Source organism: Pseudoflavonifractor hominis, from assembly GCF_014288125.1.
Classification (GTDB): Bacteria; Bacillota; Clostridia; order Oscillospirales; family Oscillospiraceae; genus Pseudoflavonifractor_A; species Pseudoflavonifractor_A gallinarum.
The window spans coordinates 57,672-113,115 of the sequence record NZ_JACOPR010000005.1 but is presented as its reverse complement, the minus strand read 5'-3'; the positions used below and the strand labels follow the sequence as shown (position 1 = coordinate 113,115).

61 protein-coding genes and 1 tRNA gene (1 of these 62 running past the window's edge) are annotated in these 55,444 nt (G+C 61.7%); 4 read left to right on the top strand and 58 right to left on the bottom strand.

The annotated features are described in order from the left end of the window. Positions 1–38 precede the first annotated feature (38 nt). The 55 genes from H8S34_RS09525 to H8S34_RS09255 all read right to left on the bottom strand — a co-directional run bounded on the left by H8S34_RS09525 (position 39) and on the right by H8S34_RS09255 (position 50,788). Positions 39–1,571, bottom strand: coding sequence for a DUF3794 and LysM peptidoglycan-binding domain-containing protein (locus tag H8S34_RS09525; RefSeq protein ID WP_186963824.1), 1,533 nt, complete (start codon positions 1,569–1,571; stop codon positions 39–41). A gap of 431 nt (positions 1,572–2,002) precedes the next feature. Then, the gene (locus H8S34_RS09520) at positions 2,003–2,170 is read right to left on the bottom strand and encodes a hypothetical protein (protein WP_180956850.1); all 168 of its coding nucleotides are present in this window, start codon (positions 2,168–2,170) and stop codon (positions 2,003–2,005) included. A 97-nt stretch (positions 2,171–2,267) separates the two neighbouring features. Next, the gene (locus tag H8S34_RS09515) at positions 2,268–2,921 is read right to left on the bottom strand and encodes a thiamine diphosphokinase (RefSeq protein WP_101693110.1); all 654 of its coding nucleotides are present in this window, start codon (positions 2,919–2,921) and stop codon (positions 2,268–2,270) included. Further along, complete coding sequence (gene rsgA, locus H8S34_RS09510) at positions 2,906–3,787, bottom strand: ribosome small subunit-dependent GTPase A (protein ID WP_186963823.1); 882 nt, start codon at positions 3,785–3,787, stop codon at positions 2,906–2,908. The genes H8S34_RS09515 and rsgA overlap by 16 nt, the downstream gene beginning before the upstream one ends. A gap of 2 nt (positions 3,788–3,789) precedes the next feature. Further along, positions 3,790–5,913 (bottom strand): Stk1 family PASTA domain-containing Ser/Thr kinase, encoded by a 2,124-nt coding sequence (gene pknB / locus H8S34_RS09505; protein WP_101693112.1) that lies wholly within the window; start codon positions 5,911–5,913, stop codon positions 3,790–3,792. Between the two features lie 15 nt (positions 5,914–5,928). Further along, the gene (locus tag H8S34_RS09500) at positions 5,929–6,660 is read right to left on the bottom strand and encodes a Stp1/IreP family PP2C-type Ser/Thr phosphatase (RefSeq protein WP_101693113.1); all 732 of its coding nucleotides are present in this window, start codon (positions 6,658–6,660) and stop codon (positions 5,929–5,931) included. An 82-nt stretch (positions 6,661–6,742) separates the two neighbouring features. After that, positions 6,743–7,771 carry a dual-specificity RNA methyltransferase RlmN gene (gene rlmN, locus H8S34_RS09495; protein ID WP_186963822.1) on the bottom strand — a complete coding sequence of 343 codons (1,029 nt, stop codon included), beginning with the start codon at positions 7,769–7,771 and terminating at the stop codon, positions 6,743–6,745. Further along, positions 7,768–9,099, bottom strand: a complete 1,332-nt coding sequence (rsmB, locus tag H8S34_RS09490; protein ID WP_186963821.1) for a 16S rRNA (cytosine(967)-C(5))-methyltransferase RsmB — start codon at positions 9,097–9,099, stop codon at positions 7,768–7,770. The genes rlmN and rsmB overlap by 4 nt, the downstream gene beginning before the upstream one ends. Before the next feature lie 3 nt (positions 9,100–9,102). Next, positions 9,103–9,792 carry a zinc metallopeptidase gene (locus H8S34_RS09485; protein WP_101693116.1) on the bottom strand — a complete coding sequence of 230 codons (690 nt, stop codon included), beginning with the start codon at positions 9,790–9,792 and terminating at the stop codon, positions 9,103–9,105. A gap of 40 nt (positions 9,793–9,832) precedes the next feature. After that, positions 9,833–10,756 (bottom strand): methionyl-tRNA formyltransferase, encoded by a 924-nt coding sequence (gene fmt / locus H8S34_RS09480; protein ID WP_186963820.1) that lies wholly within the window; start codon positions 10,754–10,756, stop codon positions 9,833–9,835. Positions 10,757–10,760: 4 nt separating this feature from the next. After that, a complete protein-coding gene (gene def / locus H8S34_RS09475) occupies positions 10,761–11,246 on the bottom strand; it encodes a peptide deformylase (RefSeq protein WP_101693118.1) in 486 nt (161 codons plus the stop codon). Between the two features lie 13 nt (positions 11,247–11,259). Next, complete coding sequence (gene priA / locus H8S34_RS09470; RefSeq protein ID WP_186963819.1) at positions 11,260–13,734, bottom strand: primosomal protein N'; 2,475 nt, start codon at positions 13,732–13,734, stop codon at positions 11,260–11,262. An 84-nt stretch (positions 13,735–13,818) separates the two neighbouring features. Further along, positions 13,819–14,016, bottom strand: a complete 198-nt coding sequence (gene rpoZ, locus H8S34_RS09465; RefSeq protein WP_101693120.1) for a DNA-directed RNA polymerase subunit omega — start codon at positions 14,014–14,016, stop codon at positions 13,819–13,821. Positions 14,017–14,055: 39 nt separating this feature from the next. Next, positions 14,056–14,679, bottom strand: coding sequence for a guanylate kinase (gene gmk / locus H8S34_RS09460; RefSeq protein ID WP_186963818.1), 624 nt, complete (start codon positions 14,677–14,679; stop codon positions 14,056–14,058). After that, positions 14,676–14,945, bottom strand: coding sequence for an extracellular matrix/biofilm regulator RemA (gene remA / locus H8S34_RS09455; protein ID WP_101693122.1), 270 nt, complete (start codon positions 14,943–14,945; stop codon positions 14,676–14,678). The genes gmk and remA overlap by 4 nt, the downstream gene beginning before the upstream one ends. Before the next feature lie 15 nt (positions 14,946–14,960). Beyond that, the gene (locus H8S34_RS09450; protein ID WP_180956851.1) at positions 14,961–15,827 is read right to left on the bottom strand and encodes a YicC/YloC family endoribonuclease; all 867 of its coding nucleotides are present in this window, start codon (positions 15,825–15,827) and stop codon (positions 14,961–14,963) included. Between the two features lie 103 nt (positions 15,828–15,930). Then, positions 15,931–16,458 carry a hypothetical protein gene (locus H8S34_RS09445; protein WP_186963817.1) on the bottom strand — a complete coding sequence of 176 codons (528 nt, stop codon included), beginning with the start codon at positions 16,456–16,458 and terminating at the stop codon, positions 15,931–15,933. Between the two features lies 1 nt (position 16,459). After that, positions 16,460–17,065: a J domain-containing protein gene (locus tag H8S34_RS09440; RefSeq protein ID WP_186963816.1), complete on the bottom strand. Its 606-nt coding sequence runs from the start codon at positions 17,063–17,065 to the stop codon at positions 16,460–16,462. Next, positions 17,062–17,949: a DUF5685 family protein gene (locus tag H8S34_RS09435; protein ID WP_186963815.1), complete on the bottom strand. Its 888-nt coding sequence runs from the start codon at positions 17,947–17,949 to the stop codon at positions 17,062–17,064. Before H8S34_RS09435 ends, H8S34_RS09440 begins: the two co-directional genes overlap by 4 nt. Positions 17,950–17,959: 10 nt before the next feature. Continuing rightward, positions 17,960–18,382, bottom strand: coding sequence for a SoxR reducing system RseC family protein (locus tag H8S34_RS09430; RefSeq protein ID WP_101693127.1), 423 nt, complete (start codon positions 18,380–18,382; stop codon positions 17,960–17,962). Between the two features lie 77 nt (positions 18,383–18,459). Then, entirely contained in the window at positions 18,460–19,701 is a 1,242-nt protein-coding gene (locus H8S34_RS09425) for a CdaR family protein (protein WP_101693128.1), read from the bottom strand. Next, the gene (cdaA, locus tag H8S34_RS09420; protein ID WP_101693129.1) at positions 19,679–20,566 is read right to left on the bottom strand and encodes a diadenylate cyclase CdaA; all 888 of its coding nucleotides are present in this window, start codon (positions 20,564–20,566) and stop codon (positions 19,679–19,681) included. The genes H8S34_RS09425 and cdaA overlap by 23 nt, the downstream gene beginning before the upstream one ends. 316 nt (positions 20,567–20,882) lie before the next feature. Next, positions 20,883–22,025: an aminotransferase class V-fold PLP-dependent enzyme gene (locus H8S34_RS09415; RefSeq protein WP_101693130.1), complete on the bottom strand. Its 1,143-nt coding sequence runs from the start codon at positions 22,023–22,025 to the stop codon at positions 20,883–20,885. Continuing rightward, positions 22,022–22,276, bottom strand: coding sequence for a putative Se/S carrier protein (locus H8S34_RS09410; protein ID WP_101693131.1), 255 nt, complete (start codon positions 22,274–22,276; stop codon positions 22,022–22,024). The genes H8S34_RS09415 and H8S34_RS09410 overlap by 4 nt, the downstream gene beginning before the upstream one ends. 57 nt (positions 22,277–22,333) lie before the next feature. Then, a complete protein-coding gene (gene ispF / locus H8S34_RS09405; protein WP_186963814.1) occupies positions 22,334–22,804 on the bottom strand; it encodes a 2-C-methyl-D-erythritol 2,4-cyclodiphosphate synthase in 471 nt (156 codons plus the stop codon). Beyond that, positions 22,801–23,535: a 2-C-methyl-D-erythritol 4-phosphate cytidylyltransferase gene (gene ispD / locus H8S34_RS09400; protein ID WP_186963813.1), complete on the bottom strand. Its 735-nt coding sequence runs from the start codon at positions 23,533–23,535 to the stop codon at positions 22,801–22,803. Before ispD ends, ispF begins: the two co-directional genes overlap by 4 nt. Positions 23,536–23,633: 98 nt before the next feature. Further along, complete coding sequence (locus tag H8S34_RS09395; protein WP_101693134.1) at positions 23,634–24,110, bottom strand: CarD family transcriptional regulator; 477 nt, start codon at positions 24,108–24,110, stop codon at positions 23,634–23,636. A gap of 209 nt (positions 24,111–24,319) precedes the next feature. Next, on the bottom strand, positions 24,320–26,275 hold the full coding sequence (locus tag H8S34_RS09390; RefSeq protein ID WP_186963812.1) for a bifunctional 4-hydroxy-3-methylbut-2-enyl diphosphate reductase/30S ribosomal protein S1: 1,956 nt from the start codon (positions 26,273–26,275) through the stop codon (positions 24,320–24,322). Beyond that, positions 26,272–26,871: a lysophospholipid acyltransferase family protein gene (locus H8S34_RS09385; protein ID WP_101693136.1), complete on the bottom strand. Its 600-nt coding sequence runs from the start codon at positions 26,869–26,871 to the stop codon at positions 26,272–26,274. The genes H8S34_RS09390 and H8S34_RS09385 overlap by 4 nt, the downstream gene beginning before the upstream one ends. Beyond that, on the bottom strand, positions 26,868–27,545 hold the full coding sequence (gene cmk, locus H8S34_RS09380) for a (d)CMP kinase (RefSeq protein ID WP_101693137.1): 678 nt from the start codon (positions 27,543–27,545) through the stop codon (positions 26,868–26,870). The genes H8S34_RS09385 and cmk overlap by 4 nt, the downstream gene beginning before the upstream one ends. Positions 27,546–27,547: 2 nt before the next feature. Next, positions 27,548–28,789: a BaiN/RdsA family NAD(P)/FAD-dependent oxidoreductase gene (locus tag H8S34_RS09375; RefSeq protein WP_186963906.1), complete on the bottom strand. Its 1,242-nt coding sequence runs from the start codon at positions 28,787–28,789 to the stop codon at positions 27,548–27,550. An 8-nt stretch (positions 28,790–28,797) separates the two neighbouring features. Then, positions 28,798–29,667: a MurR/RpiR family transcriptional regulator gene (locus H8S34_RS09370; RefSeq protein WP_101693138.1), complete on the bottom strand. Its 870-nt coding sequence runs from the start codon at positions 29,665–29,667 to the stop codon at positions 28,798–28,800. 111 nt (positions 29,668–29,778) lie between these two features. Next, positions 29,779–30,504, bottom strand: a complete 726-nt coding sequence (locus H8S34_RS09365) for a pseudouridine synthase (protein WP_186963905.1) — start codon at positions 30,502–30,504, stop codon at positions 29,779–29,781. Positions 30,505–30,591: 87 nt separating this feature from the next. Beyond that, complete coding sequence (locus tag H8S34_RS09360; RefSeq protein ID WP_186963811.1) at positions 30,592–31,749, bottom strand: D-alanyl-D-alanine carboxypeptidase family protein; 1,158 nt, start codon at positions 31,747–31,749, stop codon at positions 30,592–30,594. A gap of 79 nt (positions 31,750–31,828) precedes the next feature. Next, positions 31,829–32,236 carry a GerW family sporulation protein gene (gene ytfJ, locus H8S34_RS09355; protein WP_101693141.1) on the bottom strand — a complete coding sequence of 136 codons (408 nt, stop codon included), beginning with the start codon at positions 32,234–32,236 and terminating at the stop codon, positions 31,829–31,831. Then, positions 32,226–32,885: a DUF2953 domain-containing protein gene (locus H8S34_RS09350; protein WP_186963810.1), complete on the bottom strand. Its 660-nt coding sequence runs from the start codon at positions 32,883–32,885 to the stop codon at positions 32,226–32,228. The genes ytfJ and H8S34_RS09350 overlap by 11 nt, the downstream gene beginning before the upstream one ends. Continuing rightward, positions 32,882–33,481: an SMC-Scp complex subunit ScpB gene (gene scpB, locus H8S34_RS09345; RefSeq protein ID WP_101693143.1), complete on the bottom strand. Its 600-nt coding sequence runs from the start codon at positions 33,479–33,481 to the stop codon at positions 32,882–32,884. Before scpB ends, H8S34_RS09350 begins: the two co-directional genes overlap by 4 nt. A 15-nt stretch (positions 33,482–33,496) precedes the next feature. After that, positions 33,497–34,297: a segregation and condensation protein A gene (locus tag H8S34_RS09340; protein ID WP_328821030.1), complete on the bottom strand. Its 801-nt coding sequence runs from the start codon at positions 34,295–34,297 to the stop codon at positions 33,497–33,499. A 12-nt stretch (positions 34,298–34,309) separates the two neighbouring features. Continuing rightward, a complete protein-coding gene (locus H8S34_RS09335; RefSeq protein WP_328821031.1) occupies positions 34,310–34,999 on the bottom strand; it encodes a site-2 protease family protein in 690 nt (229 codons plus the stop codon). Positions 35,000–35,194: 195 nt separating this feature from the next. Next, positions 35,195–35,947, bottom strand: coding sequence for a fumarylacetoacetate hydrolase family protein (locus tag H8S34_RS09330; RefSeq protein ID WP_101693144.1), 753 nt, complete (start codon positions 35,945–35,947; stop codon positions 35,195–35,197). Next, complete coding sequence (gene yihA / locus H8S34_RS09325) at positions 35,948–36,544, bottom strand: ribosome biogenesis GTP-binding protein YihA/YsxC (RefSeq protein WP_101693145.1); 597 nt, start codon at positions 36,542–36,544, stop codon at positions 35,948–35,950. A gap of 57 nt (positions 36,545–36,601) precedes the next feature. Continuing rightward, positions 36,602–39,019, bottom strand: coding sequence for an endopeptidase La (gene lon, locus H8S34_RS09320; RefSeq protein WP_101693146.1), 2,418 nt, complete (start codon positions 39,017–39,019; stop codon positions 36,602–36,604). Positions 39,020–39,098: 79 nt separating this feature from the next. After that, positions 39,099–40,421, bottom strand: coding sequence for an ATP-dependent Clp protease ATP-binding subunit ClpX (gene clpX, locus H8S34_RS09315; RefSeq protein WP_186963809.1), 1,323 nt, complete (start codon positions 40,419–40,421; stop codon positions 39,099–39,101). Positions 40,422–40,505: 84 nt separating this feature from the next. Then, positions 40,506–41,093 carry an ATP-dependent Clp endopeptidase proteolytic subunit ClpP gene (clpP, locus tag H8S34_RS09310; protein WP_186963808.1) on the bottom strand — a complete coding sequence of 196 codons (588 nt, stop codon included), beginning with the start codon at positions 41,091–41,093 and terminating at the stop codon, positions 40,506–40,508. 165 nt (positions 41,094–41,258) lie between these two features. Beyond that, complete coding sequence (gene tig / locus H8S34_RS09305; protein ID WP_101693149.1) at positions 41,259–42,662, bottom strand: trigger factor; 1,404 nt, start codon at positions 42,660–42,662, stop codon at positions 41,259–41,261. A gap of 147 nt (positions 42,663–42,809) precedes the next feature. Next, a complete protein-coding gene (locus H8S34_RS09300; RefSeq protein WP_101693986.1) occupies positions 42,810–43,496 on the bottom strand; it encodes a metallophosphoesterase in 687 nt (228 codons plus the stop codon). A gap of 33 nt (positions 43,497–43,529) precedes the next feature. Continuing rightward, positions 43,530–45,017: a threonine synthase gene (gene thrC / locus H8S34_RS09295; RefSeq protein ID WP_101693150.1), complete on the bottom strand. Its 1,488-nt coding sequence runs from the start codon at positions 45,015–45,017 to the stop codon at positions 43,530–43,532. Beyond that, a complete protein-coding gene (locus tag H8S34_RS09290; protein WP_186963807.1) occupies positions 45,005–45,943 on the bottom strand; it encodes a dipeptidase in 939 nt (312 codons plus the stop codon). The genes thrC and H8S34_RS09290 overlap by 13 nt, the downstream gene beginning before the upstream one ends. A gap of 34 nt (positions 45,944–45,977) precedes the next feature. After that, positions 45,978–46,340 carry a YraN family protein gene (locus H8S34_RS09285; protein ID WP_186963806.1) on the bottom strand — a complete coding sequence of 121 codons (363 nt, stop codon included), beginning with the start codon at positions 46,338–46,340 and terminating at the stop codon, positions 45,978–45,980. Further along, positions 46,337–46,951, bottom strand: coding sequence for a ribonuclease HII (gene rnhB, locus H8S34_RS09280; protein WP_101693153.1), 615 nt, complete (start codon positions 46,949–46,951; stop codon positions 46,337–46,339). The genes H8S34_RS09285 and rnhB overlap by 4 nt, the downstream gene beginning before the upstream one ends. Continuing rightward, positions 46,938–47,831: a ribosome biogenesis GTPase YlqF gene (ylqF, locus tag H8S34_RS09275; protein ID WP_186963805.1), complete on the bottom strand. Its 894-nt coding sequence runs from the start codon at positions 47,829–47,831 to the stop codon at positions 46,938–46,940. Before ylqF ends, rnhB begins: the two co-directional genes overlap by 14 nt. Before the next feature lie 206 nt (positions 47,832–48,037). After that, positions 48,038–48,379, bottom strand: coding sequence for a 50S ribosomal protein L19 (gene rplS, locus H8S34_RS09270; RefSeq protein WP_101693155.1), 342 nt, complete (start codon positions 48,377–48,379; stop codon positions 48,038–48,040). A gap of 86 nt (positions 48,380–48,465) precedes the next feature. Then, entirely contained in the window at positions 48,466–49,056 is a 591-nt protein-coding gene (locus H8S34_RS09265) for a site-2 protease family protein (protein ID WP_243207974.1), read from the bottom strand. Positions 49,057–49,122: 66 nt separating this feature from the next. Further along, a complete protein-coding gene (locus H8S34_RS09260) occupies positions 49,123–50,061 on the bottom strand; it encodes a M23 family metallopeptidase (RefSeq protein ID WP_366485829.1) in 939 nt (312 codons plus the stop codon). 202 nt (positions 50,062–50,263) lie between these two features. Continuing rightward, complete coding sequence (locus tag H8S34_RS09255; protein WP_101693158.1) at positions 50,264–50,788, bottom strand: TIGR04002 family protein; 525 nt, start codon at positions 50,786–50,788, stop codon at positions 50,264–50,266. Positions 50,789–50,978: 190 nt separating this feature from the next. On the opposite strand from H8S34_RS09255, the gene H8S34_RS09250 reads away from it, so the two are divergent. Continuing rightward, positions 50,979–51,055: transfer RNA gene (locus H8S34_RS09250), tRNA-Pro, on the top strand. An 80-nt stretch (positions 51,056–51,135) separates the two neighbouring features. Here H8S34_RS09250 and H8S34_RS09245 read toward each other — a convergent pair. Together H8S34_RS09245 and H8S34_RS09240 are read right to left on the bottom strand one after the other, a co-directional pair. Then, a complete protein-coding gene (locus H8S34_RS09245) occupies positions 51,136–51,537 on the bottom strand; it encodes a nuclear transport factor 2 family protein (protein ID WP_186963804.1) in 402 nt (133 codons plus the stop codon). A gap of 53 nt (positions 51,538–51,590) precedes the next feature. After that, complete coding sequence (locus tag H8S34_RS09240) at positions 51,591–51,950, bottom strand: winged helix-turn-helix transcriptional regulator (protein WP_101693191.1); 360 nt, start codon at positions 51,948–51,950, stop codon at positions 51,591–51,593. Positions 51,951–52,092: 142 nt separating this feature from the next. Between H8S34_RS09240 and H8S34_RS09235 the strand changes: the two genes are divergently transcribed. Next, positions 52,093–53,250, top strand: a complete 1,158-nt coding sequence (locus tag H8S34_RS09235; protein WP_101693192.1) for an aldo/keto reductase — start codon at positions 52,093–52,095, stop codon at positions 53,248–53,250. A 125-nt stretch (positions 53,251–53,375) separates the two neighbouring features. On the opposite strand, the gene H8S34_RS09230 is transcribed toward H8S34_RS09235, so the two are convergent. Beyond that, positions 53,376–54,263, bottom strand: coding sequence for a DegV family protein (locus H8S34_RS09230; RefSeq protein WP_186963803.1), 888 nt, complete (start codon positions 54,261–54,263; stop codon positions 53,376–53,378). A 140-nt stretch (positions 54,264–54,403) separates the two neighbouring features. On the opposite strand from H8S34_RS09230, the gene H8S34_RS09225 reads away from it, so the two are divergent. Then, positions 54,404–54,949 carry a TetR/AcrR family transcriptional regulator gene (locus tag H8S34_RS09225; RefSeq protein ID WP_180956857.1) on the top strand — a complete coding sequence of 182 codons (546 nt, stop codon included), beginning with the start codon at positions 54,404–54,406 and terminating at the stop codon, positions 54,947–54,949. A 77-nt stretch (positions 54,950–55,026) separates the two neighbouring features. Then, on the top strand, positions 55,027–55,444 hold the 5' portion of the coding sequence (locus H8S34_RS09220) for an ABC-ATPase domain-containing protein (RefSeq protein WP_366485827.1). 1,271 nt of this gene lie beyond the right edge of the window; 418 of the gene's 1,689 nt are visible here — the first part of the coding sequence; it begins with the start codon at positions 55,027–55,029; its stop codon lies off the right edge, out of view.

Sequence of the window (55,444 nt, the reverse complement as noted above, 5' to 3'; positions counted from 1 at the left end):
GCAGCCCACAGCCTGTGCCGCTGCGGCGGTGGTATCCATCAGGCACGTTTCCGGGGAATCAGAAGAAGCTGCCCGCCGGGGGCCTGCTCTTCCTCCAATGCATTGGCCCGGCAGATCTCGGCCATGGTGGTCCCATAGCACTTTGCAATGTCCCACAGCCGCTCTCCCCGTCCGACCATCCGCAGCACGATGGAGGGCTGGTGGTCCCGGTCTCTGGGCGAGTCCGGATCCAGCCGGGCCGCGGAGATCCCGGTGATGGGCTCGCTGCGCAGGGCCATATAGCGGAATTCCACGGCAAAGCGCACCTCGATCCCTCCTGCGGTGGGCGTGGCAAAGACGGGCTCGGGACAGCGGCACACGCAGGTACAGCTGCACCCCTCCGGCAGTTCCAGGCTGCACGGCACCGAGAAGACGCGGGATACGCTGCCCGACTCTCCGCCCTCGGTGCGGTAAAGGATGGTCGCGCGCACCTCTGCCTCCAGAACCAGCCGCTCTCCCTCCCGGTTCTGTGCCATCCGCCCCACCGAGAGATAGGCGTCCAGAATGTTGTCGATGGACTCTCCGCACTCCACCACCTCCCGCAGAGCGGGCGTTTTGACGCTGCGGTCGATGAGATGCTCCATGGAATGGGTGCAGCGATCCGCCTCCAGCAGATAAGAGGTGCTGTACAGATCGCACAGGACCGCCACGCTGCGCTCGGCACGCAGGACGGCCTGGGCCAGCAATTCCAGCGCAACATGGATGATTCTTCCATCTTCCCCCGACTCCAGACTGCACTGGACCTCGGTGGCCATAATCTCCAGGGTACAGTCGGCCTCTTCCCCGCCGCCCGAGACCTCCATGATCTGCGAGAACGGAAGCTCAAAGAGACTGTCGCAGATCTGATGGTCCACACTGCGATAGAGGATCTGAAGATTCACATTTCCCTTAAAGATCAGTTTATTCCCAATCACCTTGGACTCGGTGCATACCACCGTCACACGCTGCTTGAGCAGCTCTGCGGCCTGGGGCTTACTACCCGGCAGGGTCACCTCATCGGAAAATTGGAAGGGCTTTTCCTGTACGCACACCACGCCGTAGGTATGGCAGGTCTCACAGAGCTGCTCCACCCCGGTCTTGCTCTCGGCGTGTACGCTGGAGCACACCGCCTCTTCCAGCGGAGCGTACCCCTGCAGCTCCACGGCGATCCCCACCCGGACCAGTACCTTGCGCGGATTGAGCGCACGGGTCTCCGCCCCCTCAATCCGGCCCAGAGAGACGAGACTGCACCGGTGGTTCAGCCTGGCCCCGTCCACGCCGCCGCTGAACGGGATGGAGACGTCCAGCTGGCGGATCCCCTCTTCTCCGTCCGGCAGGTACAGCACACATGCCCGGATGGTACCGGAGACGGCCGCATGCCCCTCCGATGCCTCCCGGCTTTTCAGTTCCACCCAGCCCTCGGTATCCAGGATACGCAGAATATCCGGGCAGGCATCCGGTACGATCATCTCCATGGTCTCTTCCTGAAACAGCGTGGTGTTCAAAACTGTCTCATAGCCGCTCAGCTCAGTCCGCTCTAATTCCAGTTCCATAGTGTTCCACTCCCTTTGGCAAAGGCACGTTCGCCTTCGTGTTTGAAACACTATATGAAAAGAGCGGCCGGAGTATTCCGGCCGCTTTGCGCGTGTCGAAAAGCTTCGACACGCTTCTCAAAAATGCAGGCATTTTTTCGAGAGGATACAGGCTACTGCGCGCACTCGCTGGCGCTCGCACACTTGTAGCCTGATAGGAGTGTTTTCCGACGTACACGCCGCCGGAAAACACACTCTGATTCCCTTCCGTCGTCTTCGGACGACGGAACTCTGCGAGGCCCTTCCTTATAAAATCGCTGAGAGCGGCCGGAGTATTCCGGCCGCTCTCCAGGGCAGAGGGATGTAACAGCAGCATTTCGGTCTTTACCGCAGACCGAACAGCGTACGGAGGATCCCCCGAAACGCTTTGGGAGACCGCACAACGACAATTTTCAAGACGGAGCACTCCTTTCGGTTTTTTCCAGCCAAGCGCGTCCCCGGTATCCCAGTGCCGCGCCGATCCCCAAGGTCACAAGACTGGCCGGATAGAGCAGCAGCGCAAGCGTGACCGCCGTACCGGCCGCCCACCCTACCGTCTGTTTGTTCAGCCATTGCGGCAAAATGACCGCCCCCTTCGCAACTGGCTTCTATCCCCAGTATACGCAGAGAGCGGTCATCTGTGCCTGTTTTTCTCACCGGTCTGCCCAGTACAGTATGCTATGCGTCCCGCTCACTCCGGATGAGAAGGGCGCGCCCATCCCCCACAGTAGCGGAAACTACCGGCCCTGCGGGCTGGTTGCTCACGGTAAGGGTATCCCCCCGCAGGATGGCTGCATCCGTTAGGGGATACTTCACTCCGTCGATGGAGACCCCTTCCACGGTGCGGTCCAGCGGAAGCAGGGACAGGTAGCGGTAGCGGGGCCCCTCCTCCGGATGGAGCGTGACGGTCTCATGCTCCAACAGGCGCACCTCATTGTCCTCGTCGATCAGGATGCCCTGCCCGCCTCGGGCCTTCAGCCACTCCAGCAGGACCAGATTGAATGCCGTGTGGTCCAAGCGTCGCCCCCCCAGACAGCCGCACAGGAGAAACTCCGTGCAGCCGGCGGCCAGGGCGTGGTGCAGCGCCGCCTGAAGATCAGTCATATCCTTTTCGACAGGAAGGGTGACGCTGGGCACATCGGCACGGGGCGCTCCGCCGGAGTCCCAATCCCCCACCACAAAGTCCGGTTTGCAGCCGGCGGCCAGGGCGTTATTCAGTCCGCCGTCGGCACAGTAGACCTGCTGGTCCGGTCGCCGGTATGCCTCCAGAAAGGACCAGTCCCGGCACGGGACCGAGCCAAATACCAGGGCACGCTTTACTTTCGCTTCCACTCCGGCACCTCCTTGGCCTGCTCATACAGGCGTACATAGCTGGCGTGCCGGCTGGGCGCGATCTTTCCCTCTTTGACCGCCTGCCGGACCGCGCACCCCTTTTCTTTCACGTGGGCGCACCCCTGAAAGCGGCACTGGTCCAGATAGGGCCGGAACTCCCGGAAGGTCCCGGGAAGGTCCTCCGGCCGCCAAAGCTCGTGCAGCTCGGTGTCAAAGGAGGAGAAGCCGGGGGTGTCTGCCACCACCGCCCCGTTGGAGAGCCGGAAGAGCTCCACATGGCGGGTGGTATGGCGTCCGCGGCCCAGCTTTTCGCTGACCGCACCGGTCTCCAGACCAAAGTCCGGCTCCAGCGCATTGAGGATGCTGGACTTGCCCACTCCGGAGTTTCCTGTGAAGGCGCAGGACTTGCCGGCAATGACCTCCCGCAGGCGGTCGATCCCCTCCCCGGTCTCGGCACTGACACGGAGGGTGGTGAAGCCCGCCGCCAGATAGGTCTGGTAGAGGGTCTCCGCCGCATCCAGATCGCATTTGTTGATACAGATCACCGGCTCGCAGTTCCGGCTCTCCGCAATGGAGACCACCCGATCGATCAAAAAGGGATCGGTGACCGGGATGGCGCCGGAGGCGATGACCACCAGCATCTCGATGTTGGCCACCGCCGGGCGGGAAAACTGGTTTCTGCGGGGCAGGATCTCATCCAGGGCGCCGCTCCCATCCCCCAGGTCAGTAAAGACTACCCGGTCCCCCACCAGAGGGGTCTGCTTCTGGTGGCGGAATTTTCCCCGGGCCCGGCAGGTGACCACCGCCGTACCGGTGTCAACGTAATAGAAGCCGCTCAGGGCTTTCAAAATCGTTCCTTCTGCCATACTCAAAAATCAATGATCTCGCTGCTGGAGATCTGTCCGTCGATGTACACCACCACTTCCTGAGAGCCGGTTCCTGTGACAGGCACCTGAATGCTCCCCTGACTGGTGGCAACCTCCTCTCCAAAGGCCTCGCTGTCGCCCACCATGACCCGGACCATGACATACTCACGGCCGTCCTGGGGGAGCGAAATGGTGATGGTGTGGGAGGAGGGCTGCGTCTCTCCGCCCGGGTCATCGGATACCTCCGGCGGCGTGGGCGTGTCGGTAGGCTTGGGCTCCGGTCCCTTGCTCACCGTGAGGGTGAGGGTCGCACCCTCCTGCACCTCCACATTGGGGTTGATGGACTGATCGATGACGATTCCGGCCTCTGCCACATCGTCATATTTCTCAGAGACCTTCACCACCAGGTTATACTCCTTCAGCATCTCCTGGGCCTTGTTCAGGGTCTGCCCGATGAGAGACGGGATGGTGATCATCTTGCTCGGCTTGCCCTCGCTGACATAGAGCGTGATGGTCTGTCCCTCACGCAGCTCACTCTCGGCCTCCGGGTCGGTACGGATGACATAGCCGGACTCCACCTCTTCCGAGGGCTCTGTCTCGACCTCCACAGTCAAGTTCAGGTCGGGGAACTGGTTCTTCAGCTTCTGCTGGGCCAGTGCCTGCTCCTGGTTGACCAGATCCAGCATTTTCGGGACCTCACTGCCGGCACTGAGCTGGACCTTGATGACCCGATTTTCCGTGGTGTCCCGCAGGGTGGTGTTGGCGCCGGGCGACTGGTGTGCAATCGTCCCCTCCGGATAGGAGCTCTCTATGGCCTCTCCGTCTTCCTCAATAGTAAAGCCGCCTTCCTTTACAGCGTCCAGTTCTTGTGCCTCTTCCAGGGTATAGCCCATTACATCTGGAATGGTGATGTCCTGGGTCTCGGGAAAGGCATTTCCGAAGATGCTGACCAGAAAAATACCGATACCCACCAGGAAGATCAGGATGGCGCCGACCGCGGCAATAATGGGCCACTTGCTGGCCGGCTCCTCCTCTTCCTCGTAGTAGTCCTCGCTGCGGCGGCTGGATGGACGACTGGACGGACGGCTGCCCGCGGTGTCTCCGCTGTGGCGTACCCCAGACTCCGGCCCTCTGTGGCGCGGAATGCGCTGTGTGGCATCCTCCGCCTCGTCCGGATGGGGCAGGCGGCGTCCGCCAGTCATGGCGCTGGGCGTATTGGCTCCGATAATCTGGGTTGGCTCATCCGCTTCGTCGGTCAGCCGGACGTCCTCCGGGCGGAACTCAAAGTTGATGTTGGGATTCTTCCGGAACTCCTCCAGGTCGGCCAGCATGGCGTCGGCCGAAATGTAGCGCTGGTTGACATCCGAGGCCATGGCCTTCAGAGTGATGGCCTCCAGCGCCTCCGGAATCCCGGGCTCCAGCTCACGGGGCGAGAGCGGAATGGAGTTGATGTGCTGGATAGCCACCGCCACCGGGGAATCTCCCTCGTAGGGCAGCCTTCCGGTCAGCATCTCGTAGAGCACCACGCCCGCGGAGTAGATGTCGGAGCGGGCGTCGATGTGGCTTCCTCTGGCCTGCTCCGGAGAGATGTAGTGTACCGACCCCAGCGCCTCCTGCGTCATGGTATTCTGGCTGGCCGAGGTCAGCCGGGCGATGCCGAAGTCGGCCACCTTGATGCTGCCGTCCCGCAGCACCATGATGTTGTGGGGCTTGATGTCCCGGTGGATGATGCCGCGGCTGTGGGCGTGGGAGAGAGCCTTCATGATCTGGATGATAAAGTGGAGGGATTCCTTCCAGCTCAGCTTTCCGCCCTTCTTCTGCATATACTGCTTGAGGGTAATGCCCTCCAGCAGCTCCATGACGATATAGTCCACGTCGCCGGATTTGCTCACGTCGTACACCGCCATGATATTGGGGTGGGAGAGCATGGCCACGGCCTGGGACTCATCGTGGAAGCGGCGGCGAAACTCTGCGTCCTGGGCCAGCTCTTCCTTGAGGATCTTAATGGCCACCAGACGGTTGAGCCGGTGACAGCGGGCCTTATAGACCACCGCCATGCCTCCGGTCCCGATCCGCTCCAAAATCTCATATCGGTTGTCGAGTAACTTCCCTATGTATTGATCCATAGTCATTACCCTCCCTTACTCAAACTGAAACAGGACACAGGTCACGTTATCCGGTGCGCCCCGGGATAACGCGATGTCCAAAAGCCGGTGGCAGCATTCGCCCACCGGACCGCCGTGGAGTACCTCATAGAGCATCTCCTGATCGCTGACCACGTTGGAGAGTCCGTCCGAGCACAGGAGAAGCGAGTCTCCGCTTTCCAGTTTCTTACGGTAAAAGTCCGCCCTCACATGTTCCTCGGTCCCGAGGGCGCGGGTAATGAGGTTCTTCTGCGGATGGTTGCGCGCCTGTTCCGGCGTGATGTCCCCCCGCCGGACCATATCTTCCACCAGGGAGTGATCCCGGGTCACCTTCTCGATCCCGTTCCCCGAGATGTAATAGGCGCGGCTGTCTCCGATGTTCAACAGGTACGCCATATCCGACAGGACCAGGGCCGCCACCATGGTGGTCCCCATCCCATGGCAGTCCGGGTCCCTTCTGGCCCGGTGGTACACCACCGTGTTGGCCCCGGCGCTGCCCTGTGCCAGCAGGGCCTCCGGATCCTCCGGCGTGCCTGGCGGGAGATCCTGCAAAGCCTCGACAAATGCCTCCACCGCCAGCATGCTGGCGATATTTCCGGCGCGCGCGCCGCCCATACCGTCACAGACCAGGCCCACAGCCAGGTCTTCCGACAGAACGTCCAGATAGTAAGTATCCTGATTCTGCGGACGGACGCAGCCCTTATGTGTGATTCCCCATGCTTTTATCATAGTAAACAGCCTTCTTCTCCACATCGATTTTTCCGCAGCCCATCCCATGCGGATCGGGATGAGCCCGTCGCACAGCCCCTTCTCAGGCCTGCTCCTCCAGCATCTGCTTGCGGCGGAGCTGCCCGCAGGAGGCGTCGATATCGCCACCCAGTTTGCGCCGTACCGTCACGGTCACGCCCTGGGACTCCAGACGTTTTTGGAATGCAGCCACCCGGCGGCTGGGACGCAGCGGGCTCTCCTTGACCTCGTTGAGCGGAATCAGGTTCACATGCCCCGGCGTTCCCTTCAAATGGCTGGCAAGTAGATCTGCTTGCCAGTCCGTGTCGTTGACCCCGTCGATCATGGCATACTCATAGGAGATCCGCCGGCCGGTCTGCTCAAAATACCGCCGGCAGCTGGCAAAGAGCCGCTCCACCCCCACACTCTTGTTCACCGGCATGATCTTGGAGCGGGTCTCGTCGTCCGGTGCGTGGAGGGAGACGGACAGGGTCAGCTGGAGCTGCCGTTTGGCCAGCTCATCGATCCGGTCGACCAACCCGCAGGTGGACAGCGAGATATGGCGCATGCCGATGTTCATCCCGTCCGGGTGGTTGACCAGCTCCAGAAAGCGCATCACGGTGTCGAAATTGTCCAGCGGCTCGCCGATGCCCATGAGCACGATGTTGGAGATGGGTGCCCCCGAATCGATCTGGGTGAACAGGACCTGATCCAGCATTTCAGCAGGTATCAAGTCTCTTACCTTGCCAGCGATTGTGGAGGCGCAGAAAGCGCATCCCATCCGGCATCCCACCTGGGAGGAGATGCACACAGTATTCCCATGTTTGTAGCGCATCAGAACGGTTTCGATGCAGTTTCCGTCGTGCAGACGCCACAGGTACTTGATGGTCCCATCCAGGGCGGAGACCTGCTTGCGTTCTACCGTGGGGGGCGCGAGCAGGCAGCTCTGGGCCAGCTGTTCCCGCAGGGCTTTGGAGAGGTTGGTCATCTCGTCAAAGGAGCGGACGCCCCGGTGGAGCCACTGGAAGACCTGCTTGGCCCGAAAGGCCGGCTGCCCCAGCTCCTTGAGAAAGGAGGACAGCTCCTCCTGATTCATGGATTTGATATCGGTCATGTCGCCCTCCTCAATTTCGCAAAGAAGAATCCATCTGTCCCATGCAGGTGCGGCCAGAGGGTCAGCATGCCGCCCTCGACCGCTCCAACCGGTCCGGGCAGTTGAAAACGCTCTAATGTAAAGTCAGAATGCTTTTCAAGGAAAGCCTCCACCACACCCTCATTTTCCCGCCGGAGCAAGGTACAGGTGGAGTAGAGAAGTGCCCCGCCCGGCTTGACATAGCGGGATACATTCTCCAGGATCGCGCTCTGAATGGCGGGGAGTCCTACCAGGGACTCCGGGTCCTTATAGCGGATATCCGGCTTCTTGCGGATGATGCCCAGCCCGGAGCAGGGCACATCGGCGATCACCCGGTCAAACCGGCCGATCCACTCCTCCCGGCACTGCTTTCCATCCTGAATGGCGGGATGGATCAGCTCGGAAAATCCAAGCCGCTCGGCCCCCGCCTGGATCAATCCCCGCTTGTGCGGGTGGATGTCGCAGGACCAGATCTCCCCCTGCCCGCCCATTCGGATGGCCGCAGCAAAGCTCTTGCCGCCCGGCGCGGCGCAGGCGTCCAGCACCTGCATCCCCGGTCTTGGGTCGGCCGCCAGGACAGAGAGTTTTCCGGCGCCGTCCTGGATATAGAACGCGCCCCGGCGGAAGCTCTCCAGCCGCTCCAGATCTCCCGTTCCCTGCAAGAGGAGGCAGTCCGGAATCCAGGGGTGGGGCTGTACCTCCACCCCCTCCTGCCGCAGCAGCTCCACGACCTCCTCCTGGGAGAAGCGGGTGGTGTTGACCTGAGCCATAGTGGGCGGAATGGCGTTGTCGGCCTCCAGCAGGGCCTCCACGCCCTCCCCATTCAGTGCAAGGTTAAATTCCTTTACAAGCCATGCAGGATGGGAATAGCGGATGTCCAGCTGGGTTGGAAGGCCGAGGGTTTCCCGGCTGCGAATCAGGTTTCGCAGAATGCCGTTTACCATCCCGGCCGCTCTGGGATTCTTTGCGTACTGGCGTGCCAGATTGACCGACTCATTGACGGCTGCCGACTCCGGCACGCGGTCCAGCAGCAGGATCTGATAGGCGCCCAGACGCAGACAGGAGCGGATCTTCGCCTCCAGCCGGTCCAGCGGGAGCTTGGAAAACTGTCCCAGGTAAAAATCCAGAAGCATCCGGTTCTGCAAAACTCCAAAACAGAGCCGGGAGGCGAACCCGGCGTCCCGGCTGTCCAGCCCGGCCTCCCGGATGGTCTTCTTCAAAAAGCCGTCGGACCAGGCCCCCTGCTGCTCACAGGCATGCAGCGCCAGGAGAGCCACTTCACGGGCGCTCTTTTTTCTCTCTCGCGCCATCGCTTAGTCCCTCCGACGTCCGGCAAAGGCCAGCAGGAAGCGCAGCAGCTGGGCCAGGGAGACCAGAAGGGCCGCCACATAGGTCATGGCCGCCGCGCCCAGCACCTTGCGGGCCCCGCTCAGCTCCTCTCCGTCCAGGAGATGGGTGCTTTTCAGGGTCTCCAGCGCCCGGTGGGAGGCATTGAACTCCACCGGCAGCGTGACCAGCTGCACCACCACGGCCAGCGAGAACAGCAGGATACCCACGGCAAAGAGGGGCTGGATATAGAGAAACAGCCCCAGCAGGATGAAGACAATGGAGAGCTGAGAACCCAAGTTGCACACCGGGATGATGGCGTTGCGCAGCTTGATGGGACCGTATCCCACCGCATACTGTACCGCATGCCCCGCCTCGTGGGCCGCCACGCCGATGGCGGCCACGCTGTTGGAGCCATATACGCTGTCCGACAGGCGGATGACATTGCTCCGGGGATCAAAATGGTCCGTGAGCCGTCCGGACACCCGCTCGATGCGCACATCGTGCACCCCGTGGGCCCGCAATACCGCCTCGGCGGCCTGTGCCCCGGTATAGCCCCGGGAGGCGCGGACACCGGAGAACCGGCGGAAGGTGGAACTCACGCGCCACTGGGCCCACGCCGCAATGAGCATGGCGGGGACCAGAATGCTCCAATAGGTAGGATCATAATAAAACATGGCTGTTTCCTTTCTGACCGGATGCGGCCTCCGTTCCCGCTCAGGGAATGGAAATGGGGTTGCCCCGCAGGTAGTCTGCGGCCTTCATACGCTTCTTGCCCGCTGCCTGGAGCTCCACGATCCGCAGGATCTTCCCGTCCCCGCACGCCATGTCGATGCCCTGCTTCCCGGCGGCCACCACGGTTCCGGCAGGGGCGCCGGTCTCCTCCCCGGTCTGCTGTGTGACCAGAATCTTCATGGTGTCGCCCGTAATGGCGTCCGTGGTGGCGGTGGGCCAGGGGATCAGCCCGCGCACCTGGTTGTGGATCTCCTGAGCGGAGCGCTTCCAGTCGATGGGCGAGAGCTCCCGTCCCAGCATTGGGGCCAGGGTCACGCCCGCCGCTTCCTGGGGCGTCCGGGTGGCCGTCCCGGCGGCAAGCTGCTCCACCGCGGAGATGAGGAGCGCGCCGCCCATGTCAGCCAGACGCTGATAGAGGGTCTCCGCGTCCTCATCCGGGTCGATGGCGGTCTCCGCCTGGGTAATGATGTCTCCCGCGTCCAGCTCGGTGGCCATGTGCATGATGGTCACGCCGGTTTTCTCATCCCCGTTGAGGATGGCCCAGTTGATAGGAGCCGCTCCACGGTAGCGGGGCAGCAGCGAGGAGTGGACATTGATGCACCCCAGCTTCGGGTAATCCAGGATCTCATCGGGCAGAATGCGCCCGTAGGCGGCCACCACGATAAGCTCCGGGGCGAGGGCCTGAATCTGGGCCAGCGCTGTGCCGTCCCGCAGCTTGGTGGGCTGATAGACCGGGATTTCGTGCTCCTGCGCGCACACCTTCACCGGCGGCGGAAGGAGCTTCATGCCGCGGTTCTTGGGTTTGTCCGGCTGGGTAAAGACCCCAACGATCTCATGTCCGGCCTCGATTAGCTTTTCCAGAGAGGGCACCGCAAATGCAGGGGTGCCCATAAAAACGATCCGCATACTCTTACTCACGCTCCATCATGGCGTCCAGCTCTTCCGTGGTATAGAGCTTGTCACTGCGCTCGGTGAAAAGGTGGCCCTCCAGATGCTCCAGCTCATGGCAGAAGCAGCGGGCCACAATCTCCTCGCCCTCGGCCTCGAACCAGTTGCCGTGGCGGTCCTGGGCGCGGACGCGCACCTTCATGGGGCGCTTGACCACGCCCCAGCGGCCCGGGACGCTCAGGCAGCCCTCAAAGCCCTCCTGCTCCCCGTCGGTCCAGATGATCTCCGGGTTGACCAGCTCCAGCATCTCGTCGTTGCCGTCCACCACGATGACCGCACGGCGCAGAATGCCGATCTGAGGTGCGGCCAGTCCCGCGCCGTTGGCGTGTGCCAGGGTCTCCTTCATGTCGTCCAGCAGGGACCACAGCCGCTCGTCAAAAACCGTATAGGGCCGGCAGACCTTGTGCAGGGCCGGATCTTCGTCTGTCAGAATCGTTCTCAGTGCCATGGTAATCTTCCTCCTAATCCAGGGGATTCACATCCGCATAGACGGATACGCCCCGGTTTTCTTTATCTTTCTGTGCGCAGCAGAGCAGATGGGCCACCAGCGCACGCATGCGCTTGTCATTTCGGGTACTCAGGGTCAGGCGGTAGCGGTAGCGGTTGTTCACCTTGGCGATGGCCGCCGGCGCCGGGCCCAGCAGCTGGGAACGGTACCCCTCATAGGGCGGCTGGCGCAGCCACTCCTCCAGACTGCGCCGCAGACGCATACAGGTCTGTAAGACGGCGCTCTCCGTCGTCCCCGAGGCGGTGAGTACAAAGAGATCCCGGAAGGGCGGGCAGCCCCGCAGCTCCCGTAGGCCGATCTCCTGTTCATAAAAGGCGTCGTAGTTCTGCGCCGCCGCAAATGTGATGACGTCATTTTCCGGCGTATAGGTCTGGATGAGCGCCCGGCCGGTCTTTTCGCCCCGGCCTGCCCGACCCACCACCTGGGTGATGAGGGAAAAGGTCCGCTCCGCCGCCCGGTAGTCGTCCACATAGAGGGACAGGTCGGCCGCCACCACGCCCACCAGGGTCACATTCTCAAAATCCAGCCCCTTGGCCACCATCTGGGTCCCCACCAGAATGGGGACCCGCTCCTGTTCAAACCGGGCGAGCAGCTTCTCATGGGAGTGGACTGCGGAAATGGTGTCGGTATCCATCCGCAGCACTTCTACCCCGGGAAACATCTCCTCCAGCTCCTCCTGGACCCGCTGGGTCCCGGTCCCGATAAAATGGAAGGTGCCGCCGCAATTGGGGCAGACGTCCGGGACCCGCTCCGAGTGGCCGCAGCAGTGACACATGAGCCGCCCGTTGGCGGAGTGATAGGTGAGATACACCGAACAGCGGGGGCAGGTGGGTGCCTCGCCGCACTCCCCGCAGGAGAGCATACGGCTGGCCCCCCGCCGGTTCAGGAACAGAATGGACTGCTCCCCCCGCCGGAGATTTTCCTCCAAGGCAGACCGCAGGGCATGGCCAATGGAGCCGCCGTTTCCCGCCTTCAGCTCCTCCCGCAGATCGGCGATCTGCACCTGGGGAAGGGCCCGCTCATTGTAGCGCCGCCGCAGCGTGAAGAGGTGGTACACGCCCTGTTTCGCCTGATACATGCTCTCAATGGACGGCGTGGCCGATCCTAGGACCAGCAGTGCCCCGGTCTGGGCACAGCGGTATTTCGCCACATCCCGGGCATGGTATTTGGGGACCTGCTCCGATTTGTAGCTTCCCTCCTGCTCCTCGTCCAGGATGATGAGTCCCAGATTGCGCAGGGGGGCAAAAACCGCCGAGCGGGTGCCGATCACCACCTGTGCCTTCCCGGCTTTGGCCCGCTTCCACTCATCGTAGCGCTCCCCCGCCCGCAGCGAGCTGTGGAGGACCGCCACCGCATCCCCGAAATGGGCGGAAAAGTGGTGCAGGAGCTGGGGCGTCAGCGCGATCTCGGGCACCAGCACCAGGGCGCTCTTCCCCCGCTTCAGGCTCTCCTGAATGAGCCGGATGTAGATTTGGGTCTTTCCGCTGCCCGTCACTCCGTAGAGGAGCGCCGCGGCCGCTGTCCCAGTCCGGGCCAGCGCGTCCAGTCCCTGAAAGGCGGCCTCCTGCTCCTCGTTGAGATAGACCGGCCCGGCTGGTTCGCAGGGCTCCACCGACACCCGGCGGAAGGCCTCCCGCTCCTCCAGACGGATCAGGCCGCTCTTGCGCAGGGATTTCAGGGTCTCCATGGAGGCGCCCGTAAAATAGCACAGCTCCTTTGTGGAGGCCTCTCCAATGGCGCACAGCAGCTCCATCACCGCATAGCGCATGGGGGCCGACCGCCGGCGGGGTGTGACCTGTGCCATGGCGTCCTCCGGCGGGACGGCCAGGACGGCCACCCGCTCGGTCTTGTCCCCCACGCCCCGGGAGGCGCTGGTCTCCAACACCAGGATGCCCCGGTCCACCAGCTGTTTGAGCGCAGGTCCGGGGTTTCGGGTACCGAACACCGCGCGGATCTGTCCCAGCTCGGCGCTGCCGGAGGCACAGACCATCTCCACGATAGTGCGGGCATATTCCGAGTTCCCGGCCGCCTCATAGGCTGCCTCCCGGTCGATCCCCGGGGCCAGGCGGTAGCGGTCCTGTAAGGAGAAGTACAGTCCGGCCGGGAGCATGGCCCGGGCCGCGTCATAGACCGTACAGAAGTACCGCTCCCGCATCCAGATAGCCAGATGGAGCCCCTCTCCGTCCAGCACAGGTTCCTCGTCCAGCTGAGTTAAAATAGGTTTGCATTTCGGATCGGGCGCAGCGCTTTCCTCGATGGAGAGCACGATCCCCTCGGTCCGCCGGTTTCCCGCCCCGAAGGGCACGATCACCCGCATTCCGGGCGACAGGGTCTCCCGCAGCTCCGGGGGGACCAGGTACGTATAGGGCTTGTCAATGGCGTAGGTAGCCGCGGACAGGGCCACCCGGGCCGCCACAGACTGCTCCATATTCTCTCCTCCTTCTCCCCGCCCCAAATCCGGGAAAAGGCAAGCGCCAGGGCTCCCGCCCCAACGCTTGCCCTTCTGTGCGTGTTATTCTGCGGCCTGGGGCGTGACCTTGCCCTCCGCCACCTCACGGATGGCGAGCGTGACCGGCTTATCGTCCAGGGAGATTCCGTTCTCCTCCGCCTCACTGGCGATCTGGCGGGCCCGCTGGGCCACCACATTGACCAGCATGTACCGGCTGGGCACCTGCTCCAGCAGCTTATTCATGGGGGGATAGAGCATCATAACGCATCAAACTCCTTTTATTTTGGTATAGCAGTGGTCTCAGCGGCCCAGCGAGACATCGTCCACCAGGTGAAGCCGGTTCCGGGTACGGCAGCCCTCCGCCGTCAGGATGGCGATGATCTCGGCCGCAGCCTCGGACACCTTGTCGTTGACCACCATGTAGTCGTAGTTGGGAATCTGCCGGTATTCCTCCCGGGCCTTTTGGAGGCGGCCCTGAATGACCTCCTCCTGATCGGTAGCCCGGCGGTGGAGCCGGCGGGAGAGCTCTTCAAAGCTGGGCGGAATAATAAAGATCAGCACCGCCTCCGGGCACTTGGCCCGGACCTTGGCCGCGCCCTGCACCTCAATGTCCAGCAGCACGTCGATGCCCGCGTCCAGCTTCTCCTGGATGACCTTGAGGGAGGTGCCGTAATAGTTGCCCACATACTCGGCATGCTCGAGAAGTTCCTCCCGGGCGATCATCCCCTCAAAGGTTTCCCGGCTGACGAAATTGTAATTCACACCGTCGGCCTCGCCCACCCGGGGCTGCCGGGTGGTGAAGGAGACCGAGAAATGGATGTCGCTGCGCTCACTGAGCAGCTCGGAGATCACGGTGCTCTTTCCCACGCCAGAGGGGCCGGACAAAACGATCAGCTGTCCACGCTTCTTTTTCTTTCGTATCATTCCATATCCTCCTCCGGCTCAGGCCCGGTCTCCTTCCCTGCCAGCCGTCCCGCTACGGTCTCGGGCTGGAGGGCGGAGAGGACGATGTGGTCGCTGTCCATAATCAGCACCGCCCGGGTGCGCCGCCCATAGGTGGCGTCAATGAGACAGCCGCTGTCCCTGGCCTCCTGGATCATTCGCTTGATGGGGGCGGAATCGGGGCTGATAATGGCGATGAGACGTCCTGCGGAGACCATATTGCCGAAGCCGATGTTGATCAGTTTCATACCGCGTCCTCCGCGTTACTCAATATTCTGGATCTGCTCGCGGATCTTCTCGATCTCGCCCTTGATCTCCACCACATAGCGGGCCGTCTCGATGTCGCTGCACTTGGAGCCGATGGTATTGGCCTCCCGGTTGAACTCCTGGATCAGGAAGTCCAGCTTCCGTCCCACCGGGCCGTCCCCGGAGAGCATATGCTCCAGCTGGGAGAGGTGGCTGCGCAGACGGACGGTCTCTTCATCCACGGCGACCTTATCCGCAAAGATGGCCGCCTCGGTGAGGATGCGGCTCTCATCGATCTGGGTATTCTGGAGCACCTCGGCCATCTTGGACTCCAGCCGGGCGCGGTAATCGGCCACGATCCCTGGGGAGCGCTCCTCCACCTTCCCGGTGAGGGCGGCGATGGTGGCGGCCCGGGAGCGGACATCCTGCACCAGCTTCTCGCCCTCCCGCTCGCGCATGGCGTCAAAGTCCTTCAGGGCCAGGCCCAGCACCTCGCACAGGTCGGCGGACACCGCCTCCAGGTCCTCCTGGTTCTTCTCCACAAGGAACACGTCGGGCAGGCGTGAGAGCAGAGAGACCGAGATGTCATCCTTCAGGCCATAGCTGTCCCGCAGGTCGCACAGGGCCTTATAGTAGCCGTCGGCCACCGGACGGTTGACCGAGATGTTGACGTCTCCCCCCTCAGAGGGCCCGATGGTGACGAACACGTCCACCTTGCCCCGGGAAATACTCTCCTGTACCTTTGCCTTGATGGCGTCCTCCGCAAAGACATAGATACGGGGCAGCTTGATATTGCAATCCAGATAGCGGTTATTGACGGAACGCAGCTCTACCGTGATGGGACGGCCGTGGAGGACCGCCTCTCCCCTTCCGTAACCGGTCATACTTTTAATCAAAGGGCTTCCCCTCGCTTCTCTTCAGAATGGGGCTCTGCATCACACAGAGTCATCGGAATATTATAGCAGAATTTCTCCCGCTTGAAAAGTCTCATTTCCCCAGCCGGCGGCCAAGGCGCGCCACATAGAGGCTGATGGCCTTGGAGCATCCAAAATCATAGACCAGAAAGACCGGGTTGCCCACCAGGTAGACCAGCGCGGTCATGCGCAAAGCCTCCGGCAGGAACGGGAGAAAGAGTCCCCGAAAGCCAAACCACAGAATGGTCAGCGCCAGGTTGAAGCACAGCAGCTTCAGCCCATACTCGGCCAGCCGTGTCCGCAGCCGCTCGGCCCGGGACTTGATTACCGGATACACGCCGAAAAAGAGCAGATAGAGCAGTGCGCTCCCCTTGTCGGGCACCAGGAGCAAACCCAGGATCCCGGCCGCGCCATAGCACAGCAGCCCGGCATGCAGTCCGCCCGAGACCACCGCCGCGGCCGTCACCAGACCGGAGAGCGCTACCAGGCCCATCCGCCCGCTGGGCGCAATGGAGGCCCCATAGAGCAGTAGCAGCGAAAGAGCGGCCAGTACCGCCGGCAGCGCCACTTCCCTGGCGCCTCCGGAACGTGCGCGGGGCACCTTAGTACCCTCCGCATCCGCCGCACAGGCAGTTGAGACACATCAGGCTGGTACAGCAGTCGCAGGCGTCCATGCCGCCTCCGTATCCGTAGGGACGGTATGCCTGCCCGCCGTTCTGCATCATGGCCAGCGCCTGGCGGTACTCCCCGTTTGTGGGGTCCATGCGGCAGGCCATCTGATAGTGCTGCATGGCCTCGTCCAGCCACCCCTTCCGGTAGGCGATGCTGCCCATCAGGAAGTGCCACTCCCCGTTCTGGGCGGGCGCGGTGCGCAGCAGCTGCTCCGCCCGGCCCAGGTCGCCCAGGTTGATGGCCTGCCGGGCCTGCTGGTACACGCTTCCGCCGGAATAGGACTGCTGCTGATAGCTGCTCTGCTGTCGCTGGTAGCCGGCATTGGAGGCATTGTACCCGCCCCCTCCGGCGCGCTGCTTCGTGATCTGGTCGTAGGCCTCGTTGATCTCTTTCATCTTCTCCTCCGCCAGATCGGCCAGAGGATTGTTCTGATAGTTGTCCGGATGGTACTTCCGGGCCAGTTCCCGGTATGCGCGCTTGATCTCGTCGTCACTGGCAGTGGGCTCCACGCCCAAAACACGGTAGGGATCCGTCATCTGTCCATTCTCCTATGCATGCAAGAATTCCGTCGGCCCGCTCCGTCGGATGGGGCAAAGACGCTCCGCTCCATGGCGGGAAGGCCAAGGTAAAGGATATTTTCTAAAATTCCGCTCCAGTCGCCCGCCTCCAGCAGCGCATATGCAGATACTGCCAGGTTTCTGGAGTGAAGCAAGGTCCGCGCGATCTCCTCCCGGTGGTCCTGTGCCCCGTCCGGGAAGCGCTTCAAGATGGGGTTATACTGTCCGGACTGCCGGTCCTCCTCCAGGTCGTCCCAGGCGTCCAGCAGATAGATCCACCGCCCCACATGGTAGAGCAGCTGCTCCATCGCCCGATCCCGCGCCGGACGCCCCGTTTTCGGCCCGGCGGCCGACAGGATGCGGGCGAAGGTATCGGCCGTCCGATCCAGCGAGGGGGACTGCTCCCGCTCCAGTACATGGAGCTCTTCCAGGCAGTTCTCCACGGTCTCCGCAAAGCCCGGGCAGGCGCGCTGTGCTCTCCGGTAGGCCGGACGCAGCAGGCGGGATAAGATCCGGCTTCCCTGCCGCTGCCAGAAGGAGCCGTCCAGCACGCCGTCCCGCAGCTTCCAGTAGGTGAGGATCACGCTCTCATCGGCGGCCAGATCCATCATCTCATGCCGGGGCGTACAGGATTTCCGGCATACCCACAGCCGTGCGGGACAGCGGCACCGGCTCCGCTCTCTCCGGCCCAGATCGGGCAGGAGCAGCATAGCCAAAAAGGTAAAGTCATAGTTGAGGAACATCCGGGCCAGAAAGCCATGGCGGCGGCCCATGGTGTCACACAGACCGCAGTAGGCCTCCCGGTACCGCTCCCACTCCCATACCCGCAGCTCCGTCCGCACCGGCCTGACATATCCAAACATCGCTTCTGTCTCAGTCCAGGATAGCGGTGATCCGGAAGGAGGTAAGCCGGCGGCGCTTGACCACGCTGTTGGCATAGACCGCAACCGCGATCCCCACAAAGAAGCCCAGTCCGCCCAGCGCAATGGAGACAGATTCCACATGAGCAATCATACGCCCCACGGCATAGAGCAGGAAAAAGAGGATCAGCGGCACCAGATAGACGATGGCCGCGATGCTGAGCACCTGTTTTGTCTCACTCTCTACCTGTACCGTGTCCCCCGCCCTGGCGTGGAGCGGATTAAAGGCCATGGCGGTCACTTCGCTCTGTACCAGCATCTCGCTGCATCCGCCTCCGCACTGGGAGCAGTCATGCCCGCAGGCCGATTTCCGCTTCACAGCGATCTCTGCCACGGTGTCGCTGACCACCCGATTTACTCTTGCGATCTGTTCCATATCTAACCTCTTATTACCTAGTTGCTGTGTGGGACGGACGCATTGCGCCCGTCCCACCGTGTTTCTCGTATACTTCTTTAATTACGCCGCAGATTGACGACCACTTTGTAGTCTCCGCCGACGACGCCCACGCTGCTGCTGCCGTCCAGATAGACCGTGGCGTTCACCGTCTGGCTGCCCGGCCCGGCATCCTTCAGATCGGCCACCACCCGCAGCTGGGACGGGATCACCGCATTCACGGCCTCTTCCTCCCCGCGGATCTGCACCAGGCAGGAGAGGGTCACCTTCTCCGGCGTATATCCCTCCGGCACATTGATGAAGTTGATATTGTCCACTTCCAATGTGCGGGTGGTCAGTCCGGTGATCTTGACCGTCACGGTGGCCTCGGTCACGCCGCTGACATTTTCCAGATGGGTACCCACGTCGATGGGGAAGGTGATCGTGTTCTGATCAAAGATCGTCTGAAGGTCGATCTGGCCCAACACGATCTTGGTCACGGAGTCCAGCGCGTCCTCATCTCCGGAAACGGTAATGGTCTCCGGCTCAATGTGTACCTCTGCGTTGTCCTCAGTGGCGCCGCCTCCGGGCAGGATATCCACGGTCAGCGGGATCTCCTTGAGCTTCACCACCGGGAGGGTCACGTCCACCATGTCCACATTGGTGGTCAGTCTCAGCGCCTTGGCATCCAGCACCTGTCCGTCAAAGCCGATCAGCTGGAAGGGCATGGTTCCGGTAAAGGTGGCGGAGAGCGGCTCGTCCTCCCGGGTGACCGTCACAAGGGCATAGTCGACCTGGTTGACATTTTCCTCCTCGCCGCTGACCGTGATGCTGCCCGGCGTGATGGAGAATTCGCCCCGCTGGAAGCCGTCGGCCACCTCGCCGTTGAAGACGCCGCGCACCTCAACCTGCCGGTCCGAGCGGCGGGCCACGGTGTAGGAGATATTCTGTACATTGCCCACCACGCTGTAGCTGATCTGGCTGACGCTGCTGGGCGTGTTGAGCTGATAGCCCGTGGTATAGGAGCCCGGAGCGGTGATCTTGGAGACATCCACCACTGCGGTGACTGCCCCCTTCTCCGACAGCTTCATGGCCACGCTCCGGGTGGATTTGATCTCCAGGGTGATGGTCTGCTCCGCGCCATCCGAGATCATCAGGCCGCGCTCCTCCAGGGTCTCCACATTGGTGAAGGTCACGGGAATGTTGCGAATCGTGTTGATCTCCTCCCGGCCCTCTCCGCTGCCTACATAGAGCCAGAGAAAGATGGCCAGCAGCAGAGACAGTACGATATAGAGCCACTTACTCTCCCTTATGTTCTCCATCACGCTGACCTCCTTTCATGGCTTTCAACAGGTTGAAGAGCTTGAAGCGCTGGCTCTCATCCTCCTCATTCTTAGGAAGGAGCTCATTGCGCAACAGCCGCTCCAGCGTCTCCGGGGCCAGATGGCGCTTGAGCATTCCGCCCACCGCCACCGAGATGGAGCCGGTCTCCTCCGAGACGATGGCCACCACCGCATCCGAATGTTCGCTGGCGCCGATCCCGGCCCGGTGGCGCATGCCCAGATCCCGGGACAGGTTCACATTTCCGGAGAGGGGCAGCACACATCCGGCGCCCACGATCCGCCCGTTCCGGACGATGACCGCGCCGTCATGGAGGGGCGCCTTGTTCCAGAAAAGGTTCTTCAGCAGCTCACTGCTCACCGAACAGTCCAGCGAAGTGCCGGTCTTAATGGAGTCGTCAAAGAGATTTTTCCGCTCAAAGACCATGAGCGCGCCCGTCTTGCTCTTGGAGAGAGAGGCATAGGCCTCCACCGTCTGCTGGATGGCATGCTCGATCTCATCCGGCGCCTCTGCTTTCCCAAAGACATTTCCCAGGCGGCTGTTGCCCACCTGCTCCAGCATCTTCCGGATCTCCGGCTGAAAGAGCACCACCAGAGCCAGAACGCCCCACTCTACCGTCTTCCCCAGGAAGTAGTTCACCGTATTCAGTTTCAGCAGCTGTGAAAGCCACAGGGCCGCCAGAATCAGAACGACTCCCTTGGCCACCTGGCCGGAGCTGCTCCGCCGGATCAAAATGATCACCCGGTAGATGATAAAGGCCATGATGCCGATATCAATAAAATCGGTGACGTGGATCAAACGGAGATAATTGAGGACAACCTGCATAAACTGGTATAGATGTTCCATTTCCCACTACTCCCCATGTCGAACGCATGGTGTGCGCCCTGTGCTCACCCGATCGTTCACACAAACATACCGGGCCCTTTAACTTCATTATTATACTGTCTTTCCGCAATATTGGCAAGAAGTAAGGCCGGGAATCTTTTAGTTCTTTCGGTCTGTTTACAAATAATTTTCAATTTATTCACAGCATTTCAGACCCATCCCGCCTATTTTCGCAGGATGGGGCCAATTCTCCCCATCACGCCTCTCTTTAGCGTGATATCAATCCGATCATGACAGGAAAGGAGCTCCAAGCCGCACCAGGCCTGGAGCTCCCCTTTTAAACCGCCTGTGCCCCATTTCGCCGGATCTCCCGCAGCATGTGGGCGAATCGCCGGATCTCCGATTCCATGGTGAAGGCGGAAACACTCATCCGTATGGTCCCGGTCTCAAAGGTACCGGCGGTGCGGTGGGCCAGCGGCGCACAGTGAAGTCCGGCGCGCACGGCCACGCCCCGCTTCCCCAGCACTTCTCCCACCTGTTCGCACTCCAGCCCATCCAGGCGCAGGGACAGCACCCCGGTTTGCAGTCCCGGGTCGGGAGAGGCATAGAGGGTCACCCCGTCCATCCCCCGCAGCAGCTGGACCGCGGTGCGGATCATGCGCTCCTCGTGGGCGCGGATCCGGCCGATCCCGGTCCGCTTCACGAAGCGCAGTCCCTCCAGCAGTCCGGCAATGCCGGGCATGTTGTGGGTCCCCGCCTCCAGGCGGTCCGGCAGGACCTCGGGCATACCCGGCAGCGCCGAGGCGCTGCCCGTTCCGCCCTCCAGAAGGGTGTTCACATCCTCCCGGGCACAGAGCAGCAGTCCGGTCCCCTGGGGGCCATAGAGGCCCTTGTGTCCCGGCATGGCGACAAAGTCCGCCCCCAGCTCCTTGCAGGAGATGGGGATCACTCCGGCCGACTGGGAGGCGTCCAGTACAAACGGGACTCCCCTCTCCCGGCAGATGGCCGCGATCTCGTACACCGGCAGCACATAGCCAAACACATTGGACACGTGGGTGCAGACGACTGCCGCAGTCCGGCCGGTGATCGCCTCTTCCATTTGCCGCAGCAGGACCTCGGGCCGGAAGAGCGGGGCCTGCGCCACCAGCGTCTCCGCACCGAGGGCCACCAGCGGCCGGGTAACGGCATTGTGCTCATAGCCGGAAATGACTACCCGGTCTCCGGGATGCACCAGGGTTTTGATAGCCAGATTGAGGGCATGTGTGGCATTGCTGGTGAAAATCACCCGTTCCGGGTGCTCCGGCATGTCAAAGAGCTCCGCCGCAGCCATCCGGCAGGCAAAGGCCGTGTCCGCCGCCCGTTGGGCCGGGCGGTAGCCGCCCCGCCCGGGGGTGGTCATGGTATGGACCGCCTGTGCGACGGCCCTTGCGACGGTGTCCGGCTTTTGGAGCGTGGTGGCAGCACTGTCCAGGTAAATCATAGCAGCACCTCTTTATAGCTGCCGTCGCTCTCCATAATAAAGACCCGCTTCGGCCCCAATCCCGCTTGGACCAGGATGCGCAGGGCGTCGGACAGGTTTCGCTGTGCCACCTTGACCGAGTATCCGCATCCCTCTCCGGCAATCACTTTCGGCGAACGCAGGATATGCGCCGTAATGCCTACCCGCTCCAACACAGCGGCTGTCCGCTGCGCATAGGTCAGGGAACGGCAGACGATAAGATAATAGACCATGGTTCAAACGCTCCTCTCGCCCCATCGTATGCCGGGGCAGGAGGTGCGGTTCCACGGTTACTCCTCCAGCAGCGCCACCGCGTGAGCCGCCATGCCCTCGCCGGCACCGGTAAAGCCCAGTCCCTCTTCCGTGGTGGCCTTGACGTTGACCCGGTCCTCCCCGATTCCCATACGCTTGGCCAGATTGGCGCGCATCTGAGGAATGTGGGGGGCCAGCTTGGGCCTCTGGGCCAGGATGGTGGCGTCCACGTTGCCCACCCGGTATCCTTTCCCGCGCAGCATCTCCATGACCCGGTCCAGCAGCACCAGGCTGTCCGCGCCCTCATAGGCCGGATCGTTGTCCGGAAAGGCATGGCCGATGTCCCAGAGCCCCGTGGCCCCCAGGAGCGCGTCCATCACCGCATGGGTCAGGACATCCGCGTCCGAGTGTCCCAGCAGTCCCCGCTCATAGGGGATCTCCACCCCGCCCAGGATGAGGCGGCGTCCCTCCACCAGTTTATGTACATCATAACCATGTCCGATTCTCACGGCTTCTCCCTCCACTCCAACAGCGCCTCCGCCAGGACCAGGTCCTCCGGCGTGGTGATCTTCAAATTCCTATAGTCCCCTCCGGTCAGAGAGACTTTCATCCCAATCCGCTCCACCGCGGAGCAGTCGTCCGTGAGGGCAGCCCCCTCCTCCAGCGCCTTGGCCAGCGCGCCCCGGATCAGCGCGGCATCAAAGACCTGGGGCGTCTGCACTGCAAAGAGCTCTGAGCGGTCGGGCGTCCGTTCCACGATCCCTCCGACTGCCTGCTTGATCGTGTCCTTGACCGGCACCGCGGGGGCCGCCGCGCCGCACTCCTCCGCCTTGCGGATGACCTCATCCAGCACCGCCTGGCTGACCAGGGGACGGGCCCCGTCGTGAATGGCGATGAGCTCTGCCCCCTCGCTGGCCTCCCGGATGCCCCGCAGCACGGATTCCGCCCGGCTGGCACCGCCCACGACCACCGATTTGACCTTGGAAAATCCACCCTCCCGGCAGAGCTGGCTGATGGGCACGATCAGATCCTCCCGGGTGACCACCACGATCTCCTGGATACGGGGGCAGCTGTCCAGTGCGCGCAGCGTGTGCATCAGGACCGGCACATCCCCCAGCGTAAGCAATATCTTATCCTGTCCCCCCATGCGGGTGGAGGATCCGGCAGCCGGGACTACCGCGGTACAAAAGGCCTGCTGTTCCCGGTTTCGCTTCAGCAGCCGTTTGAGCCATTCTGCCATGTTCGTTTCCTTCCTTTCCTCTGCCGGCCACAAGAAAAGGAGCCCGAAGGCTCCCTCTTGCTCGATGGGTCCACGCTGTCGCCGTCTCTCCCATCTTATTATGCCAGGGCAGAATCAATGCGGGCCTCTACCGCTTCATAACTGGAATTCTGGGAGAGGACGATCTCCGAAATCAGGATCTGTTTGGCCGAGTGGAGCATCTTCCGCTCCCCGGTGGAGAGGCCGCGCTCTCCGTCCCGGCGCACCAGTCCCTTTACCACCCGGGCCACCTCCAGGAGGTCGCCGCTTTTCAGCCGCAGCATGTTCTCCCGATAGCGCCGGTTCCAGTTGGAATCCATCTCCACGTCCATGCTGGGAATGGCCGCGATCACACGGTCTGCCTCTTCCCCCTCCACAATGGGACGCACGCCGATCTCCTCACTGTTGTGCGTCGGGATCATGACAAGCATCCCATTCAGAGGAAGCTTTAAGATATAGTATTCCCGCAGCACTCCATTGACCTTCTTCTGCACGATACTGTCAATGACACCAGCACCATGCATTGGATGGACGATTTTATCGCCTACCTGAAACATGATCCCACCTCCCAAACCGTTTGAGCCTGTGAATGATTCTCACGTTGTTTGCCAATTTCGGTATGGGGCTTGTTCCCTGCGTCGGAGACAGCCCATAATACTAATTGTATTATAGACCATTTCCCCGCCTTTTGCAAGGAAAATGAGCAGTTTTCAAAAAAAGCAGCCCACTTTTGTTCAAAGTGAGCTGCTTTTATCAGATAGAGAAATTACTCAGCGGAGCCGTCCTCATCCTCAGCGGCATCGGCCTGCTCGTCCAGCAGAGCACGGATGGACAGAGACACCTTCTTGTTCTCGAAGTCGATGTCGGTGACCTTCACGTCCACCATCTGGCCCTCGCTCAGCACGTCGCCGGGCTTCTCGATGCGGTGATCGGCGATCTGAGAAATGTGGATCAGGCCGTCCACGCCGGGGACGATCTCGGCAAAGGCGCCGAAGGTCATCAGCTTGACCACCTTGACGTTGGCCACGGAGCCCACATCATAGGTAGCGGTGAACTTGGCCCAGGGATCCTCGGTGCGGTCCTTCATGCCCAGGGAGATCTTCTTCTTCTCCTTGTCAGCGGCGATGACATAGACCTCGACGGTGTCGCCCACCTTCACCACCTCGGAGGGGTGCTTGATGCGGCTCCAGGAGAGTTCGGAGATGTGGACCATGCCGTCCACGCCGCCGATGTCCACAAAGGCGCCGTAAGAAGTCAGGGACTTCACAACGCCGGTGTAGCGCTTGCCTTCCTCGATCTCCTCCCACACCTTAGCGGCCTTCTCGGCGCGCTCGGCAGCGGCCACGGCGCGGATGGAACCCACCACGCGGCGGCGGGCACGGTTGACCTCGGTGATGCGGAGACGGACATGCTGCTTGACCAGCTCGGTCATGGCCACATCGCGGGCCAGGCCGGTCTGGGAAGCGGGCACGAACACGCGAACGCCCTTGACGCTCACGACCACGCCGCCCTTGTTCTCCTCGGTGACGACGCCCTCGACCACAGTCTGGTCGTCCTTGGCCTGCTCGATATCGTCCCAGCTCTTGACGGTATCCAGGCGCTTCTTGGACAGGGTGACAACACCCTCCTGATCGTTGACACGCATGACGTAGGTCTCGATCTCGTCGCCCACCTTCACAATGTCCTCGACCTTTACAGTGGGATCGTCGGTCAGCTCAGACACCGGTATGTAACCGGCATGCTTGGTACCCAGATCGACGTAGATCTCGGTGGGCGTAATGCCAGTGACGACGCCGGTAACCTTCTCCCCTGTATTTAAAGTTTTGATCGACTTCTCCAGCATTTCAGCAAAGGATTCTTCGATCTCCATGTTTTCTGCGCTCATTTTGTCATAGACCTCCTTTATAATCCACCCGGGTGTCGACGCGCCCGCGGTGATTCCTATAGAAGCCTTCCCGTACAGGTTGGAAGGTTCCAGTTCCTCCGCCCGCTCGATCCAGCAGACCGTCGGGCAGAGTGCCGCGCAAAGCTCCGTGAGGCGCCTGGTGTTGGAGCTATCGCGGCCGCCGATGACGATCATCGCGTCATTTTGGGCCGCCAACTCCTGGGCCTCACTCTGCCGTTTGCACGTAGCATTACATATTGTATCAAAAATTTTTAAATTTGTACACTCTTTTTTTGCTTTTTCTACGCACAAATTCCACTTCTTTTGGGTCGAGGTGGTCTGGGAAACCATGGTGATGGGCTGCGTACGCAGCTCCGGATGCTCCCTCAGCCAGTTTTCCAGCGCGTCCGGACCGGAGAGCACCACCGGATTGCGGCACCAGCCGGCGATGGCCTCCACCTCCGGATGGGTGGGCGTGCCGATGATGACCGGGATGCGCCCCTCCTCCTCTGCCTGGGAGACCAGGCGGTGGATGTGGGAGACGTTGGGGCAGGTGGTATCAATGATCTCTGCCCTCCGCTCCTGCAAGCGCTCATAGACCACCCGGCCCTCCCCGTGGGAGCGGATGATGACGGCCGCGCCCGTGGGCACCTCCTCTACGCTGTGGACGACCTGCACGCCGGCCTTCTCCAGCTGCTCGATCACGCTTCCGTTGTGGATGATATGGCCCAGCATCACGCAGGGGCGGCCCGACTGGGCAGCCTCCTCCGCCATGGTCACCGCCCGGCGCACGCCATAGCAGAAGCCCGCGGAGCGGGCCAGTGTCAGCCGGCTCATCTGGCCTGCGCCTCCAGCGCACGGATCCGCGCCATCAGATCGGCGGTGATGGCCTCATACTCCTCCTGGGTCCCCTTGCGGGTGGCAACGGTGGGCGTGAAGGCCTCCCCGATCACCACCGGCGTGCGGCGGAACCAGCGCTTGTGCTCCGGCACGTAGACCGGCAGGATAGGAACGCCGCACCGCACCGCCAGCATGGCAGCGCCCGCCTTGGGCTGGCTCACGTCGCCCCGGCTGGAGCGGACCCGGGTCCCCTCGGGGAAAATCAGCACCTTCTCGCCCTCCCGCAGGTACTTCATGGCCTGCTTGATGGCGCCGATGTCGCTCTTTCCCCGGTCCACACCGAAGATGCCTGCCTTGCTCAGCAGCCATCCGATCACGGGGATGCGGATCAGCTCGATCTTTGCCATGGCCCGGATCTGGTGCTTGAGACGGAAGGCATAGCAGAGGAAGAGCGGATCACTGTCACTGGTGTGATTGCAGCAGATCATAACCGCGCCGTCGGGGATGTTCTCCCGTCCGATCACCTTTCCGGGGTGGACCAGATTGAATACGGGATAGACGAGACAATAGAGAAAGGTATACCAGCCTCTCACAGACCCACCCCCGCTCTCACCACGCCCAGGAGCTGCCGGAAGCTCTCCTCCAGGGTGTTGCCGGTGGTATCCACCGCAATGGCGTCCTCCGCCTGGCGCAGAGGAGCCGCCGCACGCTGGGTGTCTTTTTCGTCCCGGGCGATGATGTCCCGCAGCACGGTGTCAAAGTCGGTGTCGGTCCCCCGCTCGGTCAGCTCGGCATACCGCCGCCGGGCGCGGTCCTCCGCCGTGGCGGTGAGGAAGATCTTCACGTCCGCGTCGGGCAGCACCACGGTGCCGATGTCCCGTCCGTCCATGATCACATTCTGACGGCGGGCCAGATCCCGCTGCATGTCCATCAGGAAGGCCCGCACCTCCGGGATGGCGGACACGCCCGAGGCATACCGGGAGACGCTAGGCTCCCGGATGGCCGTGCTCACATCCTCCCCGTCCAGGTACATGTGCTGTAAGCCGTCCTCCCCGTGCCGCAGGTCGATGGCGACCTGCCCCAGCAGCGCGATCACGCCGCTGCTGTCCTCGGCATCCACGCCGTGGCGCAGGGCCGCCAGCCCCAGCGTACGGTAGATAGCCCCGGTATCCACATAGAGATAGCCCATGGCCTCAGCCAACCGCCGGGCCAGGGTGCTCTTTCCCGCACCGGAGGGGCCGTCGATGGCAATGCTTTTGTATCCCATACTTATTCTGCTCCTTCTTCCAAAAACTGAGCCGCCCCTTCTCCCGCGGCTCGACCGGTAGACCAGGCGATTTGAAGGTTGAAGCCGCCCGTGTAGGCGTCCACATCCAGCAACTCCCCCGCCAGGTAGAGGCCCGGCAGGCGCTTGGAGGCCATGGTGTGGGGGTCCACCTCCGACACCTTCACGCCGCCGGAGGTGATGATGGCCTCCGCCAGCGGCCGCGGCCCGGCAATGTCGATCCGGAAGCCCTTGAGCTCCTCCAGCAGCCGCCGGCGCTGGGCCTTGGTGATGGAGTGGGCCTTGGTGTCGCCGGGGATCCCGGACCGCTCCACCATCACCGGCACCATCAGGCGGGGCAGCAGCCCCTCCAAAACATTGTGAAAGTCCTGATTGGCCCGCTCGGCGAAATCCCGCAGCAGCCGCTGCTCCAGCTTTTCCTCATCCAGGGCCGGCTTGAGGTCGATGATCACCTGGTAGTGGTCCTTTTCAAAGTCCCGCATATGGGCGCTTGCGCTGAGGATCAGCGGGCCGGAGAGCCCGAAGTGGGTGAACAGCAGCTCCCCCTGCTCGGCATAGATCACTTTTTTCTTCTGGTTTTTGACCTTGACCGCCACATTGCGCAGGGAGAGGCCCTGCATCCGGCGGCAGTCCTCCCCCTCCGCCACCAGCGGGACCAGCGAGGGCTTGGGCGGCACGATGGTGTGCCCCACCGCTGCGGCCATCTCATAGCCGTCCCCGCTGGAACCGGTGAGCGGATAGGAGGCTCCCCCGGTGGCCAGAATCACCGCCCGGGCGGAGTAGGATCCGTGCTCCCCCTTGACCCCGGAGATCCGTCCTTCCTCATCGGTCAGCAGGCGGACGGCCCGGTCCTCCACCAGGCTCACCCGCTTCCGCCGCAGCGCCTGAAAGAGCGCGTCGATGATGTCTGCGGCCCGGTCGCTCTGGGGAAAAATCCGGTTTCCCCGCTCGGTCTTGAGCGGGACACCCAATCCCTCAAAAAACGCCTTCACGGCCTCCGGCGGGAAGCGTGTGACGGCGCTCATGAGAAATTTGGGATTGCGGGGCACGTGCTGAAGAACCTCCGGGACCGAGCAGTCATTGGCTACGTTGCACCGCCCCTTCCCGGTGATGTACAGCTTGCGGCCGACTTTGGCGTTGCGCTCCAGCAGGAGCACGGAACACCCCCGGTCCGCGGCGGCCAGCGCGGCCATCATGCCTGCCGCGCCGCCGCCGATTACAATCATATCACTGGTCAAAAGGAATCCTCCACCTTTTCATATACCTCGTACTCGTCCCAGATCTTCTCCAGGACTCCAAAGGTCTCCGAGAGATCGCTGTTCTTTCTCCGGCCCAGCGCCACGATGAGGGCATTGACCAGACTCAGGGGGGCCACCAGCGAGTCTACAAAGGAGGCCATATCGCTCTTGGCCATCAGGGTGTGGGTCGCAATGGCGGTGAGGGGCGAGGTCTCGCTGTCCGTGATGGCCACCACCTGGGCCCCCCGGTCCCGGGCAAATTCCATGGCCTTGACGGTGCGTCTGGAGTAGCGGGGGAAGCTGATCCCGATGATCACATCCCGGGGCCCGATGCGCAGCAGCTGCTCAAAGACCTCACTGACCGAGGTACTGTGGATATGGACCACGTCCTCGAAGATCAGGTTGAAGTAGAAGGCCAGGAAGCTGGCAATGGCCGACGCCGAGCGGACGCCGAGGATGTAGATGCGCCGTGCGGACACAATGGCGTCCACTGCCCGGTCAAAGCTGTCCCGGTCCACCTCCTCCAGCGTCATGCGGATCTTCTCCACATCGGACTGCATGACCATGGAGAGGATGTCCTGGTTTCCGATGCGGTCGTTGGACACCTCGATGCGCTGGATGGAGGTGAGTTTATTGCGGATCATCTCCTGAAGAGCCTTCTGCATGGCGGGATAACCGTCATAGCCCAGCTCGGCGGCAAAGCGGACCACCGTGGACTCACTGACGTTGACCGTCTTTCCCAGCTTGCTGGCCGTCATGAAAGCCGCTTTGTCATAGGAGTCCAGAATAAAGCGCCCGATCAGCTTCTGGCCCTTGGAGAAGGTATTCATATTTGTCTGGATGATGGACAAGATATCTTTTGACATGAGAGCGTATCCTCCCGATCTGCCGCCCAGGCGGGGGCTGCGTTTCCTTTTATCCTATAATCATACCGGGAAGTCTCTGGAATTGCAAGACCCGTTCTGCAAGTTTTCACTTCATTCTTGCAAATCCGCTCCGCCGCGGCGCAGCGCATCCAGCTCGCTGGGGGTCAGCTTTCTCCACCGGCCCGGGAGCAGGTCGCCCAGAAGTACCTCTCCCTCCCGTACCCGGCAGAGGCGGCGCACTTCCAGCCCGGCCAGGGCGCACATCCGCCGCACCTGCCGGTTGCGCCCCTCGTGGATGGTCACAGAGAGCACACTCTCCCCCTTTTCCCGGCGGAGGAACCGCACCCGGGCCGGATGGAGGGGCACCCCGTCCAGCTCCAGCGGGCCCCGCAGTACCGGGATCCCCCGCTCCACATCCCCCGTCACCCAGACGTGGTACTCTTTTTCCACTTCATGGCTGGGATGCAGGAGCTGATGGGTGAGCGCGCCGTCATCCGTCAGGAGCAGCAGCCCCTCCGAATCCAGGTCCAGCCGGCCCACCGGCCAGACCCGGGCCCCGCACCCCTTGATCAGATCGGCCACCGTCCTGCGTCCCTTCTCGTCCGACAGGGTGGTCACAAATCCCCGGGGCTTGTACAGCATCAGATAGGTCCGCTCCTCCGGCGCGCGCAGGGGACGCCCGTCCACGCGGATGTCATCCCGCTCCGGGTCGGCCTTCTCCCCCAGCTGTGCTTTTCTGCCGTTCACGGTCACCCGTCCGGCCTGTATGTATGCCTCCGCCCCCCGCCGGGATACCACTCCGGAGGCGGACAGGATCTTTTGCAGGCGTTCTTCCAAACTCACTCATCCCCTGTTCTCTGTCGCATTTGTGCAAAGGACGGTCCCGCAGGCAGATGCCTGCGGGACCCACAGGAGGGGTACACTTTAAAAGAGTACCCGCTCCATCCAGATCTCCGGCTCGGGAATGGGCGCCGAGGCCGTCTCCCCCTTCCACAGATCCTGAAGGCGGGAGAAGAGACCGCCGCTTCCCGCACGATCGTCCTCCACGCTCTGGCCATAGACCAGATAGGTGCTTCCAATGGGCTCCCCGTCCAGGGAGAAGCAGAGCTCTCCGGCAATGGCCCCCTGCTCTACCGGCGCCTCCACCGTGTCCGGAAGCACGATGCGGACCTTGACCCGCTCGGCCTGGGTCAGCGGGTAGGAGACCTCACCATAGGTCACCACCGGCACATACCGCTTCAGGCTCCCCTCCACCGGGATACGGGTAAACTCCTTGCCCGCGCGGGCCAGAAGTTGTCTCGGGTAGGTCTCAAATCCATAGTCGAAGAGGGCCACGTGGTCCTCCCAGTCATTGCGGTCAAAGAGGGTCACCGCGATGAGCGTCTGTCCGTCCCGCTCGGCCGCGGACACCAGCGTCCGCCCGGCCAGATCGGTATATCCCGTTTTCAGGCCGATGCAGCCCTCATAGCGCCAGAGGAGCTTGTTGTGGTTGACCAGGCTCCGCTCCCCCACCGTGATGGTCTTGGTGGAGACGATCTCCCGCAGCTTCTCATTGGCAAGGCACACCTGGGCCAGCCGCGCCATATCCCGAGCGGTGGAGTAGTTTCCCTCGTCCTCCAGCCCGTTTGGGTTGGAGAAATGAGTATGTTCCATGCCCAGATCCCGGGCCCTCCGGTTCATCCACTCCACAAAGGTCTCCACGTCCCCAGCGCAGCCCCCCGCAACGGCCAGCGCGGCGTCGTTGCCCGAGGAGAGCATCAGGCCGTAGAGCAGTTCTCGCAGGGTGAGCTCCTCCCCGGCCCGGAGATACATGGAAGAACCTCCCGCAGTGGTCCACTCCGGCTGCACTTTGATCACGGTCTCCAGATCCGGCGTGGATTCCAGCGCCACCAGCGCGGTCATCAGCTTGGTGGTGCTGGCAATGGGCCGCTCCTCCTCCGCCTGGTAGGCATAGAGGATCCGCCCCGATTCCGCATCCATCAAAATAGCGGATTTTGCGGAGAGTGTGGGCGTCGCAGCACCCGCCGGGCAGACTCCGGCCAAAACCGCAAGCCACAATACCAGCGCCCAGACCCGTTTCATATCTGCCATCACCTCGCATCTGAATCGATGATGGCAGTATACCCTCCGCGTCCGGGCATTATACGTGCCCGCTTGGCCCTTAGAAGGTCTCCTGCTCGGCCGCCTTCTTTTCCTTCTGCTGGTCAATAAAGGTGGTGACACGGTCCACCAGCTCAGGCACCAGCTCCACCACACGGTCGGCGGTGTTGGAGGCCGGCGGATCCACCGGCAGGAGCTTGACCATGTCCCCCTTCAGGATCAGGAAGGAGACCGGCGTCACCTTGACGCTGGCACCGCCGCCGCCCCCGAAGGCATTCTCCCCCTCCGGCTTTTGATGCTTGGTGGCAAATTCACTGCCGCCCGAGGCAAAGCCCACGCTGATACGGGAAACAGGGATGATGGTCACGCCATCCGCCTGAATGGGGGTGCCGATCACGGTGTTGGCATCCACCATCTCCTTGATCTTCTGCATGGTCTGCCCCATGAAATCGCTGATCTTAGTTTCCATACTTTACCGCCTCTTTCTGTTGAGGGCCCTTGTTTGACATCAAACCGCCCGTTGTTTCCTTCCAGACTTTCCAAGCCGCATACCCACACCAGAGGCCAAACCCGATCAGCTGGCCCAGGGTCATGGACAGGGCCAGCGTCAGCCGTGCCTCTGTGTTCTCCCGCGCAAAATCCACCGCTGTGCGGACTCGATTGTCCTTACACCGGAAATTTTGCTCCAAAACCGGCAGGATTATCCCACAGCTTGCGTTCACTCGTCCAAATGCCATGGCCGTATCGCCCGGATCCTCGCCGCCCAGAAGCACATCCAGATGAAATACATCGATGCGGATCCGCCGGCGCAGCTTTCCGGCCGCCTCCCCGATGAGGGGCAGCACCCGCTTTACCAGATCCAACACCCGATCCGCAGTCCAGGGCGGCCCGGGCTCCTTCGGTTTTTTCGGTTTCTTCGGCCGGGCCTTCCGTTCTTTTTTCGAAACCCGGTCGGGCTCGTTCTTCTTTTTCCGGGGATAGAGACGAATGGGCACGCCGCCCACACGCAGCCATATCCCCACCTCTCCGGGATGATAGCGGACCTCCCCGCCCAGGCGCAGCTGTCCCAGGAGGAAAAGGGCCAACACGACCGCCCCGGTGATCCAAAGACCATTCAATCCTCCATCGCCCCGCTCTCCGCCTGCGTGCGCAGAAGCGCAAGCCGTTCCTGCAGGGCACGGGCCGCCTGGCCCTCTTCCGTGGAGACCTGGGGCAGCTCGGGCAGATCCTCCAGTGTGGAAAGCCCAAAGGAGCGCAGGAAGGTCTGGGTCGTCCGGTACTGAATGGGACGTCCGGGAACGGCCAGCCGTCCGCAGGGCTCGATCAGGTCCCGGTCGGCCAGCTGGCTGACCGTATAGGCGCTGTCCACCCCCCGGATCTGGTCGATATAGGCCCGGGTGATGGGCTGAAAATAGGCCACGATGGAGAGCACCTCCAGGGCCGTCTGGGACAGCCTGGGCGGCCGCCGTCCCTCCAGTGCTTTTCGGATGACCGGCGCGTGCTCGGGCGCCGAGCAGAGCTGATAGCTCTCCCCCAGCTGCACCAGGCGCAGGCCGCAGCGGTCATACCGGTAGCGGTCGGCCAGGGCTCCGCACAGGGCGTCGATCTGCTCCCGGCTCATCTCCAGAGCCAGACAGAGCCGCTCCGCCGGCACCGGCTCTCCGGCGGCAAAGAGGATGGCCTCCACCGCCGCTTCCAGTTCCTTTCGTTCCATGGCCACCTCCTTGGTTTACGGCTCCTGCTGCGCCTTTGTTTCTTCTTCCCCGGGTGCGGACAGGACGGGGGCGACGGTACAGCGCCGGTCCGTCCCGGTGAGCAGCAGGCGGCGGGCCTTGCACAGCTCCAGCACGGCCAGGAAGGTGGCCACCACCTCCGAACGGCTCCGGCTTCCCCGGAACAGGGCGAGAAAATGGGTCACCCCGCTGTGCAGAAGACGGCGCAGCAATTCTCCGGCCTTGTCGGCCACCGGGTAGGGCTCCCGCCCCACAATGCCCTCAAAGGCCGCCATGGGCGGCGTCCGCTTCTGTTCGCTCCGGCTCAGGACCGGGAGAAGGGCACGGTATAATTCTTCCTTCTTATGGGAGTAATGATACATCCGATCCTCCGGAAGACGCTCCGGAGGCTTGGTCATGTAATCCTGCCCCACCTTCCACCCCTGCTCCAGCTGGGGCAGGACCGCTTTGATGCGGGCATAGTTCTCATGGCTCTGGTGCTCCTCCAGGGAGGCCATCAGCGCCTCCATCTCGGACAGGGCCTCCTCGTCCTGGATGGAAAGGAGCATTCTGGTCTTGATGAAAATGAGCTGGGCCGCCATCTGGACAAACTCACTGGCGATCTCCAGATCCAGCTCTTTCCGGCGCTCCATCCACTCCAGGTATTGTTCCAGAATGAGGGAGATCTGAATATCCCGAATCTCCATGCGGTTCTTGCTCAACAGATGGAGAATCAGGTCCAGAGGGCCGGTAAAGTCCTCCCGCTCCTCCGAGCGGGACTTCACCACCCCCTCCAGGTGGTAAATGGGGCTGTCCACGCCGTCCGCCCCCTAACCCAGCAGCATCCGGAAGGGCGCGCTGGCCGCCCGGGCCAGCCAGTCCAGCACCCCGTCACGGGCCCACACCAGGCCCCCGTCCAGCGCCCCGCTCCACAGGACCACCACCAGGAGCAGCATTCCGATCCGCTCATAGCGGAGAATGGTATAGTAGATCCGATCCGGCAGCAGCGCTCCCAGCACCTTGGAGCCGTCCAGCGGCGGAACAGGAATCAGATTGAAGAGGCCCAGGCCGACGCTCAGGATGGCGACAGTAGCCAGAAAATCAATGACCCAGATCAAGAGCACACTCTCCGCCTCGACCTGGTATCCCACCGTGATCAGAAGCGCCCGCAGGCACAGGGCCAGATAGGCCAATACAAAGTTGGAGACCGGCCCCGCCAGGGCGGTCAGGGCCATGCCGCTCTTGGGGTGCTTGAAATAGCGCATGTCCACCGGGACCGGCTTGGCCCAGCCGAATCCGGCCACCAGCATCATCAGCGCGCCGAAGGGGTCGATGTGGCGCAGCGGATTGAAGGACAGCCGGTGCATCCGCTTGGCGGTGGGGTCCCCCAGCAGATAGGCGGCCAGTCCGTGGCAGGTCTCATGGACGGTGAGACACAGGAGCACGGCCAGGATCTGCACCAGCATCCACAGCATTCCCTGCCAGTCCAGATGATGAAAGAAATCCGAAAAACTTACCACTGATCCGCCCTCCTGCAGCTATCCGGTCCTGTCTTCTCCCCGGTGGGGAGAACGGACCGTCCCGTAGACCTCATTATACCAAATCCCCCTGCAAAACACAAGGCGGCCCCTCTGCTCCGCCAAAAGGGGGAGCCCACCCGTCTCTTCGGGCAGACTCCTCCTCGTTTTCCTGCGGAGCACGGTGCTCCCACAGCGTTATACCACGTGGTTGCGCAGGACTCCGATCCCTTCGATCTCGACCTCCACCACATCGCCCGGGTGCATGGTACCCACGCCGGCCGGGGTTCCGGTGGTCACCACATCCCCCGGCTCCAGGGTCATGGAGGCCGTGATGAAGGCCAGCAGCTCCGGAATCTTGTGCATGAACTGGGCAGTCCGGCCCTGCTGCACGACCCGGCCGTTGAGCCGGGTCTGGATGGCCAGGTCGCTCCCGTCCACCTCGTCCGTGACGATGGGGCCCACCGGAGCAAAGCCGTCCATGCTCTTTCCCCGGGTCCACTGCCCGTCGCCCTTCTGGATATCCCGGGCGGTCACGTCGTTCAGACAGGTGTAACCCAGGATGTAATCTGCAAAGTCTTCTTCCTTTACATCCTTTGCGCGGCGGCCGATCACGACGGCCAGCTCCCCCTCATATTCCAGGCGCTGCACAAAATCGGGCGCGTGGAGGGGCCCCTCCGGGCGATTGAGGGTATTGGGCGCTTTCAGGAACAGGATGGGCCGCTCCGGCACGCCCTCCCCCATCTCGATGGCATGATCATAGTAGTTCTTGCCAATGCACACGATCTTGGTGGGTTCGCAGGGGGCCAGCAGGCGGCAGTCCGCCAGCGGAAGGCTCTCTCCATCGTAGCAGATGCCCTCATAGGGTGCGCCGGTCAGCGTGCGGACCAGTTCTCCCTGGAGCACGCCCCAGACCGGAGTCCCGGCGCGGTCAATGCGCACATACTTCACTTACATGCCCTCCTGGTGGTCCAGAATGGCATCCAGCAGAGCTGTCCGCCCTTCTCCCTTCTCAGCTGAAAAGGGAATTACCTTTACAGATTCGTCCAGTTCCAGAGTCTCCCGGACCCGCTGGAGATTGGGCTCGATCTCACTCTTTTTCAGCTTATCCAGCTTGTTTGCCACCACCACGAAGGGGCGGCCGCTCTGCTTGAACCAGTCGGCCATCACGCAATCATCCGCGGTGGGCTTGTGGCGGGAGTCCACGATCAGGACCCCGAGGGTCATCAGAGTCTGGTCGGCAAACCAGCTCTCAATCAGGCGGCCCCAGCGGGCCTTCTCCGCCTGGGAGACCTTGGCATAGCCGTAGCCGGGCAGGTCCACCAGATAGAGCTTCTTATCGATGAGGAAGTAGTTGATATGGGTGGTCTTGCCCGGTGCAGAGCCCACCCGCGCAAAGTTCTTGCGGTTGAGCAGCTTGTTGATCACCGAGGACTTCCCTACATTGGATCGCCCCGCAAATACCACCTGGGGCAGCATGTCCCGGGGAAAATCAGCCGCCTTTGCGGCCGAGCGGATAAACTCCGCGTTGTTCAGATTCAGCGGCATAGCGCGCCCCTTTCTCGTGTTCCCCGCCGGAGCATGCTCCGGCGGGGAACCGTCTGTTTACTGATGGATGGAGATTCCACCCGCGGCCGGGGCCGCCTCCGCCGGGGCCTCCGGCAGCTGCCCGGCCCCCTGTGTGACGTCCAGCCCCAGGGCGTAGGCCAGCACCGCATCCACCTGCTCTACCGGCAGGAAGTGCAGCGCGGCGCGCACGGTCTGGTCGATCTCCTCCAGATCCTTCTCGTTCTCTGCCGGCAGGATCACCGTACGGATGCCGTTGCGCAGAGCAGCCATGGTCTTCTCCTTCAGGCCGCCGATGGCCAGCACCCGGCCCCGCAGCGTCACCTCGCCGGTCATAGCCAGCTCCCGCCGCACCGGTGTGTTGGTCAGGGCCGAGACCATGGCAGTGGTAATGGCAATGCCCGCCGAGGGGCCGTCCTTGGGTACCGCCCCCTCCGGGAAGTGGACATGGATGTCCTTCTTCTGGTAGAAGTCGGCCTCGATGCCCAGGCGGTCCGCACGGCTACGGATGTAGGAGTAGGCCGCATGGGCGGACTCCTTCATCACGTCGCCCAGGTTGCCGGTCAGCTCCAGCTTGCCGGAGCCGGGGACCACATTGACCTCCACCTCCAGCAGCTCGCCGCCCACACTGGTCCAGGCCAGGCCGTTGACCACGCCCACCTGCTCGGTTCTGGGCAGGCGCTCCGGGTGATAGCGGCGGATACCCAGGAACTCCTCCACATTGTCTCCTGTAATGCTAACAGACTTTACACCGTCTGATACGACACGCATTGCGACCTTTCGGCACACAGCACCCAGCTTCCGCTCCAGGATACGCACGCCCGACTCCTTGGTATAGCCGGTAATGATCTCCCGCAGGGCGCCGTCGGTGAGCTTGAGCTGGCTCTTCTTCAGTCCATGGCGCTTGAGCTCCTTAGGGAGCAGGTGTCGCTTGGCGATCTGGAGCTTCTCCTCGTCGGTGTAGCTGGACAGCTCGATCACTTCCATCCGGTCCAGCAGGGGCCGCGGGATGGTGTCCAGCGTGTTGGCCGTGGTGATGAAGAGGACGTCGGACAGGTCGTAGGGCACCTCCAGGAAATGGTCCCGGAAGGTGCTGTTCTGCTCCCCGTCCAGCACTTCCAGCAGGGCATCGGCCGGGTCGCCCCGGTGGTCGGAACCCAGCTTGTCGATCTCATCCAGCAGCAGCAGCGGATTGGAGCTGCCCGCCTGCCGGATGCCGGCGATGATGCGCCCGGGCATGGCGCCGATGTACGTCTTCCGGTGTCCTCGGATCTCGGCCTCATCGTGGACGCCGCCCAGCGAGATCCGGGCCAGCTTCCGGTTCATGGCCTTGGCCATGGACATGGCGATGGAGGTCTTGCCCACGCCGGGCGGGCCTACCAGGCAGATGATCTGCCCCTTCAGATCGGGGGCCAGCTGCTTGACGGCCACAAACTCCAGGATGCGCTCCTTGACCTTCTCCAGGCCGTAGTGGTCATTGTCCAGCGCCTTGCGCACGGCCTCCACATCGGCCCGCTCCTTGGTCTTTTTGTTCCAGGGAAGCTCTAAGCACACGTCCAGATAGTTCCGCAGGACGGTGGCCTCTGCCGAGCCAAAGGGCTGCTTTTCCAGCCGGCTGACCTCTTTCAGGAGCTTCTGGCTCACCTCTTCCGGCAGCTTTGCCTTCTCGATGGCCTGGCGGTACTCGGCGATCTCGCTGTCTCCTCCGGCCTCGCCCTCGCCCAGCTCCTGCTGGATGACCTTGAGCTGCTCCCTCAGGTAGTAGTCTCTCTGGTTGCGGTTCATGCCCTCCCGGACCCGGTTCTGCATGTCCAGCTCCAGCTCCAGCACCTCCAGCTCCTGGCGCAGCTGCCGGAAGAGCTTCTCCAGCCGGCGGACCGGCCGCAGCTCCTCCAGGATGGACTGCTTGTCCCCGGTACGCATAACGATGTTCTGTGCGATGTAGTCGGCGATGTAGCCCGGGTCCTCGCTGGAGATCAGGTTGAGCAGCAGATCGGGGGTCATTTTGGGGGCCAGCTCCACATAGCGCTCGAAGAGCTCATAGGTCTGCCGGATCAGGGCCTCGGTCTTGGCGGAACCACGCACCGGCTCCTCCGGTACGATCTCTTCCACCTCCGCGGCCAGATAGGGGGTCAGCTGGGTCAGCCGGTGCATCCGGCCCCGGGCTGCGCCCTCCACCATGACACGGACGTTGTCGCCCGGCAGGCGGAGGATCTGCCGGACATTGCAGATGGTGCCGATCCGGCACAGATCCTTCTCCTTGGGGGACTCCACCGCGATGTCCCGCTGGGCCACCAGGAAGATGGGCGTTCCGCTGGTCATCGACTCGTCCAGCGCCTTGACGGAGATCTCACGTCCCACGTCAAAGTGCAGCATCATATTGGGAAATACCGTCATGCCGCGCAGCGCCAGCGCCGGCAGCGTCACGGTCTGAATCTCTTTCTCCTGTTCACTCATGATCATTCACTTCCTTTCTGGAAGACAGCAATATGCATAACGGGGCGAGAGAATTTCCCTCGCCCCGCTGTCCGTCTGTTTAAGAAACATTTCCGTGGGCGGGGGCGCCTCCCTGCTCCGCCCGGAGCTCCGCGCTGCCCAGCCGGGGACGCTCCGTCCGCTCGGGGTCATGCTCCACCGCAGGCGGGACATGGTCCCGCACACTCTCGGCGGTGATGGTCACCTTTGCGATGGTGGGGTCGGACGGCACGTCGTACATGACCTGGGTCATGACCTCCTCCAGCACCGCACGCAGGCCACGGGCGCCGATGCCGCGGGCAATGGCCTTGTCCGCCGCCGCCTCCAGCGCCTCCGGCTGGAACTCCAGGTCCACCATATCATACTCCAGCAGCTTCTGGTACTGCTTGACCAGAGCGTTCTTGGGCTCGGTCAGGATCTGTACCAGCTGCTCCTTGTTCAGGGCCTGGAGCGCCGTGATGACCGGCAGACGGCCCACCAGCTCCGGAATGATACCGAATTTGAGCAGATCGTGAGGCTGGATCTCCTTGTAGATCGCGGAGGTATCCCGCTCCTTCTTGCTCTCGATTTTGGCGCCGAAGCCGATGCTCTTCTTATCCAGCCGCTGCTCGATGATCTTCTCGATACCGTCGAACGCGCCGCCGCAGATAAAAAGAATGTTCTTGGTGTTGATCTGGATGAACTCCTGATGGGGGTGCTTGCGTCCGCCCTGGGGAGGAACATTGGCCACCGTGCCCTCCAGGATCTTCAGCAGCGCCTGCTGCACACCCTCGCCCGACACATCCCGGGTGATGGAGGTGTTCTCGCTCTTGCGGGCGATCTTGTCGATCTCATCCACGTAGATGATGCCCCGCTCGGCCAGCTCGATGTCGAAATCGGCCGCCTGCACCAGGCGCAGGAGGATGTTCTCCACGTCGTCGCCCACATAGCCGGCCTCCGTGAGGGTGGTGGCGTCCGCGATGGCGAAGGGCACCTTCAGGATGCGGGCCAGGGTCTGGGCAAAGAGGGTCTTGCCGCTGCCGGTGGGACCGATCAGAAGGATGTTGCTCTTCTGGAGCTCCACGTCCTCCCCGCCGCCGAAGTAGATGCGCTTATAGTGGTTGTAGACCGCCACCGAGAGGGCCACCTTGGCGGCCTCCTGGCCGATGATATACTGGTCCAGGACCGTCCGGATCTCCCGGGGCGTGGGAATGACGTCGGGAATATCCAGCTGTTCGTCCTGGGATTCCTCGGGGTCGTAGGCGTCATCCAGAATACTCATGCACAGATGCACGCACTCATTGCAGATATAAGCGCCCGGGCCCGCGATAATGCGGTTGACCTGCTCCTGATGCTTGCCGCAGAAGGAACAGCGTACCGACTTGTGTTCGTCGTTTTTTGCCATAATGTTACCTCAGTCACAGGCAACTCTGCCCGATTCAAAGATGTGGAAAGAGGAGCGGGCGACTTGATCTCCCGCTCCCCCGCGTTACTTGTTGCCGTTGGTAATCACTTTGTCCACCAGACCGTAGGCCAGAGCCTCGTCGGCAGACATAAAGTTATCCCGCTCGGTATCCCGCGCGATCTCCTCCACACTCTTGCCCGTATTGCGGGCCAGGATCTGGTTGAGCTTGTCGCGGGTCTTCAGGATCCAGTCGGCGTGGATCTTGATGTCCGAAGCCTGCCCCTTGGCGCCGCCGAGAGGCTGGTGGATCATGATCTCCGCATTGGGCAGGGCAAAGCGCTTGCCCTTGGCCCCGGAGGAGAGCAGGAACGCTCCCATGCTGGCGGCCATGCCGATGCAGATGGTGGACACGTCGCACTTGACATACTGCATCGTGTCGTAGATCGCCATGCCGTCGGTGACCGAGCCGCCGGGGCTGTTGATGTAAAACTGGATATCCTTGTCCGGGTCCTGGGCCTCCAGATAGAGCATCTGGGCCACGACCAGGCTGGCCGTTGTGGCGTTGACTTCCTCGCCCAGGAAAATGATGCGGTCGTTCAGCAAACGGGAAAAAATATCATACGACCGCTCGCCACGGTTGGTCTGCTCCACTACATAGGGAACTAAACTCATGTTTTGGTACTCCTTTTTTGTTCAAGTCGGGGCGCGCCCGACCATCCTCTCCGCGGCCGGCGGGCACTCACACACAGAGTATACCCGCGCGCTGGCGGATTATACCAAAAACGGGGCAGTTCAGGAGGCGGAACCTGCCGCCTCCTGAGTCCCGAACGGAGCGAATTAGCCCTCGGTCTTCTCCTCAGACTTCTCCTCGTCCTTCTTGGTGGTCTTGCGGGTACGCTTGGGCTTCTCCTCGCCCTCGGTCTCCGCGTCCGCCTTCTTCTTGGTGGTCTTCTTCTTGGCGGGAGCCTTGCCGGTCTTGGCGCTGTCGAACACGACGTGAGCGGCCTTCTGACGGCACAGATCGCGCTTGAGGTCCTCCACGATCAGGACCTTCTTGAGCTGCTCCTCGGTCATGTTGTACTGCTCAGCCAGACGCTTGATCTCGGCCTCGACCTCCTCGTCGGTGACCTCGATCTTCTCGGCGTCCACGATGGCGCCCAGGGCCAGATCGCTCTGGACCTGCTTGAGGGCGCTCTCCTTGGCCTGCTCCTTCATCTGCTCCATGGTCATGCCCATCATGGCCAGGTACTGGTCGAAGGGGATGCCCTGAGAGGTCACGCGCTGGGCATAGTTGTTGACCAGCTTCTCGGCCTCGGCGTCCACCATGGCCTCGGGGATCTCGACCTCCATGTTCTCCACGACCTGCTCGATCAGGGCGTTCTCAAAGGCATGCTGAGCGGCATCCTCACGGCGGGCCTTCAGCTTGTCGCCCAGGTCCTTCTTCAGATCGGCCAGGGTCTCAAACTCGGACACGTCCTTAGCGAACTCGTCGTCCACGGTGGGGAGCTGCTTCTCCTTGACCTCGTGGACCTTGACCTTGAACACCACGGGGGCGCCGGCCAGCTCCTCGGCCTGATAATCCTCGGGGAAGGTCACGTTCAGATCCTTCTCGTCGCCGGCCTTGGTGCCCACCAGCTGATCCTCGAAGCCGGGGATGAAGGTGCCGGAGCCCAGCTCCAGGCTGAAGCCCTCAGCCTTGCCGCCCTCAAAGGCCACGTCGTCCTTGAAGCCCTCGAAGTCGATGACCACGGTGTCGCCCAGCTTGGCCTCGCGCTCCACGGTCACGGCGCGGGTGGCGCGGTTGATGTAGGGCTTGAGCTCGTTGTCCAGGTCCTCGTCGGTGACAGTGACCTCTTCCCGCTCAGCGGTCAGGCCCTTGTACTCGCCCAGCTTGACCTCGGGACGCACGGTGACCTTCGCCTTGAAGGTGAAGCCGTCCTTGCCCACTTCCTGGATCTCGACCTGGGGCCAGGCCACGACGTCCAGCTTCTCCTGCTCCACAGCCTGGCTGTAAGCCTCGGGATAGATCTCGTTGATGGCATCTTCATAGAACACGCCGGAGCCGTACATACCCTCGATGATCTTACGGGGGGCCTTGCCCTTCCGGAAGCCGGGCACGCTGATCTTGCTGCGCTGCTTCTTGTAGACCTTCTCGATGGCGGCCTCAAACTCCTCGCCGCTCACCTCGATGACCAGCTCGACAATGCTCTTTTCCTGCTTTTCAACGCTCTTGACATTCATGTTGTTTACTTCCTCCTATCGGTTCCGAACGGCCCGATCAACCGGCCGCCGGTAGCCTTTGTTGCATTATCCGTGTAATTGTACCAGAAAACCAGATGGATTTCCAGACTTTTTACAAAAATATTTCCGTCTCACGCCAAATCGATCTCAGTCGCAGATGCGGTAGGGCCGAAATTGCAGATAATCCGCCGCCACCAGATGGTAGTCCACACCCCCGCTGGGCCCCTCAATGGCCAGTCGGTGGCTCCCGCCGTGGAGGTGCCCGTAGAAGCACTGTTCCACGCCGTACTGCTCCAGAAGGGCGATGATCTCCGCGCACAGATAGCCATGATACCGGGGCGGATAGTGCAGAAAACACAGCTTTTTCCGCTCTCCGGCCGCTTTTAGGGAGGCCTCCAGCCGGATCAGCTCCCGCCGGAACACCTTGTCGTTGTGTCCTCCCTCGTCCTCCTCATAGAACCATCCCCGGGTCCCGCACAGGGCATAGGGCCCGTACTCGTAGCAGTTGTTGTGAAGGACGTGCAGGCTTTGAAATCCCCGCTCGGCCCAGAACCGCTCCATCTTTGAGGCGGTGTTCCACCAGTAGTCGTGGTTGCCCTTGAGGATCAGCTTGCGGCCCGGGTAGGACTCCAGAAAGGCAAAGTCCCGCTCCGCCTGCTCCAGACTCATCCCCCAGGAGATATCGCCGCACAGGACCAGGGTATCCTGGCTCGTCAGAACGCTCAGCCCCTCCCGGAGCTTCTCCACATAGCCGCTCCACGCACCGCCGAATACGTCCATGGGCTTATTGACAGCGAGAGACAGATGGGTGTCTCCCAGTGCATACAGCGCCACGCGCACACCAACCTTCCAGCGCTCCGTGGCGCATTATTTCAGAAAATCCAGTACCGCCGTCTCCATGGCCTCCTTGGCCGTGACCTTGGCGTCCCGGGGCTTGAAGTGCTTCAGGGCAGCCAGAGGCGCAGGGGCCGGAACGCCCGTCTTCTCGGTCAGCTGGTCGATGACCGCGGTACCCTGGGCGATCTCCTTCTCCCCCAGGGCTTCCAGCACATCGGCGCAGAACTTGAAGGGGCTGGCGGTGGAGACCACGATGGTGGGGGTCTCGTCCCCGCTCTCACGGCGGTACTCCTCCAGCACGTGGAAGGCCACGGCGCTGTGGGGATCCACCAGGTAGTGGTTCTCGTTCCACAGCTTGGCGATGGTCTCCTTGGTCTGGGCGTCATCGCAGAACCCGGCCGCGAAATTCTGCTGGAACCGGGCGCGGACCGAGTCACTGACCTCGTAGCGGCCCTGGTTGGCCAGCTGGGTCATATAGCTGCGCACTTCCCCGTCGCTGCGCTCGGCAAACTCAAAGATCATCCGCTCCAGATTGGAGGAAATCAGGATGTCCATGGAGGGCGAGATGGTATTGTAGAAGGTCCGGTTCCGGTCATAGATGCCGGTGCGGATGAAGTCGGTGAGCACCTTGTTCTGGTTGGAGGCGCAGATCAGCTTGCCGATGGGCACGCCCATCTCCCGGGCGTAGTAGGCGGCCAGGATGTCGCCGAAGTTGCCGGTGGGCACGCAGACGTTGACCTTCTCCCCCCGCTGGATCTTCTCGTCCCGCAGCAGGTCGCAGTAGGCCGAGACATAGTAGACGATCTGAGGCAGGACCCGGCCCCAGTTGATGGAGTTGGCCGAGGAGAAGAAATAGCCCCGCTCCGCCAGGACATCCCGCAGCTTCTCATCGGAGAAGAGGCGCTTGACGCCGCTCTGGGCATCGTCAAAGTTGCCCTCCACCGCGCAGATCCCCACGTTCTCTCCCTGCTGGGTGAGCATCTGGAGCTCCTGGATGTCGGACACGCCGTCCTTGGGATAGAACACCAGGATGCGGGTCTTGTCCACATCCCGGAAGCCCTCCAGCGCGGCCTTTCCGGTGTCGCCCGAGGTGGCCACCAGAATGCAGGCCGTCTTGTCCTCCGCGTTCTTGCTCAGAGAGCCGGTGAGCAGGTGGGGCAGCATCTGGAGCGCCATATCCTTAAAGGCACAGGTGGGGCCGTGCCACAGCTCCAGGCAGTAGGTGGTGTCGTCCACCTGCCGGACCGGGGCGACCTCCTTGACGTCGAACTTATTGTCCCCATAAGCCCGCTTGGCATAGGCCGTCAGCTCCGAGACGGTGAAGTCGTCCAGGAAGGGCTTCATCACATAGACGGCCCGCTGCTGGTAGGACATCTCCCGCATGGTCTCCAGCGCGTTGGGCGAGAGCTTGGGGAAGACCTCCGGGGTGAAGAGGCCTCCATCCCGGGACAGGCCCTGGGCGATGGCCTCCGCGGCCAGCTTTTTCATTCCTTTGTTTCGTGTGCTTACATAGTACATACTTCGTTCACGACCCTCATCATATTGTCAAAGAAGATGGCATGTACCAGTTCTTCTTTATAGTTGCGCTGAAGCATCCGGTCATAGATCTTGCCCATGTCCTGGATGCCGTCGATCCCGTCGGGCATCTCGTCATAGCAGCCGTCCAGATCTCCGCCCATGCAGATGTTCTTCTCGCCGCCCAGAGAGAGGAAATGCTCGATGTGCTCCACCACGGTATCCACGGTGGTGGGCTCGCCCAGGAAGGTGCGGTACATATTGATTCCGGCTACGCCGTTGTGCCGCATGATCTCCCGGAACATGTCGTCGGTGAGGTTGCGGGGCTGGTCGCACAGGGCGCGGGCGCAGGAATGGCTGGCCATAAAGGGCCCCTCCACGATCTCGGCCACATCCCAGAAGCCCGGATCGGACATGTGGGACACATCCACCAGCATGTGCAGCTCGGTCATCCGCTTGACAAAGGCCTTGCCCTCAGGGGTGAGCCCCTTGTCGGTCTCGTCCTCGGTGGTGCCGCACAGGATGTTGGCCGCATTCCACACGGGGTTGATGGCCCGCACCCCCATCTCCCAGGCCTCCTGGAGGCCCTCCAGGGTGCAGTCGATGAGATCCGCCCCCTCGATGGAGAGGAAGGCCGCCCGCTTGCCCGCGGCAAATGCCGCCTTGGCCTCTTCCCCGGTCCGGCACTGGACGATCACATCCCGGTTGAGCTCCATCTCCCGCTGGAAAATGGCGTACTCGGCCCGGAACACGTCCCGTCGGGTGACCCCCGGCTTGAGGACTTCATCGGCAAAGAGGGCAAAAAACTGTCCCCACTTCCCGATATACTCCGCCCGCTTCAGGTCCTGATTCCCAAAATTCTCCCGAACGCCGTATCCGTAACGGTAGCACCGGGTCATGGTATCGCAGTGTCCGTCAAACAGATCCATTCTGCTTACCTCCTTCTCTCAGCGGTTCCCCCGCTTAAAACGCATTTTCGATGTATGTAATGGTCACCCTGCCCGCTTCCTCCGCCAGGCAAACCTCCGCCACATCAAAGCGGGGCTGCTTTTCGGTGGGATTGGCGCTCAGGTAGAGCTCCGCCGTCTGGCGCAGGCGGCACTGCTTGCGCGCGTCCACCGCCTCCAGACCGGAGCCATATGCACAAGAGCTTCGGAACTTGACCTCCACAAAGGCCAGGAAGGCCTCGTTCTCCGCGATGAGATCGATCTCCCCATACCGGCTGCGGTAACGCCGCGCCCGGATGATATATCCGCGCCGCTGCAGCTCCCGCTCCACCTGTTCCTCGCCCCAGCGCCCCCGTTCCTCTGCCCTTCTGCCGCTCACAGGCGCTTCAGAAAGGTCCGGCGGTGGATGGGACTGGGTCCATACAGCCGCAGCAGCTCATAGTGCCGCTTGGTGCCGTACCCCTTGTGGCGCTCAAACTCATACTGGGGATAGGTCTTGGCCGCCTCTTCCATCCAGCGGTCCCGGCTGACCTTGGCCAGAATGGAGGCCGCGGCGATGCTGGCGCTGTGTCCGTCCCCCTGGACGATGGTCCGATGGGGGGTGGTGATGGCGGCGCTCTTCCCCTTGTCCCGGTTGCCGTCGATGAGGGCAAAGTCCGCCGCCCTGTCCAGGCGGTCAATGGCCATCTGCATGGCCTTCATCCGGGCGCTCAGAATATCGGTCTCATCGATCTCCGAGGCATCCACCCAGGCCACCGCCCAGGCCGATGCCTGCTCCCGGATCGCATCAAAGAGGATGTCCCGCTTTTTCGGCGTGAGCTTTTTGGAGTCGTTGAGCCCGTCCAGCTCCACGCCCGGAGGCAGGATCACCGCCGCAGCGTAGACCGGACCGGCCAGCGGTCCCGCGCCGGCCTCGTCGCAGCCGCACACCGCGGCATAGCCTTCCGCCCACGCCTCCCGCTCATACTGCCAGAAATCAATCTTCTCCACGGGGCGCCTCCGTTTCGGTCTCCTCCCGCCGGACATCCTCCGGAGTCTCCAGGGTAAAACGCCCCAGCTTACCGCCCCGGTACTCGTCCAGCAGGATCTTGGACATCCGCTCCGTGTCCGGCTCTCCGCCGGAGATGAGGAAGCCCCGCTTGCGGGCGGCCCGCTCCAGCAGCTCCCACCCCTGGGCTTCGGGATCGGCCTCGATCTTATACCGTCCCAGTGCCTCCGGATAGCGGCGGTTGAGCAGGTCCATGAAATGGCAGGCCAGAGTCTCCACATCCATGATCTCATCCTTCACTGCGCCGGTAAAGGCCAGATTCAGCCCGATGGACTGGTCCTCAAACTTGGGCCAGAGGATGCCGGGCGTGTCCAGCAGATCCAGAGAGGCGTCCACCGACACCCACTGCTTGCCCCGGGTGACGCCGGGCCGGTCCCCCGCCTTGGCCGATTTGCGCTTGGCCACCTGGTTGATGAAGGTGGACTTGCCCACGTTGGGCACCCCCACGATCATAGCGCGGATGGGACGCCCCACCTGCCCCTTGGCCTTCCACTGCTCCAGCTTGTCCTTCAGTGCAGCGCGGGCGGCGGTGGAAAACTGATTGACGCCCTTCCCGTCCTTGGCGCTGGTCTCCAGCACGGTGAAGCCCTGGGCACGGAACCAATCCCCCCAGGCCCGGTTCTGGGCGGGGTCGGCCTGGTCGGCCCGGTTGAGGATGATGATGCGCGGCTTGCTCCCCACCAGCTCGTCAATGTCCGGGTTGCGGCTGGAGACTGGAATGCGGGCGTCCACCACCTCGGCCACCAGATCCACATATTTCAGATGCTCCGCGATCATACGCCGTGTTTTCGTCATATGACCCGGATACCACTGTATGTTCATGGCGTTCAGCCCCTTTGTATATTTGCATAATCACGATTCTATCATTATACACAAGATAGCGTCAGAAAAAAAGACTTTTATTTCAGAAATCCATTTTGAACCCTTCGACAGGACCGGCAATTTTTCACGAAAAACGAAAAAACAGGACGGTTTCCCGTCCTGTTTTCCCAATTTCCAGGAGCTCGCTCCTGAAATATGCCTGAAAATTAGATGCGCTCCTTGACCTTGGCAGCCTTGCCCACGCGGTCACGCAGGTAGTACAGCTTGGCACGACGAACCTTACCCTTGCGGACCAGCTCGATCTTCTCCACAGAGGGAGCGTGCAGGGGGAACACCTTCTCCACGCCAACACCGTAGGAGATACGGCGGACGGTGATGCTCTCCTCAATGCCGCCATGCTTCTTGGCAATGACGGTGCCCTCGAACACCTGGATACGCTCGCGGTTGCCTTCCTTGATGTGAACGTGCACGCGGACGGTGTCGCCCACATTGGCCACAGGGGCCTCGGCCTTCATCTGCTTCTCGGTAAAAGCCTTCATCAGATCCATGGATATTTCCTCCTCATTTATAGGTGTTCTTGCCGGGTTGTTGCCGCAGGCTCTTTCTTCGTCCTGCGCCAGCAGAGGAACACCCTTTATTCAGACTTTGGAAGTATATCACACTTCTTTGGGGATTGCAAGGGTTTTCTGCGCAATCTCCCTCTCCCGCCGCCCCGCTCCGGCTCAGGCAGAGAGAGGATGCCGAGCCATCCAGCGGTCAGGAGCAGCGTCGGATTCCCCCGCTGAAGCAAAAGCCAGATCCCGGCCCCTCCGAGGGCCAGCGCCAGGGCCAGGGAGATCCCCTGTCCCCAGCTTCTCTTCCAGGCGCCGCCCTCCAGCAGAGTGCGCAGGATGCGTCCTCCGTCCAGGCCTGCGATGGGCAGAAGATTGAAGAGTCCCAGACTCAGATTCAGCCCGATCAACAGATACCGCTCCTCCCCCATGCCCTCGCCCCAGCGGGTGATGGCCGCCGCCGCGGCCAGATTGGCGGCCGGGCCGGCCAGTGCGGTCAGGATGCGGAACGCGCGTCCATTGGGGTCACTGGCGGAGAGGCGCATCTCCGCCCCCACACAGGTCAGCCGAAGCCCGGTGACCCGGCCGCCCAGCAGGCGGATGGCCAGATAGTGCCCCCCTTCATGGAGGGCGCAGGCGGCAGCGCCCCAGAGCACCACGCCCTGTGTATCCATATAATAAAGGAATGCGGCCAGCAGGAGAAATCCCCCGCTCACCTCCAGACAGCCCCATCTCATGGATCAAGAGCTCTGCGTCTGAATATAGTACAGCGGGTTGAGGCGGACCTGGTTCCGCTTCACCTCAAAATGCAGGTGCGGCCCTGTGGCATTCCCGCTCTGCCCGGACAACGCCACCTGCTCCCCCGCCTTGACCTGCTGTCCCTGCTGGACATCCAGCCGGTCACAGTGGGCGTAGAAGCTGGTCACGCCGTTCCCATGGTTGATCTGAAGATACAGACCGTAGATGGGGCTCTCCCCGATATAGTCAATGGTTCCGGCTGCAAAGGCCAGGACCGGCGTGTCCAGATTGACCGCCAGATCCACCCCGTTGTGGAATTTCTCTCCGCCGTCCACCGGATGCTCCCGCCAGCCAAAGGGGGATGAGACCCAGCCGAGGACCGGTGTCGCAGTCTCTCCGATGTCCAGCCGGTACTTGTCCATCGTGGCGTTATCGGGCAGAGTCGGTCCGCTGTACTCCATGTGCACCACCGCCGGCTCCGCCTCCGGTGTGGGTTCCGGCTGGACCGGTTCGGCCTGCTGTGCAGCCGTAAAGGCAAAGGGAGCCGGCGGATCGGCGGCTGTCTGCGCCTCCTCTACCCCCAGATAGACGCCCGGAGGGCGCTTCTCCCCCGCCGCCAGCCGCTGGATCTCCGCGGTACAGAACATCCCATCCACCGCCGTGGAGGACGTGCTCACGCGCACCTCAGAAGAGGTCCCAAAGACTTCGGTACAGAAATCGCCCAGGGTCTCCGTCACGGTCTCCCCCTCCGCAATCGCCCTTCCCAGATTGGAAAAAGCCGCGGTAAAATCGGTGTCCGCATGGAGCATTTGGGCCAGTTCCTCCCGCATGGAAACCAGACGCTCCGGGAAGACACCCTTCCCCACCAGTATGACCACAAATGCCATGGTACAGACGGCCAGTTGGATCAGCCTCCGCCGCTCCTTTGCGCCCAACTCCACCCCACGGCGCTTCTTCTGCCGCGCCGATGGGTGTGACGGTATACTTCCGGACCGCCCGGCCCTTCTTCTGACCCATTCCTGATAGGTCGTGTTCTCCATACCGCGGTCCCCCCTTTCCACTCAGGTTGCATTCTGTTTGTCCTAACAGTATGCCTGGGGAGACGCGGATATGCCTAAGGCATCCCAGTCGGGATGCCTTTCGTCAGGTGAGCACGTGCTTTTCCATCTGCTGCTTTAGATGTGTCATATCGACCGCTCTGGCCACGATCAAAAAGATGACGCCGTTTCCCAGAGACTGGATCGCAGTCCCGGCAAACTGCGGCCAGAAGCTCTGTATGCTTCCATAGAGAACTACTGCACACAGTCCGTACGCAGCCGGCGAAAAGACCGAGGCAAGGACCAGCCCTACATAGTTGCGCTTACACAGGAAGGTGGGCGCACGGGATGTAAAAAAGAACACCAGGCAGCTCTTGATTACCAGTGTTGGCAGGCACCAGGCCGGATACGTGAGGAGATCCGCCAGCCCCGCTCCAATGGCGGCCGCCGCCGCCGCGTAGGGCGTCGGGAGCAGACAGGCGACCATATAGATCAGCACATCGCCCAGATGGATGTATCCCCCCGGAAAGGGAATGTGGAACAGATACGCGGTCGTCATGGTAATGCAGGCTGCAAAAAGCCCGGATACCACGATATATTTGAGGTTTATGTTCTGTGACTTGGTTTTCATATGCGGTTTCCCTCCTCTTTTGTTCTATGATACCGCGTCCTGCACATTTCAAAAGAGCCAGTTTCCGTTTTTTTGATAGGACCACGCCAGAAAACGCTTTTTAAAAATTTTTGATAAAAACGTAAAAAACACTTGCATTATAAAATAATCTGTGATATAGTATATGAGTCGTCTGACGAGACAGCTAAATCCGGGTGTGGCGAAGTTTGGTATCGCGCTTGAATGGGGTTCAAGAGGCCGCTGGTTCGAATCCAGTCACTCGGACCAAAGGGCAAGTCCTTATAGGACTTGCCCTTTTTGTTTTTATCAATTCAATCTGAATTCCAGTGCTGCCATGGACGAACCGGTCAAGGCCCTGTTTGACCCTCCGGAACAGAACAGGCGCTGATCGGTGTTCCGATTTTCTTCTCCAGCCTCCACTGCGGAGCACTTCCATCATCGCCCCAGTACTCGTCGATCTGGGCAATCTTATCATCCTCTATCTTCAGGAAAGAGGTCGCATGACAGGAAACCGTTCGATCACTCGAGTATACATGGACCACGGTAATGATCAAATCGCCGCTCGCTTCGATTCGTTCGATTTCCCCTTCCCAGCTGCCGGGATATTCGCAGTTTGCCCGGATGAACTCCTCCACCTGAAACCGCTCGTTCGTGTTATGCCAATTGATTACAGCATCTTCGTGGAAAAATTCTCGCATCGCCTCCGGCTGCTGTGCCAGAGCCGCCCTCCAATAGTCCCTTATGTCCATGCTTGCACACGCTCCCTCTATCCTGTGTTATCCCTTCCCTGGTGCCCGGCGGGTCATTCCTCGTAGCCGGAGCACTGGGGATTTGTCATTTCAAAGCGGTCGTCGATGTTCTTCTCGCCCCATTCACACATCAGATTGAGAATGGTCTCCAGCGATTTCCCCTTGGGTGTGATGGAGTACTCCACCCGGGGCGGCACCTCGGCGTACACTGTGCGCTGGATCAACCCGTCGCTCTCCAATTCCCGCAGCTGGTTGGTGAGCGTGCGCTGGGATACCTGGGTGATGCGGTGCATGAGCTCGCTGAACCGCTGCGTCCCATGGCGGATCAGGCTGTCCAAAATCAGGGGCTTGCATTTCCCCCCGATCATTTTCAGCGTGACCTCCATTTCACAGGTGACCTGTATCTTTTCCATACTCTCCTCCAATAGTGAACTTTTTTTCACTTGATAAAAATATTGTGCGTACTTGTACCTATGCATTCAGCTATATATAATTCAAGTATATCGTATTTTTACTATTTTACAATGCCTGATCGCATCAAACGGGGGTTTATCTATGCAGTACAGAACGCTGGGCCGCACCGGCCTGAAGGTAAGCGAAATCGGTCTGGGCGGCGAATGGTTCAACGGCCTGACCGCCGAGGAGAGTACCGCGATCGTGGATACCGCGCAGCAGAGCGGCATCAACTACATCGACATCTTCATGCCCCAGGCACCCACCCGCAGCAACCTGGGAATCGCTCTGAAGGGCCGGCGGGAAGCATTTATCATCCAGGGCCATCTGTGTACGGTATTCGAGGACGGGCAGTACACCCGTACCCGGGACATTGAAAAGACAAAGCGGTCCTTTGCCGATCTGCTGGAGCGCCTCCAGACCGACTACATCGACGTGGGCATGATCCATTATGTGGACAGCGAGGAGGATTTCCGCACGGTCTTTGAAGGCCCGGTGATGGAGTACGCCAAGGAGCTGAAGGCCAGCGGCGTGGTCCGCCATCTTGGCATGAGCTCTCACAATCCTCACATCGCCCTGAAGGCCGTGGAGAGCGGTCTCATCGACGTGCTGATGTTCAGCATCAATCCCGCCTATGACATGGAGGCCGCCGACACGGATATCTATGATCTGATGGAATTCAAGGGAATGGCGCAGAGCGGCCTGGTGGTGGACGAGGCGCGGCAGAAGCTGTACTCCGCCTGCGAGGCCGCTGGTGTGGCCATCACCGTGATGAAGCCGCTGGGGGCCGGTACCCTGCTCAAGGCGGAGAGTTCTCCCTTCGGCACCGCCATGACGGTCCCCCAGTGCATCCAGTACTGCCTGGACCGCAACGGCGTGAAGGTGGTCATCGTGGGCTGCCACACGGTGGAAGAAGTAAAGGAAGCGGTAAAATACGATGAGGTGCCCGCCGCAGAGCGCAGCTACGCGCACATTTTCAGCGCCGGCAGCACCATCCACATGACCGGGCGCTGCATGTACTGCAACCACTGCCAGCCCTGTCCCGCCCACATCGACATTGCTGCCGTGACCAAGTTCCTGGACTTGGCCAAGCAGCAGGATACCGTGCCCGAAACCGTGGCACAGCACTATTGGGCCCTGTCCGCCACCGCGGACGACTGCCTGATGTGCGGCCGGTGTGAGCCGAACTGTCCCTTTGGCGTGAAGGTGCGCGAGAACATGAAGGAGGCCCGCGTGGTCTTTGGACAAAAGCGCGTGTAACACTCCCCCGTCCGCCGGACAAGTGCGCACAGACTGAAAAATCCCGCCTGCTATCTGCATGAGAGATAGCAGGCGGGTCGCCTTTTCCAGAGAGCAGCTGTTTCAGAGCCTCTCTCCATCCAAACTCAGTTGTCGCGCCGGTCGCCCCAGAAAAACAGCGCCACGGTTCCCGGACCGGTATGGCTTCCGATCGTGGTCCCAATGGGGAAAATCTCTACCTCTCCATCCATCTGGGGAAAGCGCTCTTTCACCAGAGCGGCCACGGCCCGCGCATCCTCCTCACACAGGGAGTGGCAGAGATAGCACTTCCCGCGGTAAGCCGTCCCCCCTTCTGCATGCTGTTCCACCTGCTCCACGATCCGGTTCAGGACCCGTTTCTTTCCGCGTATCTTTTCCCGGGGCGTCAGATGGCCCTCTTGATCCATATTCAGCAGCGGACAGATGTTCAGCATGGTCCCCACCAGTCCTGCCGCTTTGGAGATTCGTCCGCCCCGGATATAGAACGACAGATCGGTGGAGAAGAACCAGTGATGGAGCCGCAGCTTGTTCTCCTCTGCCCAGGCATAGAGCTCATCGATCGTCTTTCCCGCGTCCCGCTGGTCGGCCAGCGTCTCCATCAGCAGGCCGTACCCGCTGGAAGCACCCAGCGAATCCACGATATAGATCTTCCGCTCGGGATACTGCTCCGCCAGCTCGGCTTTCGCCAGACAGGCGGAGTTATAGGTACCGGTCAGCCCGGAAGAGAGGGTCACATGGAGAATGTCCTTTCCCTCCCGCAGAAGAGGCTCAAAATGCCGGATGTATTCTGTTACGCTCACCTGCGAGGTCTTGGTCTCCGCGCCCTTCCGCATGCGGTCGAACAGCTCCTCGGAGGACATGGTGACCCCCATATCGTCCGGATATTCCGTACCGTCCAGTGTATAGCGGAAACATACATAGTGAAGATCCCGCTGCTTCATACGTTCCGGGGTCAGATCCACTGCGGAACAGCAGCTCAAACAGTAGTTGCCCATGGTCGTTCCTCCGTTGACATCGCTGAATTTCGTGCTAAAATACGAGACAAGTGTATCACAATTCGCCCGACAGCATCAATTCCCGCCCGTGAGACAAATTCTCCCTTTTTGTCTCATATGCTTCACGGAGGATGACGGACATGGACAAACGAAAAGAGGCAAACCTCCGTGTGCGGAGACAGATCACGGATACCCTCTTTGCCCTGATGCAAAAAAAGAGTCTCTCAGAAATCACGGTCTCCGAGATCGTGAAGGGCGCGGGCGTGGCCCGCGCCTCCTTCTATCGCAATTACTGCTCCAAGGAAGACGTGCTGGTCATGCTGATCCGGGATGTTCTGGATGATTTCCGCAGCAAGCTCTCACCGGGACAGGAGAGCTTTTATACCTATGAAAACATCCTGTTGAGCTTCCGCTATTTCCATGCCTATCGCACCTATCTCCTGGACCTGTACCACTCGGGCTTTCTGTCGGTGGTCCTGGAGGAGCTCAACCAGTTTCACGAGAGCATTGAGGGAACCATGCCCTCCTCTTCCATTGAGAAATACCAGCTCTATATGTACATCGGCGCACTGTGCAACACGGCGATGGAGTGGCTGCTGGAGCGGGATTCCGCCACACCCGAGGAAATGGCCCAGTTCTTTTTCCGCGCTATCCCCAGCATACCGCCCCCTTCCAGAGGCGGCTGAAGCTCCGGGCTGCCCCCAGATCGCACCTGCTGACAACCGACCACAGAGAAGAGCACATCATGCAGACTTCCAGTGATTTGAAAACCTTACTGAACAAAATCGACCGGAGAGGTTATCCGGCCTACAAGGATACGCTGGGGGTCTATCAGTTCCCCGGCTATACCCTCTCCATCGACCACGTGCAGGGGGATCCCTTTGCCGCCCCCTCCAAGCTGAGCGTCTGCGTCCGCGGAAAACAGGCGGCCTTTCCCGCCGCGCTCTACCGCCTTCCCTGCCAGCGCATCGCCCTCCAGGATGAGCTGACCCGCCGCTTTGGACAGCTGGCCGGCCAGGCCTCTTTCCAGGCGAAAGGTTCAGGCCACAGCGGCCTGATCGCCGTCAGCCGCTGCGGACAGGAGGTGTTGGAGCGGACCGCCTGCTCCCTGTCTCCCGAGAGCGGCGACATCCTCCTGCGGCTGGAGGTGGGCTTCCCGGCCAACGGCCGTACCATCAACG

What these genes read in the sequence shown, in the direction of transcription:
- clpP (WP_186963808.1), bottom strand. Translation starts at nt 41,093, where the DNA reads ATGAGTTTAGTTCCCTATGTAGTGGAGCAGACCAACCGTGGCGAGCGG.
- H8S34_RS09225 (WP_180956857.1), top strand. Translation starts at nt 54,404, where the DNA reads ATGGACAAACGAAAAGAGGCAAACCTCCGTGTGCGGAGACAGATCACG.
- H8S34_RS09265 (WP_243207974.1), bottom strand. Translation starts at nt 49,056, where the DNA reads ATGGATACACAGGGCGTGGTGCTCTGGGGCGCTGCCGCCTGCGCCCTC.
- ylqF (WP_186963805.1), bottom strand. Translation starts at nt 47,831, where the DNA reads ATGAACATACAGTGGTATCCGGGTCATATGACGAAAACACGGCGTATG.
- ispD (WP_186963813.1), bottom strand. Translation starts at nt 23,535, where the DNA reads ATGGCAGAATGGCTCAAACGGCTGCTGAAGCGAAACCGGGAACAGCAG.
- rsgA (WP_186963823.1), bottom strand. Translation starts at nt 3,787, where the DNA reads ATGGCAGAAGGAACGATTTTGAAAGCCCTGAGCGGCTTCTATTACGTT.
- H8S34_RS09435 (WP_186963815.1), bottom strand. Translation starts at nt 17,949, where the DNA reads ATGTTTGGATATGTCAGGCCGGTGCGGACGGAGCTGCGGGTATGGGAG.
- remA (WP_101693122.1), bottom strand. Translation starts at nt 14,945, where the DNA reads ATGAAACTGATCAACATCGGCTTCGGCAATATGGTCTCCGCAGGACGT.
- lon (WP_101693146.1), bottom strand. Translation starts at nt 39,019, where the DNA reads ATGAGTGAACAGGAGAAAGAGATTCAGACCGTGACGCTGCCGGCGCTG.
- rlmN (WP_186963822.1), bottom strand. Translation starts at nt 7,771, where the DNA reads ATGACCGATATCAAATCCATGAATCAGGAGGAGCTGTCCTCCTTTCTC.
- tig (WP_101693149.1), bottom strand. Translation starts at nt 42,662, where the DNA reads ATGAATGTCAAGAGCGTTGAAAAGCAGGAAAAGAGCATTGTCGAGCTG.
- H8S34_RS09430 (WP_101693127.1), bottom strand. Translation starts at nt 18,382, where the DNA reads ATGGAACAGATCGCAAGAGTAAATCGGGTGGTCAGCGACACCGTGGCA.
- cdaA (WP_101693129.1), bottom strand. Translation starts at nt 20,566, where the DNA reads ATGGAACATCTATACCAGTTTATGCAGGTTGTCCTCAATTATCTCCGT.
- H8S34_RS09230 (WP_186963803.1), bottom strand. Translation starts at nt 54,263, where the DNA reads ATGGGCAACTACTGTTTGAGCTGCTGTTCCGCAGTGGATCTGACCCCG.
- H8S34_RS09525 (WP_186963824.1), bottom strand. Translation starts at nt 1,571, where the DNA reads ATGGAACTGGAATTAGAGCGGACTGAGCTGAGCGGCTATGAGACAGTT.
- def (WP_101693118.1), bottom strand. Translation starts at nt 11,246, where the DNA reads ATGGCACTGAGAACGATTCTGACAGACGAAGATCCGGCCCTGCACAAG.
- H8S34_RS09500 (WP_101693113.1), bottom strand. Translation starts at nt 6,660, where the DNA reads ATGATAAAAGCATGGGGAATCACACATAAGGGCTGCGTCCGTCCGCAG.
- H8S34_RS09245 (WP_186963804.1), bottom strand. Translation starts at nt 51,537, where the DNA reads ATGGACATAAGGGACTATTGGAGGGCGGCTCTGGCACAGCAGCCGGAG.
- H8S34_RS09485 (WP_101693116.1), bottom strand. Translation starts at nt 9,792, where the DNA reads ATGTTTTATTATGATCCTACCTATTGGAGCATTCTGGTCCCCGCCATG.
- H8S34_RS09370 (WP_101693138.1), bottom strand. Translation starts at nt 29,667, where the DNA reads ATGTCAAAAGATATCTTGTCCATCATCCAGACAAATATGAATACCTTC.
- H8S34_RS09415 (WP_101693130.1), bottom strand. Translation starts at nt 22,025, where the DNA reads ATGATTTACCTGGACAGTGCTGCCACCACGCTCCAAAAGCCGGACACC.
- priA (WP_186963819.1), bottom strand. Translation starts at nt 13,734, where the DNA reads ATGGAGCAGTCTGTGGCGGCCCGGGTGGCCCTGTCCGCGGCTACCTAC.
- rsmB (WP_186963821.1), bottom strand. Translation starts at nt 9,099, where the DNA reads ATGGCGCGAGAGAGAAAAAAGAGCGCCCGTGAAGTGGCTCTCCTGGCG.
- H8S34_RS09390 (WP_186963812.1), bottom strand. Translation starts at nt 26,275, where the DNA reads ATGAGCCGGCTGACACTGGCCCGCTCCGCGGGCTTCTGCTATGGCGTG.
- H8S34_RS09290 (WP_186963807.1), bottom strand. Translation starts at nt 45,943, where the DNA reads ATGGATCTGTTTGACGGACACTGCGATACCATGACCCGGTGCTACCGT.
- ytfJ (WP_101693141.1), bottom strand. Translation starts at nt 32,236, where the DNA reads ATGGAAACTAAGATCAGCGATTTCATGGGGCAGACCATGCAGAAGATC.
- H8S34_RS09440 (WP_186963816.1), bottom strand. Translation starts at nt 17,065, where the DNA reads ATGACGGATCCCTACCGTGTTTTGGGCGTGGAGCCCACTGCCAGTGAC.
- H8S34_RS09450 (WP_180956851.1), bottom strand. Translation starts at nt 15,827, where the DNA reads ATGACCGGTTACGGAAGGGGAGAGGCGGTCCTCCACGGCCGTCCCATC.
- H8S34_RS09395 (WP_101693134.1), bottom strand. Translation starts at nt 24,110, where the DNA reads ATGTTTCAGGTAGGCGATAAAATCGTCCATCCAATGCATGGTGCTGGT.
- H8S34_RS09255 (WP_101693158.1), bottom strand. Translation starts at nt 50,788, where the DNA reads ATGAAAACCAAGTCACAGAACATAAACCTCAAATATATCGTGGTATCC.
- H8S34_RS09240 (WP_101693191.1), bottom strand. Translation starts at nt 51,950, where the DNA reads ATGGAAAAGATACAGGTCACCTGTGAAATGGAGGTCACGCTGAAAATG.
- gmk (WP_186963818.1), bottom strand. Translation starts at nt 14,679, where the DNA reads ATGATACGAAAGAAAAAGAAGCGTGGACAGCTGATCGTTTTGTCCGGC.
- rpoZ (WP_101693120.1), bottom strand. Translation starts at nt 14,016, where the DNA reads ATGATGCTCTATCCCCCCATGAATAAGCTGCTGGAGCAGGTGCCCAGC.
- H8S34_RS09235 (WP_101693192.1), top strand. Translation starts at nt 52,093, where the DNA reads ATGCAGTACAGAACGCTGGGCCGCACCGGCCTGAAGGTAAGCGAAATC.
- H8S34_RS09410 (WP_101693131.1), bottom strand. Translation starts at nt 22,276, where the DNA reads ATGGTCTATTATCTTATCGTCTGCCGTTCCCTGACCTATGCGCAGCGG.
- thrC (WP_101693150.1), bottom strand. Translation starts at nt 45,017, where the DNA reads ATGTACTATGTAAGCACACGAAACAAAGGAATGAAAAAGCTGGCCGCG.
- H8S34_RS09360 (WP_186963811.1), bottom strand. Translation starts at nt 31,749, where the DNA reads ATGAAACGGGTCTGGGCGCTGGTATTGTGGCTTGCGGTTTTGGCCGGA.
- pknB (WP_101693112.1), bottom strand. Translation starts at nt 5,913, where the DNA reads ATGGATCAATACATAGGGAAGTTACTCGACAACCGATATGAGATTTTG.
- yihA (WP_101693145.1), bottom strand. Translation starts at nt 36,544, where the DNA reads ATGCCGCTGAATCTGAACAACGCGGAGTTTATCCGCTCGGCCGCAAAG.
- fmt (WP_186963820.1), bottom strand. Translation starts at nt 10,756, where the DNA reads ATGCGGATCGTTTTTATGGGCACCCCTGCATTTGCGGTGCCCTCTCTG.
- rplS (WP_101693155.1), bottom strand. Translation starts at nt 48,379, where the DNA reads ATGGATCTGATGAAGGCTTTTACCGAGAAGCAGATGAAGGCCGAGGCC.
- H8S34_RS09375 (WP_186963906.1), bottom strand. Translation starts at nt 28,789, where the DNA reads ATGATTGTAATCGGCGGCGGCGCGGCAGGCATGATGGCCGCGCTGGCC.
- cmk (WP_101693137.1), bottom strand. Translation starts at nt 27,545, where the DNA reads ATGGGATACAAAAGCATTGCCATCGACGGCCCCTCCGGTGCGGGAAAG.
- clpX (WP_186963809.1), bottom strand. Translation starts at nt 40,421, where the DNA reads ATGGCAAAAAACGACGAACACAAGTCGGTACGCTGTTCCTTCTGCGGC.
- H8S34_RS09425 (WP_101693128.1), bottom strand. Translation starts at nt 19,701, where the DNA reads ATGGAGAACATAAGGGAGAGTAAGTGGCTCTATATCGTACTGTCTCTG.
- scpB (WP_101693143.1), bottom strand. Translation starts at nt 33,481, where the DNA reads ATGGAACGAAAGGAACTGGAAGCGGCGGTGGAGGCCATCCTCTTTGCC.